Origin of the sequence: Litchfieldella anticariensis FP35 = DSM 16096 (assembly GCF_000409775.1) — a bacterium.
GTDB lineage: Bacteria > Pseudomonadota > Gammaproteobacteria > Pseudomonadales > Halomonadaceae > Litchfieldella > Litchfieldella anticariensis.
The window spans coordinates 330,317-387,987 of sequence record NZ_KE332392.1; the positions used below are offsets into that span (position 1 = coordinate 330,317).

At 58.7% G+C, this 57,671-nt stretch carries 50 protein-coding genes (2 of these 50 running past the window's edge); 37 read left to right on the forward strand and 13 right to left on the reverse strand.

Annotated features, from left to right (window positions below; all coding sequences use genetic code 11):
- Nucleotides 1-370 carry the beginning of an energy-dependent translational throttle protein EttA gene (gene ettA / locus L861_RS17115; protein ID WP_016417895.1) on the reverse strand. It extends 1,292 nt beyond the left edge of the window, so only the first 370 of its 1,662 coding nucleotides appear in the window; its start codon is at nucleotides 368-370; its stop codon lies beyond the left edge, outside the window.
- A 137-nt stretch (nucleotides 371-507) separates the two neighbouring features.
- Complete coding sequence (locus L861_RS17120) at nucleotides 508-723, reverse strand: PA3496 family putative envelope integrity protein (RefSeq protein WP_016417896.1); 216 nt, start codon at nucleotides 721-723, stop codon at nucleotides 508-510.
- Between the two features lie 238 nt (nucleotides 724-961).
- Here L861_RS17120 and L861_RS17125 point away from each other — a divergent pair, with 238 nt between their 5' ends.
- The gene (locus L861_RS17125) at nucleotides 962-1,231 is read left to right on the forward strand and encodes an Rdx family protein (protein ID WP_016417898.1); all 270 of its coding nucleotides are present in this window, start codon (nucleotides 962-964) and stop codon (nucleotides 1,229-1,231) included.
- A 122-nt stretch (nucleotides 1,232-1,353) separates the two neighbouring features.
- The gene (locus L861_RS17130) at nucleotides 1,354-2,244 is read left to right on the forward strand and encodes a DMT family transporter (RefSeq protein ID WP_016417899.1); all 891 of its coding nucleotides are present in this window, start codon (nucleotides 1,354-1,356) and stop codon (nucleotides 2,242-2,244) included.
- On the opposite strand, the gene L861_RS17135 is transcribed toward L861_RS17130, so the two are convergent.
- A complete protein-coding gene (locus L861_RS17135) occupies nucleotides 2,235-2,930 on the reverse strand; it encodes an arylesterase (RefSeq protein ID WP_016417900.1) in 696 nt (231 codons plus the stop codon). The genes L861_RS17130 and L861_RS17135 overlap by 10 nt on opposite strands.
- On the opposite strand from L861_RS17135, the gene L861_RS17140 reads away from it, so the two are divergent.
- The 8 genes from L861_RS17140 to L861_RS17175 all read left to right on the forward strand — a co-directional run bounded on the left by L861_RS17140 (nucleotide 2,929) and on the right by L861_RS17175 (nucleotide 13,211).
- On the forward strand, nucleotides 2,929-3,645 hold the full coding sequence (locus L861_RS17140; protein WP_016417901.1) for an ABC transporter ATP-binding protein: 717 nt from the start codon (nucleotides 2,929-2,931) through the stop codon (nucleotides 3,643-3,645). The genes L861_RS17135 and L861_RS17140 overlap by 2 nt on opposite strands.
- A gap of 62 nt (nucleotides 3,646-3,707) precedes the next feature.
- Nucleotides 3,708-6,284 carry an ABC transporter permease gene (locus L861_RS17145; protein WP_027947880.1) on the forward strand — a complete coding sequence of 859 codons (2,577 nt, stop codon included), beginning with the start codon at nucleotides 3,708-3,710 and terminating at the stop codon, nucleotides 6,282-6,284.
- Nucleotides 6,285-6,351: 67 nt separating this feature from the next.
- Nucleotides 6,352-7,752, forward strand: a complete 1,401-nt coding sequence (locus L861_RS17150) for a hypothetical protein (protein WP_016417903.1) — start codon at nucleotides 6,352-6,354, stop codon at nucleotides 7,750-7,752.
- Nucleotides 7,753-7,888: 136 nt separating this feature from the next.
- Nucleotides 7,889-9,154, forward strand: a complete 1,266-nt coding sequence (gene glyA / locus L861_RS17155; RefSeq protein WP_016417904.1) for a serine hydroxymethyltransferase — start codon at nucleotides 7,889-7,891, stop codon at nucleotides 9,152-9,154.
- A gap of 178 nt (nucleotides 9,155-9,332) precedes the next feature.
- Nucleotides 9,333-10,121, forward strand: a complete 789-nt coding sequence (locus L861_RS17160) for a FadR/GntR family transcriptional regulator (RefSeq protein WP_016417905.1) — start codon at nucleotides 9,333-9,335, stop codon at nucleotides 10,119-10,121.
- Between the two features lie 68 nt (nucleotides 10,122-10,189).
- The gene (locus tag L861_RS17165) at nucleotides 10,190-11,224 is read left to right on the forward strand and encodes a TRAP transporter substrate-binding protein (RefSeq protein WP_016417906.1); all 1,035 of its coding nucleotides are present in this window, start codon (nucleotides 10,190-10,192) and stop codon (nucleotides 11,222-11,224) included.
- 83 nt (nucleotides 11,225-11,307) lie between these two features.
- Nucleotides 11,308-11,910, forward strand: coding sequence for a TRAP transporter small permease subunit (locus tag L861_RS17170; protein ID WP_016417907.1), 603 nt, complete (start codon nucleotides 11,308-11,310; stop codon nucleotides 11,908-11,910).
- Nucleotides 11,910-13,211 carry a TRAP transporter large permease gene (locus L861_RS17175; RefSeq protein ID WP_016417908.1) on the forward strand — a complete coding sequence of 434 codons (1,302 nt, stop codon included), beginning with the start codon at nucleotides 11,910-11,912 and terminating at the stop codon, nucleotides 13,209-13,211. The genes L861_RS17170 and L861_RS17175 overlap by 1 nt, the downstream gene beginning before the upstream one ends.
- Nucleotides 13,212-13,385: 174 nt before the next feature.
- Here the strand turns inward: L861_RS17175 and L861_RS24285 are convergent, their stop codons facing one another.
- Nucleotides 13,386-13,895 (reverse strand): gluconokinase, encoded by a 510-nt coding sequence (locus L861_RS24285; protein ID WP_081645882.1) that lies wholly within the window; start codon nucleotides 13,893-13,895, stop codon nucleotides 13,386-13,388.
- 293 nt (nucleotides 13,896-14,188) lie between these two features.
- On the opposite strand from L861_RS24285, the gene L861_RS17185 reads away from it, so the two are divergent.
- From L861_RS17185 to L861_RS17200, 4 genes are all read left to right on the forward strand, one after another.
- Nucleotides 14,189-15,031, forward strand: a complete 843-nt coding sequence (locus L861_RS17185; protein WP_016417910.1) for an HAD-IIB family hydrolase — start codon at nucleotides 14,189-14,191, stop codon at nucleotides 15,029-15,031.
- A complete protein-coding gene (locus L861_RS17190) occupies nucleotides 15,028-16,248 on the forward strand; it encodes a glycosyltransferase family protein (protein WP_016417911.1) in 1,221 nt (406 codons plus the stop codon). Before L861_RS17185 ends, L861_RS17190 begins: the two co-directional genes overlap by 4 nt.
- Nucleotides 16,249-16,411: 163 nt before the next feature.
- Complete coding sequence (locus L861_RS17195) at nucleotides 16,412-17,821, forward strand: MBL fold metallo-hydrolase RNA specificity domain-containing protein (RefSeq protein WP_027947881.1); 1,410 nt, start codon at nucleotides 16,412-16,414, stop codon at nucleotides 17,819-17,821.
- Between the two features lie 95 nt (nucleotides 17,822-17,916).
- Entirely contained in the window at nucleotides 17,917-18,792 is an 876-nt protein-coding gene (locus tag L861_RS17200; RefSeq protein WP_016417913.1) for an MBL fold metallo-hydrolase, read from the forward strand.
- A gap of 51 nt (nucleotides 18,793-18,843) precedes the next feature.
- On the opposite strand, the gene L861_RS17205 is transcribed toward L861_RS17200, so the two are convergent.
- Nucleotides 18,844-20,622 (reverse strand): sugar phosphorylase, encoded by a 1,779-nt coding sequence (locus L861_RS17205; protein WP_016417914.1) that lies wholly within the window; start codon nucleotides 20,620-20,622, stop codon nucleotides 18,844-18,846.
- A 157-nt stretch (nucleotides 20,623-20,779) separates the two neighbouring features.
- On the opposite strand from L861_RS17205, the gene nrdR reads away from it, so the two are divergent.
- The 11 genes from nrdR (at nucleotide 20,780) to L861_RS17260 (ending at nucleotide 33,368) form a co-directional block, all read left to right on the forward strand.
- Nucleotides 20,780-21,259, forward strand: a complete 480-nt coding sequence (nrdR, locus tag L861_RS17210; protein WP_016417915.1) for a transcriptional regulator NrdR — start codon at nucleotides 20,780-20,782, stop codon at nucleotides 21,257-21,259.
- A 5-nt stretch (nucleotides 21,260-21,264) separates the two neighbouring features.
- On the forward strand, nucleotides 21,265-22,419 hold the full coding sequence (gene ribD / locus L861_RS17215; protein ID WP_035568750.1) for a bifunctional diaminohydroxyphosphoribosylaminopyrimidine deaminase/5-amino-6-(5-phosphoribosylamino)uracil reductase RibD: 1,155 nt from the start codon (nucleotides 21,265-21,267) through the stop codon (nucleotides 22,417-22,419).
- A 128-nt stretch (nucleotides 22,420-22,547) separates the two neighbouring features.
- Entirely contained in the window at nucleotides 22,548-23,711 is a 1,164-nt protein-coding gene (gene ribBA, locus L861_RS17220) for a bifunctional 3,4-dihydroxy-2-butanone-4-phosphate synthase/GTP cyclohydrolase II (RefSeq protein ID WP_016417918.1), read from the forward strand.
- A gap of 117 nt (nucleotides 23,712-23,828) precedes the next feature.
- Entirely contained in the window at nucleotides 23,829-24,311 is a 483-nt protein-coding gene (gene ribH, locus L861_RS17225) for a 6,7-dimethyl-8-ribityllumazine synthase (protein ID WP_016417919.1), read from the forward strand.
- Entirely contained in the window at nucleotides 24,308-24,805 is a 498-nt protein-coding gene (gene nusB / locus L861_RS17230; protein WP_016417920.1) for a transcription antitermination factor NusB, read from the forward strand. The genes ribH and nusB overlap by 4 nt, the downstream gene beginning before the upstream one ends.
- 25 nt (nucleotides 24,806-24,830) lie before the next feature.
- Nucleotides 24,831-25,778 (forward strand): thiamine-phosphate kinase, encoded by a 948-nt coding sequence (thiL, locus tag L861_RS17235; protein ID WP_016417921.1) that lies wholly within the window; start codon nucleotides 24,831-24,833, stop codon nucleotides 25,776-25,778.
- Nucleotides 25,775-26,248 (forward strand): phosphatidylglycerophosphatase A family protein, encoded by a 474-nt coding sequence (locus L861_RS17240; RefSeq protein ID WP_016417922.1) that lies wholly within the window; start codon nucleotides 25,775-25,777, stop codon nucleotides 26,246-26,248. Before thiL ends, L861_RS17240 begins: the two co-directional genes overlap by 4 nt.
- Before the next feature lie 108 nt (nucleotides 26,249-26,356).
- Nucleotides 26,357-27,256, forward strand: coding sequence for a DUF945 family protein (locus L861_RS23700; RefSeq protein ID WP_016417923.1), 900 nt, complete (start codon nucleotides 26,357-26,359; stop codon nucleotides 27,254-27,256).
- 91 nt (nucleotides 27,257-27,347) lie between these two features.
- Nucleotides 27,348-29,768 carry an endopeptidase La gene (gene lon / locus L861_RS17250; RefSeq protein WP_016417924.1) on the forward strand — a complete coding sequence of 807 codons (2,421 nt, stop codon included), beginning with the start codon at nucleotides 27,348-27,350 and terminating at the stop codon, nucleotides 29,766-29,768.
- Between the two features lie 245 nt (nucleotides 29,769-30,013).
- Entirely contained in the window at nucleotides 30,014-31,858 is a 1,845-nt protein-coding gene (gene ilvD / locus L861_RS17255) for a dihydroxy-acid dehydratase (RefSeq protein ID WP_016417925.1), read from the forward strand.
- 427 nt (nucleotides 31,859-32,285) lie between these two features.
- Nucleotides 32,286-33,368, forward strand: coding sequence for an oxidoreductase (locus L861_RS17260; protein ID WP_016417927.1), 1,083 nt, complete (start codon nucleotides 32,286-32,288; stop codon nucleotides 33,366-33,368).
- Between the two features lie 5 nt (nucleotides 33,369-33,373).
- Here the strand turns inward: L861_RS17260 and nudE are convergent, their stop codons facing one another.
- A complete protein-coding gene (nudE, locus tag L861_RS17265) occupies nucleotides 33,374-33,949 on the reverse strand; it encodes an ADP compounds hydrolase NudE (RefSeq protein WP_016417928.1) in 576 nt (191 codons plus the stop codon).
- Between the two features lie 91 nt (nucleotides 33,950-34,040).
- Between nudE and yrfG the strand changes: the two genes are divergently transcribed.
- The 5 genes from yrfG (at nucleotide 34,041) to msrB (ending at nucleotide 38,709) form a co-directional block, all read left to right on the forward strand.
- Nucleotides 34,041-34,706, forward strand: coding sequence for a GMP/IMP nucleotidase (gene yrfG / locus L861_RS17270; protein WP_016417929.1), 666 nt, complete (start codon nucleotides 34,041-34,043; stop codon nucleotides 34,704-34,706).
- A gap of 8 nt (nucleotides 34,707-34,714) precedes the next feature.
- On the forward strand, nucleotides 34,715-35,101 hold the full coding sequence (locus tag L861_RS17275) for an RNA-binding S4 domain-containing protein (RefSeq protein WP_016417930.1): 387 nt from the start codon (nucleotides 34,715-34,717) through the stop codon (nucleotides 35,099-35,101).
- 171 nt (nucleotides 35,102-35,272) lie between these two features.
- Nucleotides 35,273-36,148, forward strand: a complete 876-nt coding sequence (hslO, locus tag L861_RS17280) for an Hsp33 family molecular chaperone HslO (protein WP_016417931.1) — start codon at nucleotides 35,273-35,275, stop codon at nucleotides 36,146-36,148.
- Between the two features lie 348 nt (nucleotides 36,149-36,496).
- Entirely contained in the window at nucleotides 36,497-38,086 is a 1,590-nt protein-coding gene (locus tag L861_RS17285) for a phosphoenolpyruvate carboxykinase (protein WP_016417932.1), read from the forward strand.
- A 125-nt stretch (nucleotides 38,087-38,211) separates the two neighbouring features.
- Nucleotides 38,212-38,709 (forward strand): peptide-methionine (R)-S-oxide reductase MsrB, encoded by a 498-nt coding sequence (gene msrB / locus L861_RS17290; protein ID WP_016417933.1) that lies wholly within the window; start codon nucleotides 38,212-38,214, stop codon nucleotides 38,707-38,709.
- 44 nt (nucleotides 38,710-38,753) lie between these two features.
- Here the strand turns inward: msrB and L861_RS17295 are convergent, their stop codons facing one another.
- Together L861_RS17295 and L861_RS17300 are read right to left on the reverse strand one after the other, a co-directional pair.
- Nucleotides 38,754-40,451 (reverse strand): methyl-accepting chemotaxis protein, encoded by a 1,698-nt coding sequence (locus tag L861_RS17295; protein ID WP_016417934.1) that lies wholly within the window; start codon nucleotides 40,449-40,451, stop codon nucleotides 38,754-38,756.
- Nucleotides 40,452-40,678: 227 nt separating this feature from the next.
- On the reverse strand, nucleotides 40,679-41,533 hold the full coding sequence (locus L861_RS17300) for a LysR substrate-binding domain-containing protein (RefSeq protein WP_035568760.1): 855 nt from the start codon (nucleotides 41,531-41,533) through the stop codon (nucleotides 40,679-40,681).
- Nucleotides 41,534-41,645: 112 nt separating this feature from the next.
- On the opposite strand from L861_RS17300, the gene L861_RS17305 reads away from it, so the two are divergent.
- The 5 genes from L861_RS17305 to rsd all read left to right on the forward strand — a co-directional run bounded on the left by L861_RS17305 (nucleotide 41,646) and on the right by rsd (nucleotide 47,382).
- On the forward strand, nucleotides 41,646-41,888 hold the full coding sequence (locus tag L861_RS17305) for a DUF1127 domain-containing protein (RefSeq protein ID WP_016417936.1): 243 nt from the start codon (nucleotides 41,646-41,648) through the stop codon (nucleotides 41,886-41,888).
- Between the two features lie 88 nt (nucleotides 41,889-41,976).
- On the forward strand, nucleotides 41,977-44,325 hold the full coding sequence (locus tag L861_RS17310) for a Tex family protein (RefSeq protein ID WP_016417937.1): 2,349 nt from the start codon (nucleotides 41,977-41,979) through the stop codon (nucleotides 44,323-44,325).
- Nucleotides 44,326-44,580: 255 nt separating this feature from the next.
- Complete coding sequence (gene gshA / locus L861_RS17315) at nucleotides 44,581-46,206, forward strand: glutamate--cysteine ligase (RefSeq protein ID WP_016417938.1); 1,626 nt, start codon at nucleotides 44,581-44,583, stop codon at nucleotides 46,204-46,206.
- Nucleotides 46,203-46,745 (forward strand): disulfide bond formation protein B, encoded by a 543-nt coding sequence (locus L861_RS17320; protein ID WP_016417939.1) that lies wholly within the window; start codon nucleotides 46,203-46,205, stop codon nucleotides 46,743-46,745. The genes gshA and L861_RS17320 overlap by 4 nt, the downstream gene beginning before the upstream one ends.
- 124 nt (nucleotides 46,746-46,869) lie before the next feature.
- Nucleotides 46,870-47,382 carry a sigma D regulator gene (gene rsd, locus L861_RS17325; protein WP_016417940.1) on the forward strand — a complete coding sequence of 171 codons (513 nt, stop codon included), beginning with the start codon at nucleotides 46,870-46,872 and terminating at the stop codon, nucleotides 47,380-47,382.
- Between the two features lie 116 nt (nucleotides 47,383-47,498).
- On the opposite strand, the gene L861_RS17330 is transcribed toward rsd, so the two are convergent.
- From L861_RS17330 to L861_RS17345, 4 genes are all read right to left on the reverse strand, one after another.
- Nucleotides 47,499-50,564 carry an efflux RND transporter permease subunit gene (locus L861_RS17330; protein ID WP_016417941.1) on the reverse strand — a complete coding sequence of 1,022 codons (3,066 nt, stop codon included), beginning with the start codon at nucleotides 50,562-50,564 and terminating at the stop codon, nucleotides 47,499-47,501.
- 3 nt (nucleotides 50,565-50,567) lie between these two features.
- Nucleotides 50,568-51,734, reverse strand: coding sequence for an efflux RND transporter periplasmic adaptor subunit (locus tag L861_RS17335; protein WP_016417942.1), 1,167 nt, complete (start codon nucleotides 51,732-51,734; stop codon nucleotides 50,568-50,570).
- Between the two features lie 156 nt (nucleotides 51,735-51,890).
- Entirely contained in the window at nucleotides 51,891-53,285 is a 1,395-nt protein-coding gene (locus tag L861_RS17340; RefSeq protein WP_016417943.1) for an FAD-dependent oxidoreductase, read from the reverse strand.
- A gap of 438 nt (nucleotides 53,286-53,723) precedes the next feature.
- A complete protein-coding gene (locus tag L861_RS17345) occupies nucleotides 53,724-54,377 on the reverse strand; it encodes a histidinol-phosphatase (protein WP_016417946.1) in 654 nt (217 codons plus the stop codon).
- A 166-nt stretch (nucleotides 54,378-54,543) separates the two neighbouring features.
- On the opposite strand from L861_RS17345, the gene L861_RS17350 reads away from it, so the two are divergent.
- Together L861_RS17350 and ptsP are read left to right on the forward strand one after the other, a co-directional pair.
- Nucleotides 54,544-55,035 (forward strand): RNA pyrophosphohydrolase, encoded by a 492-nt coding sequence (locus L861_RS17350; protein WP_027947886.1) that lies wholly within the window; start codon nucleotides 54,544-54,546, stop codon nucleotides 55,033-55,035.
- 48 nt (nucleotides 55,036-55,083) lie between these two features.
- Nucleotides 55,084-57,345, forward strand: a complete 2,262-nt coding sequence (gene ptsP, locus L861_RS17355; protein ID WP_016417948.1) for a phosphoenolpyruvate--protein phosphotransferase — start codon at nucleotides 55,084-55,086, stop codon at nucleotides 57,343-57,345.
- 139 nt (nucleotides 57,346-57,484) lie between these two features.
- On the opposite strand, the gene L861_RS17360 is transcribed toward ptsP, so the two are convergent.
- Nucleotides 57,485-57,671: the 3' portion of an NRDE family protein gene (locus L861_RS17360; protein ID WP_016417949.1), read on the reverse strand. Its footprint extends 578 nt past the window's final position; the window shows 187 of its 765 coding nt (coding positions 579-765); the start codon falls outside the window, past its right edge; its stop codon occupies nucleotides 57,485-57,487.

Below are 57,671 nucleotides of genomic sequence, written 5' to 3' on the forward strand. Positions count from 1 at the left end.
CGGAGGCCAAGGCATCGAAGTCGGCATCCGGCTCGGCATAGGCGGCATAGACGGCGTCGAGCTTTTCCTGAGCCTCCTTGATATGGGTCAGGGCTTCTTCGACGGTATCGCGGACGTTCTTTTCGTCATCGAGCTGTGGCTCCTGGGGTAGGTAACCGACATTGATACCCGGCATGGGGCGGGCTTCGCCTTCGTATTCGGTATCCACTCCCGCCATGATGCGCAGCAGGGTCGACTTTCCCGCCCCGTTGAGACCCAGCACACCGATCTTGGCGCCCGGAAAGAAGGACAGCGAAATATCCTTGAGAATCTGTTTCTTGGGGGGCACGACCTTGCCCACCCGGTTCATGGTGTAGACGTATTGCGCCATGGACATCCACTTGGGTTAGGGGTTTCAGTGGCCACCGATGATAGTGGCCGTTATCCCGAAAGGCTAGCCTTGCGACGGTCAAACCCAAATGGTGATGGGCGCTTGTGCGCCCATCACGGTGTCATTTCGCAGCGAGGTTATTCTTCTTCCTCGTCATCCATGTCCAGCAGCCAATCATCCTCGATGGCACGTTTCAGACGACGTTCCTCGAGCAAGGCCTCGACTTGCCGCCGGGCACGCAAGGTATCGGCCTTACTGCTAGAGCGTGAACGGGTATAGTGTTCGTCGTTGACGGCGTCGAGGAATTCCTGCTCGTCGTCGAGGGAGTTGTTGACTAGATGTTCTCGGCTCATGCGATGCCCTCCCATGACCCTGATTCTGATATTACACCCTATAGCACAAGCGCTTGGACACGATTCGTCAAGAGCCTGGAGGGCGCCATCGAGCACCTGGCGGCGCCTGATGGCCTATATAGCGTCAGATTCTCGGAAGAGCAAGAGGGGGAAGCGAAAAAATTCGATTCTGCATGAGGCTCACCCTGATGGGAGGGTCTTGTTATCATGCCGTCAACCCTATGGCGGACATGACGACATGGCACGAATTCGTATTCATTATTGCACGCAATGCCAATGGCTTTTGCGTGCTGGCTGGTACGCTCAGGAACTGCTCTCCACCTTTGGCGAGTCGCTCGAAGAGGTAGCGCTGATACCTTCCCATGGTGGTTATTTCGAGATCTTTTACGACGACGTCTCACTGTGGGAACGCAAGCGCGACGGCGGTTTCCCGGATATCAAAACCCTCAAGCAGCGTGTTCGCGACCGGCTCGACCCCGAGCGCGACCTCGGTCATATCGATCGATAATCTGACTTCGAGCTTCGAGCTTCGAGCTTCGAGCTTCGAGCTTCGAGCTTCGAGCTTCGAGCTTCGACTTTTCATTTGCAGCCCGGAGCTTGCCGCTCGGGGCTACAGGCCTGGGAGTAAAAATGACACAGGAACGTCAGGCCATGCTGTGCGGTCTGGGGGCCGTGGCGTTGTGGTCCACGGTGGCCACCGCCTTCAAGATAGCGTTGTCCATCATGTCGCCGATCGAACTAATGTGGATTGCCGCATTGGTTTCCTGGGCGTTGATGGGGGTACTGGTAAGTCGCCAGGGCTTGCTGGGGCAGGCTGTTCGTCAGGGCTGGCGCACTGCCGCCTGGGCTGGGTTAATGAATCCGGTGGCCTATTACTTGGTGCTGTTTGCTGCCTATGATCGGTTGCCCGGTCAGGAAGCCATGGCACTCAACTATACGTGGGCGTTGGCGATGGCGTTTCTGGCGGTACCGATTCTCGGCCATCGCTTGACCCGTCTCGATATCGTCGCTGGGCTGATCGCCTATGCCGGCGTGTGGGTGATCGCCACTCGTGGAGCGGTGTTCGATGTCGCTTTCACCGATCCGCTGGGAGTCGGTCTGGCGCTGGCCTCGACTCTGCTGTGGGCATTGTACTGGCTGCTCAACGCCCGCGACCACCGACCGCCTTTGGTAGCCCAGTGGCAGAATTTCAGCATTGGCTTGCCGGTTTTGACGGTCTTCGTGGTGCTGGGTCCGGGATTCGAATGGTATGGCTGGGCAGGAGTGGGGGCGGGGGTCTATGTGGGGCTGTTCGAGATGGGCGTCGCTTTCGTGCTGTGGCAACTGGCGGTGCAACGTATCTCGCGCACCGCCAAGGTCGCCAACCTGATCTTCCTGTCGCCGCCAGTATCACTGCTGTTACTGTTCTTTATCATCGGCGAGCCGATCCTGCCTTCGACCCTGATCGGCCTGCTGCTGATTCTTGGGGGGTTGGGCCTGCAACAACACCAGAAGGCGCCCGAACCGGCCAGTCAGTCCTGAGTGTTGAACGACAGGTCGACGTGGCGCTCCAGCAGTGTTTCTAGCTTGGGCCAGACGTTGTCGAGAATGATCGGTTGGGCACTGGCGGTGGGATGAATACCGTCACCTTGCATCAGCGACTCATCAAGGGCGATATTCTCGAGAATGAACGGTACCAGCGGCACATTGTATGTCTCGGCAAGCTCGGTGTAGGTATTGCGAAACGCCTCGCGGTATGCAGGGCCATAATTGGGTGGGATATCGATACCCAGTAGCAGTACGCCGGCATCGGCCTCGTGGCTGGCTTCGATCATCTTGGCCAGATTGGCATGCATCTGGCGCGGTGATAGTCCACGCAAGCCATCGTTGCCGCCGAGTTCCAATAGCACCAACTCGGGTTCATGCTGTCGTAACAACTCGGGCAAGCGCGATAGGCCTCCTGAGGTAGTTTCGCCACTGATGCTGGCGTTGATGACCCGAATGTCGTCACCTAGGCGTTCGGCCAGCAGATGAACCCAGCTCTGTTCCTGCTCGATACCATAGGCGGCACTCAAACTGTCGCCCATTACCAGCAGAGTGGGACGAGTGTCGGCGTGAACGGGCGCCGCTACCAGACATAACCAGACCAGACATGCCAGCCACAGCCGGGCAGCTACACGCTGTGGACTTCGTGGAATGCGCAGGAAAACAGGGAATTCTTTTACCATGATCGACTCCTCTCGACCTGATTCGACTCCGATTCTACACGCTCGAGCCTTGAGCAAGCAGGTGACTAGTGGCGAGCGACCGTTGACCATTCTGAGTGACTTGGGACTCACGGTGTTCCCGGGGGAGACTCTGGCGATTCTCGGCGCCAGTGGTGCCGGCAAGTCAACGTTGCTGGGGCTACTGGCAGGGCTGGACTCACCGACTACGGGGGACTTGGACCTGTTCGGTGAATCGTTGACGGCACTCGACGAAGATGGCCGTGCTCGTCTGCGAGCCGGTCGCGTGGGTTTCGTGTTTCAGAACTTCCAATTGTTGCCGACACTGACAGCACTGGAAAACGTGCTACTGCCATTGGAGTTGTCGCCTCTTGCCGATAGCGAGGCGCGGGGGCATGACTGGCTGACTCGGGTAGGGCTGGGAGAGCGCCTGGATCATCTTCCCAAGCAACTTTCCGGGGGCGAGCAGCAACGTGTGGCTTTGGCCCGCGCCTTCGTCACCGGTCCAGAGTTGGTGTTCGCCGACGAGCCGACCGGTAATCTCGACCAGGGCACCGGTAAGAAAATCATTGATCTGTTGTTCGAACTCAACCACGAGGCTGGCACCACCCTGGTGCTGGTCACTCATGATCATGCCTTGGCACGACGCTGCGACCGCTGCCTGCGCCTGGAGGATGGTCACCTCGTCGCCATGCATCACGATGAGGTGGAGGCATGAGTGTGACGACCGGCATCTCCAACGACCAACACGACTTGCCGCTGTCGGCGCCCAGATCCGCCATGCATTGGTTGACTCTCTCATGGCGGGGGTTGCGGCGCGATCTACGTGCTGCTGACGTGCGCGCCTTGTTCGTAGCATTGGCATTGGCGGTGGCGGCGGCGACGATGATCGGTTTCTTTCTCGATCGCCTGGAGCGTGGCCTCGAACGCCAGGCAAGCCAGATGCTGGGTGGCGACCTGGTGCTTGAACAGTCGCAGCCCTTTGATGAGGGGCTGCGGCGAGAACTTCACGATGCAGGGCTGACCGTAAGTGACCAGGTCGACATGGTCTCGATGGTCAGCAGTGAAGGGGCCTTCCAGCCGGCTAGCCTCAAGGTGGTCGACGATCATTATCCGTTGTATGGAATGGTGCATGTCGATCGCGGCGAAGGTGCCGAGCAGGTAGCCAGCGGGCCCAAGGTTGGCGAGATCTGGCTGGCTCCACGCTTGGCCCGGCTTATCGAAGTCTCGTTGGGTGATGACATCCAAATTGGCAGGACATCATTGACGGTCAGCGGCTTCATCGAGCGCGAGCCTGACCAGTCGGCAGGCTTCAGTAATTTCAATCCACGCTTGATGATGAACCTGGCTGACCTCGAGGCAACTGACTTGGTACAACCCGGTTCCCGGGTCGAGTTCGAGTTACTTGCCGCCGGCCCGCCCGAGGCCGTAGCCAGCCTGGAAGGGCGTCTCGATCAGTTGCGGCGTGAAGGGGTCGAAGTGCGTGACGTGCGGATCGACCGCCCCGGATTGGGGCGCTCGCTGGAGCGGGCGGAAAAGTATTTGAGCCTGGCCGGCTTGGCAGCGGTGCTGCTGGCCGGTGTAGCGGTGGCCATGGCCACACGCCGTTATGTGGATCGTCATTTGGATACGGCGGCATTGCTGCGCTGTTTTGGAGCCTCTCAGGCTCAGCTTACCCGCTTGTTTGCCCTGCAGTTGCTATGGTTAGCGCTGGCTGCCTCGCTGCTTGGCGCGTTACTGGGCTTGGCTGGTCAGGCAGGATTGTTGATGTTGCTGACGCGCTTTTTGCCACTGGAATTACCGCCTCCCGGGCTATTGCCGCTGTGGTTGGGAATGCTGACAGCCCTGGCTGTGCTGGTAGGCTTTGCTGGCCCCACCTTGTTGCGGCTCAAACGCGTCAGCGCGCTCAAGGTGCTGCGTCGAGAGCTCGACCCTTTGCCAGCATCGGCTTGGGTGGTAGTCGCTATGGCCAGTTTGGTCTTCGGTGGCTTGTTGTGGCTTTACTCGGGCGATGCGTGGCTCTCCTTCGGCTTGTTGAGCGGGGGGGTGGTCATGCTGGTAGCCTTGTGGGCCGTGGGCTGGCTACTGCTGGGGGGAGTCTTGCGTCTGGCATCGCGGGTACCGGTATCGAACGGTGGGAACGGCCATGACCTGCGCCAGGCAATACGTCTGGGAGCCCGGCAACTGGCACGTCGACGTCGCGCCAGTTTGGGACAGATGCTGGCCTTTGCCGTGACCTTCGCTGCCATGGCGATGATCGCGCTGGTGCGAGGCGATTTGCTGACCACTTGGCAGGCCCAGCTTCCCGAAAACACGCCCAACTATTTTGCCATCAATATCCAGCCCGGTGAGCGCCAGGCGTTTATCGAAACCCTTGAGGGCGCCTCCGACGAACTAACTGCACTCTATCCCATGGTGCGTGGACGTATCACTGCTATCAACGATCAACCGCCTCGCGAGGTGGTGCCGGTCGACGCGCAAGGCGATGGCTCACTACGTCGTGAACTCAATCTCACTTGGCGTGAGACATTGCCTGAGGGCAATCGCGTGGTAGCGGGTGAGTGGTTCGATTCTCTGGAAGCGGCGGGTTCCGGTTCAGGAGGTTGGTATGACGAGATCGATACCCAGTCGCCACCGCGTGTCCCGATATCCATGGAGGATGGCCTGGCGAACCGCTTGGGGCTGGGGTTGGGCGATACGCTCACCTTCACCATCGGTGGCGAGGATATTACTGGCGAGATTGCCAGCCTGCGTAACCTGGACTGGGACAGTTTTCGGCCCAATTTCTTTGTGATCTTCCCGCCCGGAGTGCTGGAGCGTTTCGGCCACAGCTATATCACGGCGTTCCATTTACCACGAGATAACAACGATGTCCTACGCCGGTTGGTCGACAACTTCCCCGGTGTGTCGCTACTCAATGTCGAAGCGATTCTCGCCCAAGTGCGCGACTTGCTTGGCCAGGTCACGCGTGCGGTAGAGTTCGTGCTCGGCTTCGTATTACTGGCTGGTGTCAGCGTACTGTACGCCGCACTGATCGCCAGCCGCCCCATGCGTGCCCATGAAAGTGGTCTGCTGCGGGTGTTCGGTGCCGGAGACCGACTACTCTCTCGCGTCCAAGGCGCTGAGTTCGCGGTACTGGGTTTTACCAGCGGGCTGATGGGGGCGCTGCTCGCCGAGTTGGCGGCAGGTGGGATCTATATCGGTTGGCTGGATCTTGCGCCGCGTATCCACTGGGGGCTATGGGTGACCTTGCCACTGGGAGGGGCATTATTGATCGGTATTATCGGTCACGTCCTATCACGCGGAGTACGCAAACAAGCTCCCATGGCCAGTCTGGGGTTGCTGGGAGAGGCTTGATGAGGCGATCTGGCGTAGACTGTAACGGTTCGTGTCCATTGTAATGCAATCTCAATGGAGGGGAATCATGAAATCCATCGGCCTTTGGTTGCTGAGCCTGGCTCTGTTGGTACTTCCAGGATCGGTGTTGGCCAGTCCAGAACGGCTGGAGGCCGACTTGCGAGCCATGTTCGGCGAGACGGGAACGTTCGAGATTGGCGATGTCTCTTCGCCGATGTTGTCGTTCGGCAGTCGCGTGGTTGCCGATACGCTGATCTATGATAGCGGCCACGGCGAGCGGGTGCTGGTCGACCGTTACACTGTGCGTGGTGACTACGATGCCCCCGATGCTGTAATGATCGATGGCTTGAGAGTTGAGGACACTCGAAGCGGTCTGACTGTGGTGAGTGTCGAGACGTTGAACTTTGAAGAGCCGTCGCACGCCGTTTTTCCGCTACAAAATGAGTCATTGGCGGATGCCTGGCGTACCGAGGGATTGAGCGTCGACAATCTCGCCATCGATCTTGCCTCCGACGTAGCCATGGAGTTATTCCACGACACGCCTTGGGCCGATGGAAGAGGGCGCCTTAACATTGCACGCATCGAGGGGCGGGAGTTGGCGGCGGACCGTATCGGTCTGCTCGAAGCGAACGAGCTTTCCGGTGAGGGTGAGAATCTAGGCGAATTGGGTTCCGGTTCATTCCGTCTGGCCTCGTTGCGGCTGGTGGATGCTCGTAATCTCGATATCGAGGAGGAGGCCCGTGTTGGCGAATTGCTATTGTCCGACATGGTTATCGACACCGATCGACTGGTGGGTGCCTTCGAGCGCTTGCGAGTGGATGGCGACACGGACGATGGCGAAGGCGGCGTGTGGCTCGATGCTATGCACCTGGACCTCAATCGGATGGTGGAGTTGGCTCCTGTTGACCAGCGCACCCAGATGCGCATGTTCAGCAATGTACTAACCGATGGTACTGGCGAGCTAGACCTGGATGTTGCCTTCGAAGGTCGCTGGACGGCAGAAGATGACATGGGATCGATCATGAGCCATGGCGTGGTGGACATGGCCAATGCGTTGCACCTCAGGCTGGACATGGATCTTCCGGTAGCCGTACCTACGGGCATGGAGCCGGCAGCTTACTTTGCTGGTCTCAACGATTTCGAGGACATGACCCTGCTGGGGGGCGATATCATCCTGCATCTTGAGGAGCAGGGCCTGTTCGGCCGCATTGCGCCGGTAGGCGCCGCCATGGCAGGCATCAGTGAGCAGCAGTTCATCGAACGGGCACGTACCCAGGCCCAGGGGTTCGGTATGGTGCTGGGAGATGACGTGAAGGCGATCTTGATGGCATTGGTTGGCATGCTCGAAGGCAACGTCAGTGAGTTGACGATATCCGCCTCGTTGCCCCCCAACAGCAACCTGGATAGCTATCGTGAAGATCCCCTGGGACTTTCAGAGCAGTTGAGTATTCGCGTCGAGAGCCGCTAATCCGCGTGCTTAAGTTTGGCTAAACCCAACGTGAGAAATAATGGGGCAGAGCATGACCCCCTTTCATGTGAAAGGACGTCAGGCCTAGGGTATCATGTTGGCTTCGATTTTCCCGCGATTTCGAGGACCCTCGACGATGTTCAGCCGTGACATGCAGATTGCCGGTTTCGATGATGCCCTGTTCGATGCGATGCAGAAAGAAGTCGCCCGCCAGGAAGCGCATATCGAACTGATCGCCTCCGAAAACTACGCCAGCCCCCGAGTGATGGAAGCCCAGGGGACCCAGTTGACCAACAAGTATGCGGAAGGCTATCCCAGCAAACGCTACTACGGTGGTTGCGAGTACGTCGATATCGTCGAGCAATTGGCCATTGATTACGCCAAGGAATTGTTTGATGCGGCCTATGCCAATGTCCAGCCGCACTCTGGTTCCCAAGCCAACAGTGCTGTTTTCCAGGCACTGGTCAAGCCGGGCGACACCGTATTGGGCATGAGCCTGGACGCCGGCGGCCACCTGACCCATGGTGCCAAGCCCAACTTCTCCGGCAAGCACTACAACGCGGTGCAGTACGGTATCGACGAGAACGGTCGTATCGATTACGACGAGGTTGCGCGTCTGGCCCGTGAGCATCAGCCGAAGATGATCATCGCCGGTTTCTCGGCTTACTCCCAGATCATCGACTGGGCCAAGTTCCGTGAGATCGCCGACGAGGTGGGTGCCTACCTGCTGGTCGACATGGCGCATATCGCCGGCCTGGTTGCCGCCGGTCTCTACCCGAGTCCGATGCCGCATGCCCATGTGGTCACCACCACCACCCACAAGACCCTGCGTGGTCCGCGTGGCGGCCTGATCCTCTCCAGCGAGGGTGACGCGGATATCGAGAAGAAGCTCCAGGCCGCCGTTTTCCCCGGTCAGCAGGGCGGTCCCTTGATGCATGTCATCGCCGCCAAGGCGGTGTGCTTCAAGGAGGCCATGACGCCTGAGTTCAAGAGCTATCAGCAGCAGGTGATCAAGAACGCCCAGACCATGGCTGGTGTGTTCATCGAACGTGGCTACGACGTGGTATCCGGCGGTACTGAGGACCATCTGTTCTTGCTGTCGCTGATCAAGCAGGGCCTGACTGGCAAGGACGCGGATGCTGCCCTGGGGCGCGCCCATATCACCGTCAACAAGAATGCCGTGCCGGGCGACCCGCAGAGCCCCTTCGTGACTTCCGGTTTGCGTATCGGCACGCCGGCGGTGACCACCCGTGGCTTCGGCGAGACCGAATGCCGCGAGTTGGCCGGCTGGATCTGCGATATCCTCGACGCGATGGTCAATGGCGACTCAACCGCGGTCGAAGCTGACGTCAAGGCCAAGGTCGAGGAAGTCTGTGCACGCTTCCCGGTTTACCGCGACTGATCGCTTCCCCGCCCAACATCTGACTATCGAGCGCCTCGGCCTATGCCGAGGCGTTTTTTTTGTTCTGGCCACCATGCCCCGAGGCTTTGACTAACGTCTAAAGGCATTATGTTCTTTTTTACACGATCCTATGTCGGACATAAACGGAGCATAGTCCTACACGACAGTCGGAGCTGGCATGAGCCGAGCCACATCTTCCCCCAACAATCGCGCAACGCGCCCCGATATCGCCGAGCAGCTCGCCGAGGCGATCTTCAGCGGCGTTTATGCTCCGGGGGATTTCGTGCCCAAGGAGCTGGATCTCTGCGAACAGTACAGTGTCAGTCGTAGCACGGTACGCAGCGCACTCCAGACATTGGTGGCAGCGGGCATGGTGAAGCGTATTTCGGGGCAGGGCAGTCGGGTACGCGAACTGGCCGAGTGGCACTTGCTCGACCCACGGGTCAGTGACTGGATGGCCCGTTTTGCCCAGCCCAACCCACGTATTCGTCGTGAGATCTTCGCCTTCCGAGTCGCCGTGGAACCCTTCGTGGCGCGCTTAGCGGCTGAGAACGCCACGGCGGCAGACCTGTTGGCGATCGAAACTGCCTACCATGGCATGATTAGGGCCTTGGAAACTCCCGATCATCTTTATCAGGGGGTAAGCCACGATGACCACGATGTCGCCTTTCACGAAGCAATCTTCGCTGCGACCCACAACCTGTTGTGGTCGCAGATCAGCCATGTGCTCAAACCAGCGATTGCGCTGCTGGTGGAAACATCCAATCACAGCGCCGATGAGCTCAACGACAGCATGGAACGCCATCGTCTTCTAATGGAGGCGATACGCCTGCGTCAACCTGAACAGGCCGAAGCCGCTGCCCTGTCTGTCCTTGAGAGAACAGGTCTCGACCTGGGGCTGGAGGGGCTGAGCAGCCATCTTCCCACCCTGCGCCTGCCAGGCGTGGGGCGTCTCGAGCCATCGTGAATGGCTCTTGTTCCCACGGCACCACTGGTGTCGCAACGATAACCTGAAAGCAAGCGAGAAGGGGCATCATGACCACTACCACGTCACTCAAGGGTTTCGCACTCAAGACGCTAGCCACTGCGGTACTGGGCTCCCTGGCCTTCGGGGCGCAGGCGGCGGAATACGAATGGACCTTCCAGACCTCCGAGACGTCCGGCGAGCCACAGTTCGAAATGAAGAAAGCGTGGGCCGACAATGTCAATCAAATGTCAGGCGGCCGAATCGAGATCGAGATATTGCCGGTCAATGCTGTCGTCCAGGCCAACCAGACGCTCGATGCGGTCGAAGCCGGCATCCTGCAGGGGCATCTGACCGACCCTAGTTACTTCTCGGGCCGTGACCCCGCCTTCGGCATGTTGGGTAATTTGGTTGGGGCCTGGGGCGATCCACTGGAGTTCCTCGAGTACATGAACCACGGCGGTGGCGAGGAGCTTTACAACGAGTTGGTCGAGCCCTACGGCGTACATTTGATCGGTGCTGCGGCAACCGGCCTGGAGTCGTTCCCTTCCAAGCGGCCGATTCGCTCCGTTGACGATCTCGAGGGCCTCAAGGTCCGTGCGCCGGAAGGCATGGTCTACAACATCTTCGAGAAAGCGGGAGCGGCACCGGTCAATCTGCCGGGTTCCGAGGTCTATACCTCGTTGGAGAAGGGAGTTATCGATGCCGCTGATTACACAGTGTTCTCCACCAACCACAGCCAGGGATTGCACAGCTTTGCCAACTACCCGAACTATCCGGGGTTCCACTCCCTGCCGATGGTGTCGGTATCGTTGAACAAGGAGATTTGGGACGGCCTGCCCGAGGACCTCAAGGCAATCCTGGAAACCTCGGTGGATAGACTGGCTTACGAAATGGTCTTCGAGCTCAAGAAACTGGATCTCGAGGCCGTGGCTGAGGCACGCAGCAACCCGGATATCGAACTGATCGACATGCCAGCCGAGGAACGTGCCAAGTTCCGCAATATTGCCAAGGAAGAGTGGGCAGCGTGGGCTGAGCGTAGCGAGATGAACCAGAAGATCTACGACTCGGTGGTCGAGTTCCTGCAAGCTCGCAACCTGATGTAACACGGTACACGCCAAATCATTTACTCATCATCCGACCGGTGGATCGCCCGAGCGACTTCTCGGGCGATTTACGGAGATAACCCATGTCGCAGCAACCTTCTGACACTCAAGACCTGTCCGAGGTCATCGAGCAGGCCGAGGACATCTCCCCCGAACGCAACGCCCTCGACCGCCTGGTGGCCCGCGGTGCTCGTGGCGCCGCCTGGATGATCCTGCTGGCCATGGCCATCAGCGTGGTCGAGGTGTTCCTGCGCTACGGCTTCAACAACCCCACCTCTTGGGTCCACGAGAGCGTGGTGTTCCTGGTCGCGGTGAGCTTCGCCCTGGGGGGGCCGGCGGCCATGGCCAAGAACAGCCACATTCGCGTCAAGGTGCTCTACGATAACGCCGGGGCGCGCCTCAAGGGCTGGATGGATCGCTTCAACGACCTGGTGACGCTGGGCTTCTGCCTGACCATGAGCTACGCCGCCTTCCACATGTTCTGGCGCGCCTCGCACAACCCGCTCGGCGAGTGGCAGTTGGAGCGCTCCGGGACCTCCTGGAACCCGCCCTTTCCGGCGCTGGTCAAGGGCGTAATTCTATTCGCCCTGGCGCTGATGACGCTGCAGGCAACGCTGCACCTGATCCAGTCGCTGCGCGCGCGACCGGCCACCACCTCGACCACCACGGCCAAGGAGGGGCGCTGATGGATATCGCAACTGCGACCCTGCTGATGGTGGGGGCGATCTTCGCGCTGCTGGTCACCGGCCTGCCGCTGGCCTTCATCACCGGTCTGGTGGCCATGGTCTTCACCTTCGGCTGGTTCGGCGAGACCGCACTGCCGCTGGTCACCAGCCGCGTCTATGGCTTTATCACCGAGTACTCGCTGGTGGCGGTACCGATGTTCGTGCTGATGGCCTCGCTACTCGATCGCTCGGGGATCGCCAAGGACCTGTTCAACGCCATGCGTGTGTTCGCTGGGCGTCTGCCCGGGGGCGTGGCGGTGCAGACCATCGTGGTGGCGTTCTTCCTCGCCGCGCTGTCGGGAATCATTGGTGGTGAGATCGTGCTGCTGGGGATCCTGGCGTTGCCGCAGATGCTGCGCCTGGGCTACGACAAGCGGCTCTCGATCGGCGTGGTGTGTGCCGGTGGGGCACTCGGCACCATGATGCCGCCGTCGATCGTGCTGATCATCTACGGCCTGATCGCCAGTGTGTCGATCGCCGAACTGTTCACCGCCGCGGTGACCCCGGCGGTGATCCTGATGGGCTCGTACATCGCCTATGTGCTGGTGCGCTGCCTGAAGAACCCCGAGATGGGCCCCCCGCTCTCCGACGAGACCCAGGACAACCCCTTCGCCAGCAAGCTCGACGCCATCAAGGCGATCCTGCTGCCGGGCATGATCGCCTTCCTGGTGCTGGGCACCATCTACGGCGGCATCGCCTCGGTCACCGAGGCCGCAGCGATGGGCGTGTTCGGGGTGATCCTGGCCATCCTGCTGCGCGGCGAGTTCAGTCTGGGCATGCTGCACCACAGCCTGAGCCAGACACTGAACACTTGCGGCATGATCATCTGGATCGGCATCGGCGCCGCGGCGTTGGTCGGGGTCTACAACCTGATGGGCGGCAACCGCTTCGTGTCGGGACTGATCCTCGGGCTCGAGGTCGCGCCGATCGTGATCATCCTGGTGATGATGGGCATCATGCTGGTCTTGGGGCTGTTCCTCGACTGGATCGGCATCGCCATGCTGGCCTTGCCGATCTTCCTGCCGATCGTCACCCAATTGGGCTTCGACCCGATCTGGTTCGGCATCCTGTTCGCGGTGAACATGCAGGTCTCGTTCCTATCGCCACCATTCGGGCCGGCGGCGTTTTATCTCAAGAGCGTGGCACCGCCGGAGATCAGCCTCAAGGATATCTATGTGTCGGTGCTGCCGTTCATGCTGATTCAACTGTGTGTGTTGGCGGCGCTGTTGATGTGGCCGCAATTGGCCATCTGGCCGCTGTGATACGGGAATATATCCACTGATTGCAATATATGAAAAACCGCCGATTCCGATCGGCGGTTTTTCATAGAGAATGTTCAATATCTTGTCTGGAAAAATCGGAAAGAAGAGAAGTTATTAGATACAGGCTTGGTGGAATTGAAGTCGATGATTAGTCTGCAAAGGTTCGTTGATGAATTAGCCTGTCAAAGTTTTCAAGTATCTGTCGACGATCTCTTCTGGGGGGAGACGAATGTCGATAACAATGGCTTCATCTTCGCCAGGAGCTTGCAGATCTCTAAGTTGGCTGTCGAGCATATGATCACCATGAAAAAAGTGTCCTTGGCGGCTTACCAGCCGTCGTAATAGCACGTCACGATCACCATGAAGATACAGGATACGCAGCTCTGGAGCCCCTTGGCGTAGTATGTCCCGATAGCGACGCTTGAGAGCGGAGCATCCAATAACCACTGTCTTCTTCCGCCTTCCGTAGTCACGATAGAAGTTGGCAAGTGTTTGCAACCAGTCTTTTCTGTCATTGTCATTCAGTGGCTCACCTCGTGACATCTTGGCAATGCTGGTAGCGCTGTGATGATCGTCGGCATCGATGAAATCAGCTTGTAGCCGTTCAGCAATGAGCTTCCCTATGTGAGATTTTCCCGACCCGGAAACGCCCATTACCAGAATGGATTTTGGCCTGGTGTCCATTGTTTATTACTCGAATAATACATTGACAACGTGTGCCGCATTATAACGGCTATAGGTGGTAAAGAACCAGAAAAACTCAGGCTTAATATGTATCTTTTGATAACGTGCCAGAAGGATTTTTAGCATGCACCAATATGGTGAGATAAAAGAGGTCGATAGCGCAATCTGGCCCCAATATAGTGCTTGGTGCTTAATGCCAGCATATAACATGGCGATATCTGACAACGAAATGGGTGCTTTGGCATGCTACGTGCTAGGTTCATCATTAGCATGAACGCTACATAGGTGCTGCCATGACACAGTTGTCTTCTCGTCCACGAGTGGTATTCACCGATCTTGATGGTTCCTTGCTCGACCATGATACCTATGGCTGGCAACCCGCCAGTGCCTGGCTGTCACGACTGCAACATGCCGGTGTACCGGTAATCCCCGTCACCAGTAAGACTCGTGCCGAACTACTGTCCCTGCGCCTTGATCTGGGGCTAAGCAATAGCCCATTCATCGCCGAGAATGGCGCTGTGATCGGTTTGCCACCAGCCTGGCAGCACGCCCGCCTTGATCGTAATCCAGACAATGTCGGAGGGTTGTGCATCAAGACGCCCAGCTTGGATGTGGGATTCATTCGCAGACGCCTGGAGGTACTCAGGGAACGGCTAGGGCTGTCGTTTCGTAGCATGGGGGAAATGGCGCTGGACGAGATCATGGAGCATACCGGACTTCCTGAACCACAAGCGCGATTGGCCCGGGTTCGTGAAGGTAGCGAGCCGCTGATTTGGCAGGACTCCGAAGCGGCGTTGAAACATTTCGCTCAGGCGCTCAATGACGATGGTCTGCACCTGACTCGCGGCGGACGCTTCCTGCACGTAATGGGTCGGGTGCACAAGGGAGACGCTCTGCATTGGTTGGTCGATCGATTCGTGGCATTACGCGGCACCCGGCCGCACACCCTGGGGTTGGGTGATGGTCCCAATGATATACCGCTGTTGGAAGCAGTGGACCTGGCGGTACTGATTCGTGGTCGTCATGGTCAGCCAGTCGAGGTCAAGGCCGAGCGACTCTATCGCACCCGCGAACATGGTCCCGAAGGATGGGTCGAGGGGTTGGATTACTGGTGGGGTGAGGAGATCCCGATATGAGCGACTTCTATCAGAATGGCATCATCACCAATTTCCACAATCTGACCCGACGCCCGGTGGAGGCCCTGGAAGTCGATTTGGTGCGTTTTTCCATGCGGCGCCCCATGGGGCTAATCCTGCCGTCGCTCTATTCCGAGCTCGAGGGGCCGGCTCTGTCGCATATCGTCGATGAACTGGCCAAAGTGCCATATCTCTCGGAAATAGTCATTGGCCTGGATCAGGCCGACCGAGAGCAGTTCCTGCATGCCCGAGAGTTCTTTTCACGTCTGCCGCAGCACCATCGTATTCTGTGGAACGACGGGCCACGGCTGAGAGCGCTTGACGCCGAACTGGCTGCCGAGGGCATTTCCCCGCAAGAGCCGGGCAAGGGGCGCAATGTGTGGTTCTGTGCCGGCTATGTACTGGCCTCGCGGCGGGCCGAGGCGGTGGCGTTACATGACTGCGACATCGTCACCTACGATCGTAGTTTGTTGGCCCGACTGATCTATCCCGTAGCTCACCCTCAATTCAACTACGAGTTTTGCAAGGGCTACTATTCACGTATCGCCGCGGGTAAGCTCAATGGCCGGGTGGCGCGCTTGATGGTGACACCGCTTATTCGTGCGCTGAAGAAGATCTACGGCCCCCTGTCATATCTCGACTATCTCGATAGCTATCGCTATCCGCTTTCCGGCGAATTTTCCATGCGTGCCGCCGTGCTAGACGGAATCCGCATTCCCAGTGACTGGGGGCTGGAAATCGGTGTGCTCTCCGAAGTGCATCGCAATTATTCCACCAAGCGGTTATGCCAGGTGGATATCGCCGATATCTACGATCATAAGCACCAGCCGGTTTCCGAGGACGATCCCGGAGGCGGTCTCAATCGCATGAGTCTGGACATCGCCAAGGCGCTATATCGCAAACTGGCAACATTGGGCATACAGATCAATGCTGAAAGCTTTCGCACCATCAAGGCGACTTACTATCGCATTGCCCTGGATCTGATCGAAACCTATGACAACGATGCCGTAATGAACGGGTTGAAGCTCGATCGCCACAGCGAGGAACAGGCGGTGGAGTTGTTTGCCGCCAATATCATGGAGGCGGGGAAGGTGTTTCTCGACAATCCTCGCGACAAGCCTTTCATTCCCAGCTGGAACCGGGTGCAGGCGGCGATTCCCGATCTGCTGGAACGTATGCATGCGGCAGTAGAGCTCGATAACAAGGGCAAGGTGTAGAGGACTCCAGCTTTTACTGGTAACGAGAGATCCAGCCCAAGAAGTAATGGGGACGGCTCAGATAGTTCGTGGAGCCTTGCACTCGATCAAGGTGGCTCTCTCGATTATCCAGTATGCTGAAGAAATCGAACATACAAGCTGGAGCGAGAGGGCGAAGTTCTGCATGGCGACACTGACCTTCCAGGGGGCGGTCGGTGAGGTTACCGGGTCGCGTTACCTCATTGAGCTCAATGACACCGAACCATCCCACAAGTTGCTGTTGGAATGCGGCCTGCACCAAGGCGGTCCGGATGCTGAGCGAGTCAATGCCAGGCCTTTCGGCGCTCTTGCTCGACAACTATCCGCTGTGGTCCTGTCACATGGCCATCTCGATCATGCGGGGTTGTTGCCCAAGCTGGTACGTGAAGGATATCGCGGGCCGATTCATTGCCCCTGGGACACCCGGGATCTGTTGGAGATCATGCTGGCCGATGCCGCCTTCGTCATGGCCAAGGACATCGAGTGGGAGAACAAATGGCGGACCAAGGCTGACAAACCGTTGCTCGAAGTGCTCTATGACTTGGACGATGTCGAGCGCACACTGAAGCTGTGTGAGCCCCATGGCTATGGCCAACCGGTGTCCTTGCCTGGCGGTGCAACCTTGGTGTTCCGTGATGCCGGCCATATCCTGGGATCGTCGATCGTGGAACTTGGTCTGCCATCTGGCGGGCGCCAGCGACGCTTGGTGTTTTCAGGAGACTTGGGTAATCCCAGCTCGGTGCTGATGAAAGAGCCCGAGAAAATCCATGAAGCCGATGTGGTGATGATGGAAAGTACCTACGGTGACCGTGATCACCGTCCCTTGGAAGAGACCATCGAAGAATTTTCGCAGGTACTCGAGGAAGCGCACGATGCCGGTGGAAACGTTCTGATCCCGGCCTTTGCTGTCGGACGCACTCAGGAAATCCTTTATCACTTGAGCGTGCTGTACCACGAGGGGCGACTCAAGCAACAGCGTATCTTCCTCGACAGCCCCATGGCGATTCGCGTTACTGAGCTGTATGCCAGGAAACGCAAATCACTCAACCGCGAGGATCTCAAGGTACTCAATGTGGCTGCCCAAGGCGATCCTAGCCAGTACCTTCCTGTGCTACGTCTGACTCGTAGTGTCGAGGAGTCCATGGCCATCAACCGCATTCATGGCGGTGCTATCGTCATCGCCGGGGCAGGTATGTGCAATGGCGGCCGTATCTTGCATCACTTCCGCTACAACCTAGCCAAGCCTAGCACGAGAGTGGTGATCGTTGGCTTCCAAGCTGCCGGTACCTTGGGGCGACAGCTGGTCGATGGAGCCGAGCGAGTCAAGGTGCTGGGGGATGAATTGCCAGTGAAAGCGAAAATTCACACTATCGGAGGGTTCTCTGCGCATGCCGGTCAGTCTCATCTAGTGGGATGGGCGGGAGCTTTCCGTCATCGCCCTCAGTTTTATCTAGTACATGGTGAGCCGAGTGCTCAGAAGGCGCTACAAACGGCTTTGGCGGAAAGTGGTATCGAGGCCGATATACCTGGCTACGGTGATTGCGTTTCGTTATGAGCGATACTTTAATATTATTAAAGACTATAACGATATAACTTTTATTTTGGTATACTGCCCTCATATCGCCGCCATATACGATATGGAGGTATCACATGAACATTCCTACCGTTACCCATTTCTTCGACGAGCCCACTAACACGTTCAGCTACGTGGTACGGGATCCGATGAGTCGGGCCTGTGCCATTCTCGATTCTGTACTGGATTTCGACTATGCCGCTGGACGTACTGACGTACGTTCCGCTGATGCCGTCATCGATTTCATCCAGAAGGGAGGCCTAGAGGTAGCGTGGATCCTCGAAACTCACGTCCATGCCGACCATCTGTCGGCCGCGCCTTACCTGAATGAAAAACTGGGGGGTAAGACCGGAATCGGTGCCAGGATCACGGAGGTTCAAGAGATCTTCGGGAAGGCGTTCAATGCCGGCACTGAGTTTGCCCGCGACGGCAGTCAATTCGACCGGTTGTTCGAAGAGGGCGATACCTTCGCCATCGGCAATCTAGAAGGGCGGGTACTGCATACCCCGGGTCATACTCCAGCGTGTCTGACTTATGTGATTGGTGATGCCGCCTTTGTCGGCGACACCCTGTTCATGCCCGATTATGGGACTGCCCGATGCGATTTCCCGGGTGGTGATGCCCGCGCCATGTATCGCTCGATCCAAAGGATATTGGCCTTGCTGCCCGAGACTCGTCTGTTTATGTGTCACGACTACAAGACAGCAGAGCGGGAGGAGTATCGGCACGAAACCCATGTTGCTGAACAGCGGGCCCACAATATTCATGTGCATGAGGGGGTTAGTGAAGACGAGTTCGTTCGAATGCGCATCGAACGCGATTCTACCCTGGACATGCCGCGGCTCATTCTCCCCTCGGTACAGGTCAACATGCGTGCTGGCCATATGCCACCGCCCGAGAGCAACGGCCAAGTCTATCTCAAGGTTCCTCTCAACCTCCTTGGGCAAGAGTAGACGACATGAACCGGGTGGCGGGTGGAAGCCGAACGGAAGTGTGGTGATCCCTCAGCGCAGTACCAACCACAGGCTGCGATAGGGACGTAATTCTTTTACCGTCTCCCAAGGTACATCTTCCAACAGGTCGAACCAGCTACCGTCGCTGAGTGCCTCCAGGTCGAGCGGCTGGCGCTTGTCGGTGACGTTGTAGATCGCCAGCAGCCGACGGCCATTAGGCAGTGGTCCGCGCTCGATGGCGAGTAAGGTGTCCGGGGTGTCAAGAACGCGCTGCGGAGCCTCAGGATGGAAACAGGGCTCACTGCGTCGGATCGCCAAGCGGCGTTTCAGTGCCAGAAACACCTCTCGGGTCGGCGTGTTGCGGCTGTCGAGCAGTTCGTCGAGTTCTTCTTTCTGCCAGCGGCGGCGATTGATCGAGCGCAGCCGGCCGCTGCGCTCGATACCTTCATGATCGTTGAGAGTGGCGGTCAAGGAGTGCAAGTAAAGCGCCGGGATGCCCTGCAAGGCCATCATCAAATGCTGGCTGCACAGGAAACGCTCGACCTGCCAAGGGTCGGGGCCGCGCCGGGTACCCTTGAGCGCTTCGAAGTAGGTGATGTTGATCTCGTAAGGCGAATCCTTGCCGTCGGGGTTGGCTTTCATGCTGACGAAGCCGCCGAAGCGATGCATCAGTTCGAGCAAGGTTTCGACCTCATGTTCAGGCAGCAGTCCTTCGAGCGCGCGCACACCGATGCCATCATGGCTGGCGGTGAAGTTGAGATAGCTGCAGCCGGGGGGCAAAGCCGGCAGGCTTTTCAACCAGCCCGCCAGGGTGGCGGCTTCACCACTGGTTAGAGTGTGCACCAGTAGCGGAGGCAGGGTGAACTGATAGATCAGATGCGCCTCATCAGGCATTTCCTGCTGACTATCGAGACGTTCCAGCCCCAGGTAGCTGAGGTTTTCGCGGTGAGGGACGTTGGTCTCGGTGACCAGCAACGTCCCCGGTGCCATGAAGTCGGCGACCGCGCGCAGTAGGCGCACGACAGCATGAGTCTGGGGTAAGTGGATGCAGGAAGTCCCGACGTCTTTCCACAGGTAGGCGATGGCGTCGAGGCGGATGATACGGGCGCCCTGCTCGATGTAGTAGAGCAGAATGCCGATAAATTCCAGCAACACGTCCGGGTTGGCGAAGTTGAGGTCGATCTGGTCGTCCGAGAAGGTTGCCCACACATGGCGAGTGCCTCGGCGCGTGGATACTGGCACCAACAGGGGAGTGTTGCGTGGTCGGGTTACCGCCGAGAGGTCGGTATCCGGTTCCATCTCGATGAAATAGTCGCGTCCCGGTTGGCTACCGGCCAGGTAGTCGACGAACCACAGTGATTCGCGCGACACGTGATTGATCACCAGGTCCACCATCAGGTCGTGGTGATTGGCCAGGTGACGGATATGTGACCAATCGCCCAAGGCCGGGTTGACCTCACGGTAATGGATCACCGAGAAGCCATCGTCGCTGCTCCAAGGAAAGAAGGGCAGCACATGTACGCCACTGAAAGTACTGTCGAGACGGGTTTCGAGAAAGTCGTCTAGTACCTCGAGAGGAGGGCGTTCGCCATCCAGTAACGAGTCACCATAGGTGATCAACCACTGGTCCCGTTCGCTCCATAATGCGCCGGCTCGGGGAGTCGAGGTGTCACCAAGCGCACTGCTTTGGTGCGATAGCAACGTCAGCAAGCGTCTTAGTACTTCATCGGTGCGTGGGCCGTAGATTTCAGCCAGGCGCTCGGCCGCCAGTGCTATGAAGGTGTCTTCGTCCAGGTGGCGACCGGTAGTGGGGGGAAACGTCGAGGACATGGGCAGCTCCGGACACGAGGTGGAGAGACGGAATTTCCTCTAGTCTTGCAGAAGCCGTGCCAGCCATGCACGCGACATCGGGATCCTGCTGGGCGGGATCAGGGTAAACCGTTACAATACAACGACAAATAACGCTTAACACGCCGGAAGCTAGCCGATGCACTGTCCTTTCTGCGGTACGCACGACACCAAGGTCACCGATTCACGCCTGGTGGCCGATGGTGATCAAGTGCGGCGTCGTCGCCAATGCGCCGCCTGTGGCGAGCGTTTCACTACCTATGAAACCGCTGAATTGGTCATGCCACGCGTGATCAAGGCCGATGGTTCTCGCGAGGTCTTCGACGAGACCAAACTGCGAGCGGGCATGCTGCGCGCATTGGAAAAACGACCGGTCAGTGCCGAGTCGATCGAGGCAGCAGTGGAACGTATGCGTCAGCGCTTGCGTGCCAAGGGCGAGCGCGAAATCGAGTCTCGCGAGGTTGGCGAAGAAGTCATGCGTGCTCTGAAACGACTCGATCAGGTCGCCTATATCCGCTTTGCCTCGGTTTACCGACGTTTCCAGGATATCGACGAATTCCGCGCCGAGATCGACCGGCTTGCCCAGGAACCACACTTCCCCCCCAATGATGACCATTGATCGCCATGCCCAAACTGACCCCTGAATTCTGGATGGCCAGGGCGTTGACCTTGGCGCGCCGTGGTCTCTATACCACCGACCCCAATCCAAGGGTCGGTTGTGTTCTGGTCAAGAACCGTCGCTTGGTAGGCGAGGGTTTTCACGCTCGGGCTGGCGAACCGCATGCTGAGATCCATGCCTTGAATGACGCCGGTAGCGCCGCCAAAGGAGCGACAGCCTACGTGACCCTGGAACCCTGTTCTCACCAGGGACGTACCGGGCCCTGTTCTCAAGCACTGATCGATGCCGGTGTGAAGCGAGTGGTGGCGGCCATGCAGGATCCCAATCCTCTAGTGGGTGGGCGTGGCTTCGCCATGTTGCGCAAGGCTGGTGTCGAAGTGGAATGTGGCTTGTTGGAAGACGAAGCACGAGCACTCAATCCTGGATTCATCTCCCGAATGAGTCGTTCGCGACCTTTTGTAAGGTTGAAGATGGCCACCAGCCTGGATGGTCGTACCGCCATGCGTTCGGGAGAATCGCAATGGATCACTGGGTCGGCGGCGCGTACTGAGGTGCAACGTTTGCGAGCACGTTCAAGTGCCGTGATCAGTGGTATCGAGTCGATCATTTTTGATAATTCGCGACTGACCGTGCGTGCCGATCAGTTGCAGTTGGAGGATGCCGAGGACATCGCCCGCCGCCAGCCTTTGAGAGTGGTGGTCGACACACAGCTGCGACTACCATTGGCGGCTGCCTGTCTGCGAGAGCCAGGACGTACCCTGGTGGCGACCTGTAGCCGCGACGGCGAACGCCGCAAACGCTTGGAGGCGGCAGGGGCCGAGATATTGGTCCTCCCCTCCGGGCATGATGGCCGGGTCGACCTCGAGGCACTACTGGCTCATCTTGCCAAGGAAGAGGATGCCAACGAGGTACTGCTCGAAACCGGGGCGACCCTGGCGGGGGCCATGCTTGATGCCGATCTCATCGATGAAATCCAGTTGTTCATGGCACCGACACTGTTGGGTGGCGAGGCGCGGCCGCTGTTCGCCTTGCCAGGGGTAGAACGGATGGCTCAGCAGCGGGCCTTGGATATCGAGGATATCCGAGCCGTGGGACGCGATTGGCGTATTACTGCGCGGCCGCTTTCGACTGGCGTCCGACGCCGTGCCAAGGTACCCTGAGCGCCGACTAAGGTAGGGCGTTGGTGAATGGCAACTCCGTCGCCAAGCCAAGTCGCAAGCCAGCGACACCTTGCAGGTATAGGGAAATAAGGCACTTGTGCCGTATTTCCATGATATTCGGAGATTCCATGGTGCACTCATCACACGATTCGGCCCCCGCTGACGAGGCGCCACAGGCCAGCGGCCTGGCGCGTGTCGAAGAGCTGATCGAGGACATTCGGCAGGGCAAGATGGTGATCCTCATGGACGATGAGGATCGCGAGAACGAAGGTGATATCATCATGGCCGCCGAGAAGGTTCAGGCCGAGCACATCAACTTCATGGCACGCCACGCCCGTGGCCTGATCTGCCTACCGATGACCCGGGAGCGATGCGAACGCCTCAAGTTGCCACTGATGGTGCGTGACAATGGTTCCGGCTTTGGCACCAAGTTCACTCTTTCCATCGAGGCTGCCGAGGGAGTCTCGACGGGTATCTCCGCTGCCGATCGGGCGCGTACCGTACAAGCGGCGGTGGCGCGTGATGCTCGCCCCGAGGATATCGTCCAGCCGGGGCATATCTTCCCATTAATGGCTGAGCCAGGCGGTGTGTTGCGCCGTGCGGGTCATACCGAGGCTGCTTGCGACCTTGCCGCCATGGCTGGGTTCGATCCCAGTGGCGTGATCTGCGAGATCATGAACGATGACGGCAGCATGGCGCGTCGTCCGGAGCTCGAGCGTTTCGCCGCCGAACACGGGCTGAAGATCGGCACTATCGCCGACTTGATCCATTACCGCATCCACAATGAGCAGACCATAGAGCATCTCGAAGCCAAGGTAGTGATGACCGCTTTCGGGGAGCTGACGCTACATGTGTTCCGTGACAGTATCCAGGGCGCGCACCACCTGGCGCTGGTCAAAGGCCTCCCCGATCCGCAGCAGCCGACCACGGTGCGCGTGCACCTTGCCGAACCGTTGCGCGACCTGCTGACGCTGACCAAGCCCGATAGCCAGAGTTGGACTGCGCAAGGAGCTTTGGCCGAGATTGCCAAGGCCGAACGGGGGGTCTTCGTGCTGCTCGATGATGGTCGCCCACATCAGGATTTGAAGGATCAGCTCGATATCCTGCTGGAGCGCAAGCGAGCACCGCGTACTAGCGATTCCGATGGGGCGGGCAACTACCTGACCATCGGTACCGGATCGCAGATTCTGCGTCATCTCGCGGTGGGCAAGATGCGTTTGCTCAGCTCACCTTGGAAGTTCTCGGCGCTTTCCGGTTTCGATCTCGAGGTCGTCGAACGTTTGAGTCCCTGATACATAAGCCCCGGTCGTGGCTTCATGGGCCGAGACTTCGTCTTTGACCGGGCCTGATATCAAGCCCTTTATCGTGTGTCCTGCGGGACACGGTGTGGATTAGCAGGATTGGAAATCATGCAACCTATTTCCCAAGTCGAAGGCAGCTTCACCGATGTCGATGGTCGCTACGTGATTGTGGTAGGCCGCTTCAACCATCATGTGGTCGACAGCCTGGTGGAAGGCGCCGTCGACAGTTTGGTGCGTCATGGTGTGGATGCCGAGCATATCGATATCGTTCACGTCCCGGGCGCCTGGGAATTGCCGCTTGCAGTCAAGCGGGCACTGAAAGTGGTCAAGCCGGATGCTGTCATCGCATTGGGCGCCGTCATTCGCGGCGGGACTCCGCACTTCGAATACGTGGCCGGTGGTTGCAATGCTGCCTTAGGCAATCTGCAGCTCGAGTTCGACACGCCGATCGCCAATGGTGTCCTGACAGTGAACTCGATCGAGCAAGCCATCGAACGGGCAGGTACCAAGGCCGGCAACAAAGGAACTGAAGCGGCCATGGCGGCGATGGAAATGGTCTCGTTGCTACGCCAATTCGGAGGTGAGGCATGAGCCAGCAGCGTCGTTCTCCTTCCAAGGCGCAGCAGGCCCGTCACGCGGCACGAGAACTTGCCGTTCAGGGACTTTATCAGTGGCAATTGACCGGTAAGCCGATCGCCACGGTAGAGGCCGAGTTTCGTAGCCAGGTTGCCGACGAAGACCTGGAAGATCACGAGAATTGGCACAAGGTGATGGAGATCGCCGACTTGGCACTATTTCATGAGCTGCTGCACAACGTGGCACGTTTCCAGGCCGATCTCGACGCGACTCTCAAGCCGGTGTTGGACCGTCGGCTGGAAGATCTCGACCCCATCGAGCTCGCAATTCTGCGGCTCGGGACCTATGAATTGTCGCGGCGCATGGAGGTGCCCTATCGAGCGGTGATCAACGAGGGAGTCGAACTGGCCAAGTCGTTTGGTGCCACTGACGGCCACAAGTACGTCAATGGCATCCTCGACAAGCTGGCTGCTCGTCTGCGTTCCACCGAGGTCGGCGCGCGTCGCTGACATGCCCCGGACGATGTCTAGCCCAATGTACGGCGAGTTCGAGCTGATCGCCCGCTATTTCACTCGTCAGCCCAATGACGACGGCGTGCTGTTGGGAGTGGGGGACGACTGTACCTTGCTGCAACCGACACCGGGATATTGCTTGGCTGTCAGTGTGGATACCTCGATCGCCGATGTACATTTCCCGGCCGAGGCGCCGGCCTATGCCATCGGTTACCGAGCGCTTGCGGTTAGCCTCAGTGATCTGGCCGCGATGGGCGCCACCCCTCGCTGGTGCCTGATGGCGTTGTCTCTTCCCGAAGCGTGTGAAGCCTGGCTTTCCGAGTTTGCCCGAGGCTTTCATGCCTTGTGCGATTCCTGTGGCGCGACGTTGGTGGGAGGAGACATCGCCCGTGGTGAATTGAGTGTCGGCGTGACCGTGCATGGCGAATTGCCGCCGGGAACGGCGTTACGGCGCAGTGGTGCCCAGCCCGGCGATGTGCTGGCAGTGACAGGCTCACTGGGTGGCGGACATGGCGGTCTGTTGGCCTGGCAACAGGGGGAACGAGATCTTGACGACCCGCTGCTGGCTGCCTATCTGCTACCTCAGCCACGCGTCGAAGCCGGTCAGGCCCTGCGTGATCTGGCTACGGCAGCCATCGATATCTCCGATGGATTGCTAGCGGATCTACAACACCTGCGCGAGGCTTCGGGTGTGGGCGCGGATATCGATGTCGAGGCACTGCCCTTGACCCGAGGATTGGTGGAGCGTCTTGGCGAAACTGGCGCCCTCCATGCGGCCTTGGGTGGAGGGGACGACTATGAACTGCTCGTCAGTTTGCCGCCCGCTGTCGTCAGGCAGGCCCGCCAACGCCTGAAGGCATTGGGCGTACCCCTGACCGTGATTGGCAGGTTATCTTCTGAGCAGGGGGTTCGCGGGGTACCGGAATCGGTACCCAGTGGCTGGCAGCACTTCCACGGAGGGACGCCATGAATCGCGCCCCCGCGAGTGTCTGGCGACGCCCTACCCACTTTCTGGCCTTTGGCCTAGGGAGTGGTGCCGTTCCTTGGGCGCCGGGCACTTTCGGCACCCTGGCAGCGATACCTTTCTACTGGCTGATGTCCGATCTTCCATTGGGCTGGTACTTGAGCCTGGTTGGCGTGGCGATGGTGATTGGTATCTGGCTGTGCGACAAGACTTCGCACGATCTGGGGGTTCACGATCACTCGGGCATCGTTTGGGATGAGTTCGTCGGCTACTGGTTGACGATGGTGGCGGTGCCCTTTTCCTGGGAAGCGGCGCTGTGGGGCTTCGTCGTCTTTCGCATCTTCGATGTCTTCAAGCCGTGGCCGATCCGCTGGGCCGATCGTCGCGTAGCGGGTGGCTTCGGTATCATGATCGATGATGTCATGGCTGCCCTCTATGCTTGGGGGACGATACACTTGTGGCTGTGGCTACATTGAGAAAACACTGAATAAATGTCTGCGCGGGCGGATCGCTGCGTTGCGGTTCGCTCGGGGGCGCCTAGTCTGCTCGTCAATTTATTCAGCGCTTTCATGATGGAGAAACTTATGCGCAAGGGACTGCTCATCGTTGCCGCCATCGTGGTGTTGGGTGTGGGGTATCTGGCTGGGCAGGTCATATCGAGCCTGCTATTCGAACGTGAACTCGAGAGAACCCTGAACGATTTGGCGGCGCGTAGCGACGTACAGGTCGAACGACATGATGTCGAGCGCGGCTGGTTCGTATCGCGCGGCGAGATCGTGCTGATGCCGCAATTCGGTGACGGCTGGCGGTTCGAATTGCCTTATACCGCCCGCCATGGGCTGCTAAGCACTCGAGCCAATGGGCGCTTGGTGCCGATACGCGGTGACGAAAGCACCCCTCTGTTCGGCGGACGATTGCCGGGCACGTCACCGCTCTGGCATGCCGAATATCGTACCCTGACCAACGACATGACGGCGCGCGTCGATCTGGCGGCATTTCGTACCACCGAGGGCAAGCGTCAGTTCGACTTTCAAGGTGGCGAGCTTCTGCTCAACGGTCAGCATGATGACCTACGGTTGGAGGCACGGATAGGTCCTCTGGATGTCGAGCAAGGTGGCGATACCCTGCGGGTTGAGCCGCTGGTGCTGAAGACTCATTACCAAGCGGCTAGCGGTGAACATCCACCGCGCTGGACCCTGGAGACCTTGCGCGTAGCCAGCCCTTCGCTCGGGTTTACGGTTGATATCGTTGGTGAACTACGCTTCCTGGGAGGGGAGTGGGAGGCGTTTCGGTTGACCGATTTGGAGAGTGCCGCAGGAAGGCAGCGCTGGCTGTCGCGTCTCGATGGCCATTTCACCTGGAGCGATCCGCCCCCCTTGGTGTTGCTCCAGTTGGGCCTGCCTTTGGATAGTGAGATGCTGGAGGTAGAAATCGATGCCGGTAAAGTGACAGCCAACGACCGTTCTCTATCGTCACTTCCTTAGCAATACCTTGGTTGGGTGCTTGAAGTTCGTCGTTGGCGCCCGCATTCCTGTACCCAATGCGGTCAATGGACCTCTCGAGACAGAACGCACGATGAGCGAATACGACGACACCCTGCAGGACATCATTTCCGACGCGACGGAAGCGGAAGATCAACGTCACGACTCCCAGTCCGGTGGGGCGATGGTGCCGACCCAGGACTACCTACCAGAGCGCCTTTATCTGTTGCCGATTCACAATCGGCCTTTTTTCCCCGCACAGGTACAACCTCTAGTGATTCATCGCCCGCGCTGGGAAGAAACCATGCAGCGGGTAGGCGACACTCCCCACCATACCCTGGGTGTCGCCTTCGTTGGCGATACTGGAGTCGACGATCTGAGCTTCGATAGGTTTCCCGAGATAGGCACCGCTGTGCGCGTTCACAAGGTGCAGGGGGAAGACGAACAGATCCAGTTCATCGCCCAAGGTATACGACGCTTCCGCATTGCCCGTTGGCTATCGAAGAAGCCGCCGTATCTGGTCGAGGTGACTTATCCCAAGGAGCCGGTTAACTCCGAGGAGGACGAGACCCGCGCCTATGCCATGGCATTGATCAACGGTATCAAGGAATTGCTGCCGATCAACCCGCTCTATGGCGAGGAACTCAAGAACTACCTCAACCGTTTCAGCCCTCACGAGCCTGGTCCGTTGGCCGATTTCGCCGCGGCCATCACGTCAGCCAAGGGGCTCGAGTTGCAGGAGATTCTAGAGACTTTGCCGGTGATGGCACGCATGCAGAAAGTGTTGCCATTGCTGCACAAGGAGATCGAGGTCGCTCAACTGCAGAGCGAGATCAGTGAGCAGGTCAACGCCCAGATGCAGGAGCGTCAGCGCGAGTTCTTTTTGCGCGAGCAACTCAAGGTGATCCAGCGTGAGCTGGGCATTTCCAAGGATGACCGCGAGAACGATGTCGATACCTTCCGCAAGCGCCTTACTGAGTTACACGTTCCCGAGCGGGTCATGGAGCGTATCGATGACGAACTCGACAAGCTCTCGGTACTGGAAACCGGCTCGCCGGAATATGGCACTACGCGTAATTATCTGGATTGGCTGACCTCGTTGCCATGGGGCATTACCAGTCAGGACCAGCTCGATCTCAAGCATGCACGCCAGATTCTCGACCGTGACCATGATGGCCTGCACGACGTCAAGGATCGCATCATCGAGTTTCTCGCCGAGGGTACCTTCAAGGGTGATGTGGGTGGCTCGATCCTGCTGCTGGTTGGCCCTCCAGGGGTTGGTAAGACCTCGGTGGGGCGCTCCATCGCCGAAGCGTTAGGGCGTGAATTCTACCGTTTCTCAGTAGGTGGTATGCGCGATGAGGCCGAAATCAAGGGGCATCGTCGCACCTATATCGGCGCCATGCCCGGTAAGCTTGTGCAGGCAATCAAGGAGGTCGAGGTCGAGAACCCGGTGATCATGCTCGACGAGATCGACAAGATGGGGCAATCCTTTCAGGGGGATCCCGCTTCGGCACTCCTCGAAGTCCTCGACCCCGAGCAGAATGTCGACTTCCTCGATCATTACCTGGATGTGCGTCTTGATTTGTCCAAGGTACTGTTCGTGTGCACCGCCAACACCCTGGATTCGATTCCCGGGCCACTGCTCGATCGTATGGAGCAGATTCGCCTGTCGGGCTATATCGCCGAAGAGAAGCTGGCCATCGCCAAGCATCACCTATGGCCCAAGCTGCTCAAGCGCGACAAGATTCCCAAGAAGCGCATCAACCTTACCGAAGCCGCGCTCAAGCAGGTCATCGAAGGCTATGCCCGCGAGGCGGGGGTACGTCAGTTGGAGAAGCAGCTACACCGCATCGTGCGCAAGGCGGCGGTCAAGCTGCTGGAAAATGACCAACAGACGGTCAAGGTATCGATCAACAACCTCGAGGAATTTCTTGGCGCGCCTTTATTCCGCAAGGATGAGGTGCTCAGGGGCGAAGGCATCGTCACAGGACTCGCTTGGACTGCCATGGGTGGTGCCACCTTGCCGGTAGAGGCCGGCAAGGTGCATGCCTTGGATCGCGGTTTCAAGCTCACCGGCCAACTCGGTGACGTGATGAAGGAGTCGGCCAATATCGCCTACAGCTATGTTCAAGGGCATCTGGGTGAGTTCGGTGCCGATGCTGACTTTTTCAATGACGCCTTCATTCACGTGCACGTGCCGGAAGGCGCCACGCCCAAGGATGGTCCCTCGGCAGGGGTGACCATGACCACGGCACTATTGTCGCTGGCCCGGCATCAAGCCATTGACCGTTCGCTCGCGATGACTGGCGAGCTGACCCTCACTGGCCAAGTGCTGCCTGTAGGCGGTATCCGAGAGAAGATCATTGCCGCCCGCCGCAGCGACATCTTCGAGGTGATCCTGCCGGAGGCCAATCGTCGTGACTACAACGAGCTTCCCGGCTTCCTCAAGGAAGGCATGAAGGTGCACTTCGCCAAACGCTATCAGGATGTGGCCAAGGTGGTGTTTGGCTAAGTTGGGCTACGGGCTACGGGCTACGGGCTACGGGCAGTTTGCGGATGGTTCGAAACCAACGACAATCCTGCTCGAAGCTCGAAGCTCGAAGCTCGAAGCTCGAAGCTCGAAGCTCGAAGCTCGAAGCTCGTCATCTGGCCAGCCGCCCCCGCACGTGCCAGAATCAACGGCCGACCTGGACACCCAGACCGCCGGGCCGCTAGCGATGCGGCCCAAGGCGGCGTGATTGAGCACAAGAGGACACCATGCCCGAATACCGTTCCCGTACCACCACCGCCGGTCGTAATATGGCGGGCGCCCGTGCCCTGTGGCGTGCCACCGGCATGAAGGACGACGACTTTCACAAGCCGATCATCGCCGTGGCCAACTCCTTCACCCAGTTCGTACCCGGCCATGTGCACCTGAAGGACATGGGCCAATTGGTGGCCCGCGAGATCGAAAAGGCCGGAGGGGTGGCGAAGGAGTTCAACACCATCGCGGTGGATGACGGGATCGCCATGGGGCATGACGGCATGCTCTACTCACTGCCCAGTCGCGACATCATCGCCGACAGCGTCGAGTACATGGTCAATGCTCACTGCGCCGATGCCCTGGTGTGTATCTCCAACTGCGACAAGATCACCCCGGGGATGCTGATGGCTGCCATGCGCCTCAACATTCCGGTGATCTTCGTCTCTGGCGGCCCCATGGAGGCTGGCAAGACCAAGCTGCTCGACCATGGACTGGACCTGGTCGATGCGATGGTCATGGCCGCCGACGACAAGGTCGACGATGCCACTCTGGCTGAGGTCGAGCGCAGTGCTTGTCCGACCTGCGGCAGCTGCTCGGGTATGTTCACCGCCAACTCCATGAACTGCCTCACCGAGGCGTTGGGGCTGGCGCTGCCGGGCAATGGTACCGTAGTGGCCACCCACAGTGATCGCCGCCGGCTGTTCGAGACCGCCGGTCACCGTATCGTCGAACTTGCCAAGCGTTACTACGAAGGTGACGAGGCTCACCTGCTGCCGCGCGCTATCGGCTCCATGGCAGCGTTCAAGAACGCCATGACCCTGGATATCGCCATGGGGGGGTCGACCAACACCATCCTGCACTTGCTGGCTGCCGCTCAAGAGGCTGAGCTGGACTTCACCATGGTCGATATCGACCGGTTGTCGCGGGAAGTGCCACAGCTCTGCAAGGTGGCGCCCAATACCCAGAAGTATCACATCGAGGATGTGCATCGTGCCGGCGGTATCATGGCCATCCTTGGTGAACTGGACCGTGCCCGGGTGCTGGATACCTCGGTGCCCACTGTCTACGGCGATACCCTGAAAGCGGCGCTCGACGAGTGGGATATCATGCGTAACCCGAGCTCCGAGGTGGTGGAGTTCTACAAGGCCGGCCCCGGTGGTATTCCGACTCAGGAAGCCTTCTCTCAAAGCGCTCGCTGGCCGAGTCTGGATGGCGATCGCGCCACTGGTTGTATCCGCGATCTCGAGCATGCGTTCTCGAAAGAGGGCGGTCTCGCTGTGCTTCGCGGCAATATCGCGCTGGATGGCTGCGTAGTGAAGACTGCCGGGGTCGACGACTCGATCCTGGTCTTCGAGGGGCCTGCGCATGTGGTCGAATCCCAGGACCAAGCGGTGGAGCATATCCTCGATGGTCTGGTGAAAGAGGGCGAAGTCGTCGTGATTCGCTACGAAGGTCCCAAGGGTGGGCCCGGCATGCAGGAAATGCTCTATCCGACGTCTTACCTCAAGTCCAAAGGGCTTGGCAAGGCGTGCGCATTGCTGACTGATGGACGTTTTTCCGGCGGTACCTCGGGGCTTTCCATCGGACACGTGTCGCCGGAAGCGGCGGCAGGCGGGGCTATTGGCCTGGTCGAATCGGGCGATATCATCCGTATCGACATCCCCAATCGCACCATCGACGTCAAACTCTCCGATGAGGAACTGGCTATCCGCCGCAAGGCGATGGAAGCGAAGGGCACTCAAGCCTGGAAGCCGAGTATCCAACGTGACCGCAAGGTGTCGGCGGCGCTCAAGGCTTATGCGCTACTGGCGACATCCGCTGACAAGGGAGCAGTGCGCGACCTGTCCAAGCTGGATTGAGCAATAATGGCGAGGCCCGCGTCTGTTGACGCGGGCCTCGATGAATTCCGACACTTTCCCTGTCAGTGCGAACGAAGGGTATCAGGCAGCATCACGGAGCGCCTTGGGCGCTTCCTCGAGAGCTTCGAGCTCACATTCCAGTTCATACCACAACACAAGCATGTCGAGACTGTCTTCGGAACAGCACATCCGGAAACCTCCCTGATCAAGTGGCTGATGACGAGATACAGCACTCAGTATGGTCGATTAGACGAAGGTCGACATGACGTTTTTTTGATCCTTTTTTGATATGCATCAGACTCACGTGCATAACGCGGTAAAGTTTGCTTAGTATCCTCGAGGTCGGGTTTCAGGCGAAAACTGCCCGGGCATCACTTGTTGCCTGCTTGTGCGGGGCCCGATAGCGGAACATGAACAAGGAGTTGGGATGAAGCAAATCTTCAACGTTGGCGTGGTGGGCTATGGCTTTGCCAGCAAGACCTTTCACATACCGTTGATTCTGGCGACCCCTGGCCTGGAGCTGGTGGCGGTATCGTCGAGTGATGCTGGCAAGGTGCATGCCGACTTGCCGAATGTCGCTGTGGAAGCCAAGCCGCAAGCCCTGTTTGCGCGTGGCGATATCGATCTGGTAGTGATTCCGACTCCCAACGAGACCCACTATCCGTTGGCCAAGGCGGCATTGGTCGCTGGCAAGCATGTGGTTCTCGACAAACCCTTCACCGTGACGCTTTCCGAAGCGCGGATGCTCAAGGCCCAAGCCGAAAACAGTGAGCGGTTGTTGTCGGTGTTCCATAATCGGCGTTGGGACAGCGACTTCCTGACGCTTAAAGCACTACTCGAACAAGGGGCCTTGGGGCGCGTGGTCAACCTGGAGTCGCGTTTTGACCGTTTTCGTCCTGAAGTGCGTGATCGTTGGCGTGAACAACCCAAGCCAGGGGCGGGAATCTGGTACGACCTGGGACCGCACCTGCTCGATCAGGTCCGCGAGTTGTTCGGCATGCCGCGAGCGATTCTGCTGGACTTGGCCAATTGCCGTGATGGCGCACAGGTCGACGACGACTTTCTGGCGTTGTTGGACTACGAAGGGCTCAGGGTGACACTCAAGGCCAGCGCACTGGTCGCAGAACCCTCGCCACGTTTCGCCGTCTATGGAACCCACGGCAGTTACATCAAGTATGGATTGGATCCTCAAGAAGAGCGGCTCAAGGCCGGCGAAGCGCCGACGCGGCAGTGGGGTGAAGACAATCGCCACGGTACCCTGACGCTGCGTGATGGAGAGAGCGAGGGAGCACCGCTGGTATCGCGTGAGCAACCTACGCAACCCGGCGACTATCTGGCCTATTACCAAGGTATCGTGACGGCTCTGGAGGGCAATGGCCCGAACCCGGTAGGCGTCGATGATGCCCTGGCCGTGATGGGGCTGCTCGAGGCCGGGCTGGATAGCCAGCGACAGGGGCGTTGGGTGAAGCTCAAGGAGGGAGCACCCTCCAAGCGGCTTCATCCACACTGATCGGATTACCAGATCCTGGGGCGGGAGATTTCGCTGCGCAGCCTGTCGCGAGCGATATATAGGGCGGCAATGGCGCGGGCTTCATGAAAGTCATCACGGGCCAACAGGGCGGGAAGCTCATCGAGCGCATGGGTTTCGACGATCAATGCTTCGGGTTCGTCGCCGACTAGACGTTGAGGGTAGAGGTCGGTGGCGAGCATGACCTGCATACGGTGGCTCATGTAGTTGGGGGCTAGAGAAAGCTCTACCAACGGTTCGATGTCATGGGCCCCGAAACCGCATTCTTCCATCAGTTCGCGATTTGCCGCCGAGACGATATCCTCACCAGGATCGACCAGACCCTTGGGCAAGGTCAGCACATAGTCGTCGAAACCGGCAGCGTACTCGCGAATCAGCAGCACGTGTTCGGGATCCGGCATGGCAACGATCATCACCGCTCCATGGTCGCTGCCCATCAGTCGCTCGAAGCTGCGCTCTGCCCCGTTGGAGAAACGCAGCTCGAGGGCTTCGACCTTGAACAGCTGGCTGCGGGTGACTTCGCGGCGCGACAGGATGCGCGGTTTTTCGGGATAAGTGGGCATGGAGTCTCCTGACATGGGGTGCGTGCTGTGTTGCCGATCCTGATGATCCAGTACAATACCATTCAACTCTTCATTGCGGAGCCTCTGGCCAATGATCGACTGGCGTGCCATCGATACCGTATTGCTGGACATGGACGGCACCCTGCTGGATTTGCACTTCGATAGCCACTTTTGGTTGGAACACCTGCCCAGGCGTTATGTCGAGTTGCATCATCTGGACGATGCCACCCAAGACGAAGTGCGTTCGCGCATCATCCGTGAGCAAGGTACCCTCAACTGGTATAGCTTGGCGTACTGGAGCCGTGAGCTGGGGGTGGATATCGTTGCCCTCAAGCGTGAAGTCCAGCATTTGATAGGCCTGCGTAGTGACGCTCTGGATTTCCTCAAATGGCTGAAGCGGGCGCATCCTCGCGTGGTGCTGGCCACCAATGCCGATCGCGAGAGCCTGGCGCTCAAACTACCATTGACCGGGCTGGAAGATTACCTGGACGCCATCGTCTCGTCAGCAGACGTTGGTGTGGCCAAGGAGGCTCCCGAGTTCTGGTTCGCACTTCAAGAGCTCGAACCCTTCGATCCCGAGAGAACTCTTTTCATCGACGACAACCAAGCGGTGCTGGAAAGTGCGCGGGAATTCGGTATCCGCCACCTACTGGGTATCAAACAACCCGATAGCACTCGCCCCGAGCGCGAACTCGAGGAATTCATTGCGCTGGATCGTTTCGCCGCCATCCTCCCTGGTGAGCGACCACGCACTTGAGGTAAGCGATGGAAACGGTACGACTCGACAAATGGCTGTGGGCGGCGCGCTTCTTCAAGACTCGGGCGCTTGCCAAGAAAGCCATCGACGGCGGTAAGGTCCAATACAACGGGGCCAAGGCCAAAACGAGTAAGGCTGTCGAACTCGGTGCCTTGATCAAGGTGCCTCAGGGCTGGGATGTATGGGAGGTCGAAGTGTTGGCCTTGTCCGACCAACGTCGCGGGGCCCCTGAAGCCCGCGAACTTTACCGTGAAACCCCGGAGAGCCAGGAGCGTCGTGCGCGCGAGGCTGAACGACGGCGCTTGGCCAATCAAGCGTTCCAACAGCCGCCGCGCCGACCCGACAAGAAACAACGCCGTGAACTCCAGCGAATACAACGGCAGAGGGAAGACTGACGCTTGGCGTAGCCGTGGGCTCACATCGTCGTGGGAGCGCAGCTTGCTGCGCGATGAGACATGCCACTACAGATCAAGCTTGCAAATCGCGCAATGAATTGCGCTCCCACCTGAGTATCGCTTCAACCTTTCAACATAGTGGATGATCATCCGCTTGATATCGAGACGATAATGACCGACCAAATCCAACGTTTTCTTTTCGACGACACCAACGTGCGGGGTGAGATCGTCACCCTGGAAGCCGCTTATCAGGAAGTGCTCGATAAACATGCCTACCCAGCCCCGGTCAATCGGCTGCTGGGTGAGTTGCTTTCTGCCGTGGCGCTACTGACCGAAACGGTCAAGCTCGACGGTACCCTCAGTATGGAGGTCCGTGGTGATGGGGCTGTGTCGCTGTTGATGGCCGAATCCAATCCCGGCGGCGAACTACGTGCCATCGCCCGGCTATCCGAGACGCACGATCTCCCCGGCGACGACGCCGGTTTTCGGGAGTGGCTCGGCGATGGTCGGATAGTGATTACGCTCGATCCTCAAGAAGGCAATCGTTATCAGGGCATCGTGGCATTGGATGCCGATGATCTGGCCTCATGTCTGGAAGATTACTTTTCCCGTTCCGAACAGTTGCCCACTCGTCTTTGGTTGGCGGCCGATGGCCAGCGGACTGCCGGGTTGCTATTGCAACAATTGCCCAATGATGGCGCCAACAAGGATCCGGATGCCTGGGAGCGAACCGTGCACTTGGCCTCGACCTTGCGCGATGACGAACTGCTTGGTCTCAAGCAACGTGAATTGCTGTTCCGTCTCTACCACGAAGAAGTCATCCGCGTATTCGATCCCAAGGCGTTACGCTTTGGTTGCACCTGTTCCCGCGAGCGCATCGCACAAGCGCTTTATAATCTGGGAGCAGCGGAATTGCGTGATATCCTCTCGGAACAAAAGGCCATCGATACCCAGTGCCACTTCTGCAATACCCGTTATCATTTTGGCGCAGCTGAAATCGAGTCTTTGATCGAATCACCGGATTCGCCGGCTCCTACCGTGCACTGAGAGCAACGGGCTGCGAGCAACGGGCTGCGAGCTACGGGCCGCGAGTTGTTTGCAGTGAGCTTGAACACAACGAAACTTCAGCCTGAAGGTTAGTTAGTCAAATTACAGGGAACGCCAAAAAATCACGCTATGTAGTAGTAAAACTACAAGAAAATCCGCTAACTTCGGCGTTTTCCAACAGCGTGCTTTTTGCCATAATGGCCTTCTTTCATGGAGCTTGGTCGCCGCCCATTATTACTAGAGACGAGCACACTCGTCCGTGTGACCGAGTACAGTGCCGCCGCCCCGATGTCGAATGACACCACGGGCTAACGAGAGAGAATCGGCCACGAGGCCCAGGACACCAACATGACCACGACTCATGCTGCCGCCCAGATCGATACCACTGTGGAGAATGCGAGCCCCCAGGTTTTCACCAACCTAGGCAATGCCGAGCTGATCGAGCGAGCCGTGTTGCGAGGGGAGGGACACTTGGCCGCCAACGGCGCCCTGGTGGTGAATACGGGCAAGCGAACCGGTCGCTCCCCCGCGGATCGTTTCATCGTCGATGAGCCTTCCACCAGTGACCATATCGACTGGGGTAGCGTCAATCGTCCTTTCCCGGCCGACAAGTTCGATGCCTTGTGGAAACGTGTCGAGAACTACCTCGGGGAGCGTGATTGTTTCGTCTCGGAACTTCATGTCGGTGCCGATCCTTCCCATTACCTGCCGATTCGTGTCAATACCGAAACCGCCTGGCATAACCTGTTTGGACGCACCATGTTCGTCCGCCCGGAAGCCTACAATCCTGCCACCAAGGACGAGTGGGTCATCCTCAATGCACCGCACTTCGTCTGTGAGCCGGAGCGTGACGGTACTAACTCCGAAGCCGCAGTGATTCTCAATTTCTCTGCGCGCAAGGTGTTGATCGCCGGCATGCAGTATGCCGGGGAAATGAAGAAAGCGATGTTCTCGGTGCAGAACTTCCTGCTTCCTGCTGTCGATGTGCTGCCCATGCACTGCAGTGCCAACGTTGGTGAGGATGGCGAGACTACGCTGTTCTTTGGACTATCCGGTACCGGTAAGACGACGCTGTCCGCTGACCCGGCACGTTACCTGATCGGCGATGACGAGCATGGTTGGGGCAAGGGCACCGTGTTCAACGTCGAGGGCGGCTGCTACGCCAAGTGTATCGATCTCTCCGAGAAGAACGAACCGGTGATCTGGAAAGCGATCAAGTTCGGTGCAGTGCTCGAGAATGTGGTCCTCGATGACCGTCGTGAGCCGGATTACTCCGACGGTAGCCTCACCCAGAACTCGCGTGCCGCCTATCCGCTGGAACATATCGACAAGCGAGTGGCAGAGAATCGTGCCGGTGAACCCAACGCTATCATCTTCCTGACCTGTGATATGAGCGGCGTGCTGCCACCAGTGTCCGTGCTGTCCAAGGAAGCGGCGGCTTACCACTTCCTGTCCGGTTACACCGCCAAGGTCGGCTCGACCGAAATGGGTTCCTCGGATGGGCTGGAAGCAACCTTCTCGACGTGTTTCGGTGCGCCGTTCTTCCCGCGCCCGGCGCGTGAATATGCCGATCTGCTGATCAAGCGGGTAGAGGCCTATGGCTCAAGAGTGTATCTGGTCAATACCGGCTGGACCGGTGGTAGCTACGGTCAGGGCGGCTCGCGCTTCTCCATTCCCACCACCCGTGCCATCATCAGTGCCATTCAGTCTGGAGCTCTGCGCGATGTCGAGACTCGGACCATCGAAGGATTGAATCTCGACGTGCCGGTGGCTGTGCCTGGTGTCGAGACCCGTTTGCTCGATCCGCGTGATACCTGGGCCGATCGCGCGGCTTACGATCGTCAGATGACGGAACTGGTGGCCAAGTTCGTCGACAACTTCAAGAAGTTCTCCGGGGTCGATGAGGCCATCGTCTCTGCGGGGCCGAAGCTGCACTAAGGACTTGAGAACCCTACCGCCTGCAGGCGGTCGAAACGGGGTGAATCACAAGATTCACCCCGTTTTCTGTATTTGATGGTGGTGATAGTTGGGCAGGACGCCGGATCACCCAATGGAGAGCCGTTATGAAACGTCGTCACTTTCTCGGCCTGTTGAGTGCCGGAGGCTTGGCCGGTTTGTTGCCAGGCATCGTTTCGGCAAGGCCCAAGCTGGATCTCCAGCGTGCCGAAGGCCTTGAGTTGCTGGAACTTTCCGACGCCGAATGGCGAGAGCGCCTAACGAGCGAACAATACGACATCCTGCGTGATCATGGCACCGAGCCGGCTTTCTCCAGCCCGCTGGACAAGGAAACGCGCGAAGGGGAGTACCACTGTGCGGGCTGCGATCTGCTGCTGTTCACCAGCGCCATGAAATACGATTCGGGCACCGGTTGGCCAAGCTTCTTCAAACATGTCGAGGGCCACTTGCTGACCCAAGTCGACTACATGTTGATCTGGCCGCGCACCGAATACCACTGCGCCCGCTGTGGTGGTCACCAAGGACATGTGTTCGAGGATGGACCCGAACCCACCGGGCTGCGCTGGTGCAACAACGGGCGGGCGCTGACCTTCGTGCCTGCCTGAGAAGGCATTGATGACATTCGGTCAGCGCTTCGCAGGGAATGTGCCTAGAATTCCTCCCACTCCACGACGGCTTCTCTTGTCTGGGAGGATGGCGCTACTTGTGCAGGTTTGACGTGAGCCGGGGGCCGTTTGGTGCTCGTGCTCTCGAGAGGGATGAAAGTGGACCCATCCCTGGTGGGCATATCGTCGTTCAAGCGGAAGGAAGCAAGTAGCGCGTTCATGCGCTCGACCTGCTCGCGCATTTCGTCCGCTGCTGTGCTCGATTCCTCGACCATCGCGGCATTGTGCTGGGTCATGTTGTCCAATTCGGTGATAGCCGTATTGACCTGGCCGATGCCTTGACTCTGCTCTTTCGCTCCAGTGCTGATTTCGCCGATCACGTCGGTGATTCTCTCGATACTTTCGACGATTTCCTGCATCGTTCTGCCCGTACTCTTGACGAGATCGGCACCGGATTGGGTGCGGGCCACAGAAGTGTCGATCAATTCACGAATATCCCTCGAGGCATCGCTGGAACGACTGGCCAGTGTACGCACTTCCTGGGCGACGACGGCAAATCCTCTTCCATGCTCCCCAGCCCGCGCCGCTTCGACCGAGGCGTTGAGTGCCAGGATATTGGTCTGGAAGGCGATGCCATCGATCAGCGTGATAATTTCATTGATCTGGGAAGCCGAAGCACTGATCTCGTCCATGGTGCTCTCGACTTGGCGCATTGCCTGATGTCCTTGCCGGGCGACATCCATCGTCGATTGCACCAGATGATTGGCTTGTTGGGTAGCGTCGGAGGTATTGTTGACCGCCGCTGTAATCTCTTCCATCGATGCTGACGTCTGTTGAAGATTCGAGGCCGCCTGTTCGGTGCGGGAGGCCAAATCCTGGCTGCTTTTTGCGATTTCATTCGAGGCGTTATGTACGCTCAGCGTGTTGGCACGCACTGCTTGCAAGGTTCTGTCGATCCGTACGATGAAGGCATTGAACTGATGGGCCAGGTCGCCGATCTCGTCCTTGCGTTTGCTCTCGATGCGCGCGGTCAGGTCACCATCGCCTTCGGTGATCTCCTTGATGCGGTCGCTTACCTGTCGAATCGAACGCGACATCATGGCTGGCCCCATGAGGGCGATGACAAGTGAGGCGAGAAAGACCAGCACAGCAAAAGCACCCACAACATATTGCTGGCTTTTGATTTTCCCCAAGGTAGTGGCTTCCAGTTCGACGACTTTCCCACCTGCGGCTTCGCCGGCGATATCGTAGATTTCCCGCAACTCGTTGAAAGCCTCTCGTGAGGCTCCCTCAGCCTGGGAGATTGCTGCAGATGTATCGCCAATGGCATGCAGCGAAAATACCTTTTTGGACTGATCGGCCCAATTAGCGAATCGTGTTTCGAACTCACTCAATGTTTCGATAATGTCGGGATAGGCCGCCAGCATTCGTGCAAACTCATGCATGCGGTCATAGGCTTGCTGGGCATTTTCCTCGTACTCTTCCATCTGCATGTGAGCCTTTTCCAAGTCTGGCTCTGAACTTAGGTACTCCAGTTCGGCGACATGGGCTTGATAAAGATCGCGGTCGGCATTCAGAACGGCAGATATTGCGGTATTGAAGGTGCCGCTGAACTCGGTCATGCGATTCTTGACGGAGTTGATGAGAAGAAAGTCCACTGCGACGACGGCAAGCAATGACAGGGCTACACCGATGAAGGCAACAGCATATTTGACACTTATCTTGTTAAGAAGCTTTGTCATTAGTATCTCCTTAATGAGTCGGTTGGCTTCTCGTATATCGGCATGTCCTTATGCTGTGTAGTAGGTTCGTGGAGTTGGTACGTGCCCTAACTGTTCTATCGGCAGAGCGGTAGTGAACTTGAATAAAAAGAAATTTATCAAAAGAAATAGTTTGATTTGTCTGCCTTTATATTCGTAATTAAGTATTTTATGAAAAACTGATATTTCTGCCATGTGGATTGAGTGGATTAGTTCTTGAATCCCTCGATGATGTGGCTAGCCAATCCGTCGATGGCTGGCGAGTGAGCCCCAGGGGTACGCAGCAGCACGATCGAGGCATCGGGTAATGTCGGGAAGCCATCCTCTTCACCAAGAATGCGCATGCCCGGCGTGACCAAGCTCCGCATCCATGCCGAAACGGCCAGCCCGGCGCTGACCACCGCCTGAAGGGTAGCGAGACTGGGACTGCTGTAGGCGACCCGGTACTGGCGCCCGGCACGGGCCAGTGCGTTGCAGGCGTGTCGGCGGCAGAAACATGGGTCTTCGAAAAGTGCCAGCGGCAGAGGCGTTTGTCGATACGGAGAGTGGCTATCGGCGACGACCCAGACGGTCTCGTCCTGACGCAGGATTTCCCCTATCTCGTGGCCCACCTCACGGGTCACGATACTTAGATCGAGGTTACCTTTCTGGCGGCTTAGTAGCTCGGAGGAGGGGGCGCAGTGCACCTCCACGTCCACCAGGGGCCAAGTCTGGGAAAAGGACTTGAGAATACCGGGCAGGAAACGCATCACATAATCATCGGGCACGCCGATTCTGACACGACCCACCATATCGGGGGTGCGCAATACGTTGAGTGCCTCGCCATGAAGGTCGAGAATGCGACGCGCGTAGCTGAGCAAGGTGTTTCCCTCGCTGGTCAGGCGCATCGTACGTCCTTCGCGCTCGAACAGCGGGCGCTGGATCACATCCTCTTCGAGCCGCTTGATCTGCATGCTAACGGCGGACTGGGTTCGGTTTACCGCTTCTGCGGCGCGAGTGAAGCCGCCATGGTCGACGATGGCGACGAAAGTGCGCAGTAACTCATGGTCGATGGTCTGGAGCATGGTGATATCCATCATTAGGTTTGATGTTTGGCATCAAAAACATTCGTTGGATTGATTTTAGGCTTCGTTCGACACTTCTTCCATCCACTGGAAAGCTAGGAAGGGGGTTGTCATGACCTTATCGACCTGCCGAGACGACGGACCTGATGCAGCCCGCCTTCATGCGCTGTACGTTCGGCCCGGCCTGCTTGGCGAATGGTGGGCGCGTCTGTCCCGCTGGCGTCGCTTGCGACATGAGAGACGGCAACTGCGTGAACTTAGCGACGAGATGCTGCGCGATATCGGGCTGACTCGCGAGGATGTGGAGCGTGAATCGCGCCGGCCGTTCTGGGATGGGGGCAATTGGCGTCGCTAGATTGCGGAAACTCGCTGACGAGGCGGCGCCATTGCGACGTTTGTGATACCTTGTCGCCAACTTTTGCCGGTTGAACGTCAAGGATTTCATGGACGCACAAGCCAAGATCACCGCCCGTCTCGCCGAAGAACTTGCGGTCCGCCCCCAACAAGTGGCCGCCACGGTGGAACTGCTTGACGGCGGGGCCACCGTGCCCTTCATTTCCCGCTACCGTAAGGAAGTCACTGGTGGCCTGGACGATGGCCAGTTACGTCATCTTGATGAACGGTTGCGCTATCTACGTGAACTCGAAGAACGTCGTGCAGCGGTTCTCGCCGCCATCGATGAACAGGGCAAGCTCAGCGACGAACTGGCTGGTCTGATTCGCGATGCGGACACCAAGCAGCGCTTGGAAGACCTTTACCTGCCGTATCGCAAGAAACGTCGCACCAAGGCGCAGATCGCTCGCGAGGCCGGCCTCGAGCCGCTGGCTGATGCCTTGCTGGGCGATCCGACCCTCGAGCCCGAGGTCACCGCACAGGATTACTTGCGTCCGGCGGAGGGGGATGTTCCTGCCATTGAGGATGCGAAGGCCGCATTGGATGGCGCTAAACAGATCCTCATGGAGCGCTTCGCAGAAGACGCCGAACTGGTAGGACGTCTGCGCGAACGGCTATGGGACGAAGGGCAACTCAGCGCTCGGGTCATCGACGGCAAGCAGCGCGAGGGCGCCAAGTTCTCCGACTACTTCGAGCACGATGAGCGCCTGGCCAAGACGCCGTCTCACCGTGCACTGGCGATGTTCCGTGGCCGCAATGAAGGGGTGCTGTCGCTGTCCATCAAATTGCCCGGCGAGGACGAGGCGCCGCGTCATCCTGGAGAGGTGGCTATCGCCCAACACTTCGATATCCGTGATGAAGGGCGTGCCGCCGACCGTTGGCTGAAGGAAGTGGTGCGTTGGACCTGGCGGGTCAAGCTCTATACTCATCTCGAGACAGAACTGCTGGGCCGTCTGCGCGAGAGTGCCGAGTTGGAAGCCATCGAGGTCTTCGCTGCCAACCTCAAAGACCTATTGTTGGCTGCTCCGGCTGGCCCCAAGGCGACATTGGCCATTGACCCTGGTCTGCGTACCGGCTGCAAGGTGGCGGTGGTCGATGTCACTGGCCAGTTTCTGGAACATGCCACTATCTACCCGCATGCGCCACAGAACCGCTGGGATGAGTCGTTGGCCGTGCTTGCCAAGCTGGTCGATAAGCATGGTGTCGAACTGATTGCCATTGGCAACGGTACTGCTAGCCGCGAGACCGACAAACTGGCCGCTGAACTGGTCAAACTGATCGCGGGCAAGCATCGCCTGGCCAAAGTGATGGTCAGTGAAGCCGGTGCCTCGGTGTACTCGGCGTCGGAATATGCTGCACGTGAATTTCCCGACCTCGATGTTACCATCCGTGGTGCAGTATCGATCGCCCGGCGTTTGCAGGATCCGCTGGCCGAACTGGTCAAGATCGAACCCAAGTCGATCGGGGTGGGGCAATATCAGCACGACGTCTCCCAAGTACAGCTGTCCCGCAGCCTGGAAGCGGTGATCGAAGACTGTGTCAACGCCGTTGGCGTGGATCTCAATACCGCCTCGATGGCATTGCTCTCCAGGGTCTCGGGGCTCAATCCGGGACTGGCCGAGAACATCGTCGCGCGACGCAACAGCGAGGGGGCTTTCAAGAGCCGAAAGGAGCTGCTGGATGTCGGCCGTCTGGGGCCTAAGACCTTCGAGCAGTGCGCCGGCTTTCTGCGCATCATGAATGGTGACAATCCCCTGGACAGCAGTGCCGTACACCCCGAGGCTTATCCGGTGGTGGAGCGTATCGCCGCTCGCGATGGGCGTGCGGTGGCCAGCTTGATCGGTGACAGCGGCTTCCTCAAGCAGGTCAAGCCAGCCGATTTCGTCGACGACACCTTTGGTGTGCCGACCATCAGCGATATTCTCAAGGAACTCGACAAGCCTGGCCGCGATCCGCGTCCCGAGTTCCGTGCCGCCGAATTCCGCGAAGGGGTGGAAACCATCAAGGACCTCGAGCCGGGCATGATACTGGAAGGCAGCGTTACCAACGTGACTCACTTTGGTGCCTTCGTCGACATTGGCGTACATCAGGACGGCCTGGTGCATATTTCAGCGCTATCCGACAAGTTCGTCGAGGACCCGCGCTCGGTGGTCAAGGCTGGTGACATCGTCAAGGTCAAGGTAATGAGTGTCGATCTGGAGCGCGCGCGGATCGGTCTGTCGATGCGCCTGGCCGACGAGCCGGGAGAGCAGCGTGGCGGCGAGCGTGGCGGTGCCAATGGCAACGGGCCACGCAAGAGTCAGCGCAAGCCCCAGGGCAAAGAGAAGCCTGGTGCCCAGGATGGCAGTCAGTTGGGTGCATTGGGAGCGGCGTTGCTCCAGGCGCGCAAGGGGAAGTGATGGCTACGGGCTACGGGCAGTTTGCAGATGATTCGGAACCAACGACAATTATCTGCTCGAAGCTCGAAGCTCGAAGCTCGAAGCTCGAAGCTCGAAGCTCGAAGCTCGAAGCTCGAACCTCGAAGCTCGAACCTTGAAAGGCGACGGCTAGCCACCATAATCTGACATTTGTGCAAGCGCCGGCCGAGGGTCGCCGCTCGCGTGGTTATCACGACCGAAGCGGCTGTGTTTCGATGGCCGCTTCCATGACATGGGGTGTTCACCTTGTCCGAGCAACTCGCCACCGTCATCAAGCGGCTCAAAGGGCCGGCCCGCCAAGGGTTGATAGGCCGTCTGCGGCGCGGCATCGAGAAGGAAGGTCTGCGTGTCGACTCCACAGGCCGGATCGCACAGACACCGCATCCCCATGCGTTGGGCTCGAAACTGACCCACCCGCATATCACCACCGACTACTCCGAGGCGCTGCTCGAGTACATCACGCCAGTGTATTGTCGGCCCCAGGATGCGATGGCGTTCCTTGCCGATTTGCATCGTTTCAGTTATCGCCATCTAGGCGACGAACTGATTTGGCCAGCCAGCATGCCGGCACTGCTCGATGGTAACGACAGTGTGCCTATCGCTGATTATGGCACCTCCAACGTCGGCACCATGAAGCACGTTTACCGCAAGGGGTTGGATGTGCGCTATGGCCGTATCATGCAGGCCATTGCCGGAGTGCACTACAACGTTTCGCTGCCCGACAACATGTGGGCATTGCTGCGCGAACTGGACGGGCAGGGTGAGACTGCCATGAATGACTACCGGTCGACGCGCTACTTCGGCCTGATTCGTCATTTCCGTCGCCATAGCTGGTTGTTGATGTATCTGTTCGGCGCTTCCCCCGCGCTGGACAGGAGTTTTCTTGGCGACTCGCCGACCTCAGACAAACTTCGTGAGCACGCTCGTCGCACGCTGGTATCGCCATACGCCACCAGCTTGCGCATGTCCGATCTTGGCTACCAGAACAAGGTTCAGGCCCAGCTCAAGATCTGTTTCAACTCGCTGTCGAATTATGTCGGTACCCTGCGTCATGCGATTTCCACTCCTTGGCCGGCTTACGAACGACTGGGAGTCAACGTCGACGGCGACTGGCGTCAACTCAACGCCAATATTCTGCAGATAGAAAACGAGTATTACAGCGATATTCGCCCCAAGCGCGTCGCCCGGCACGACGAGACGCCCAGCCAGGCGCTCGAGTCGCGCGGCGTCGAGTACATCGAAGTGCGCTGCCTGGATCTCAACCCCTTCATGACGCTGGGTATCGACGAAACCCAGATGCGCTTCCTGGACACCTTCCTGATGTGGTGCCTGCTCGCCGACAGCCCCTGGATTCCCGACGAAGAATGCGACCGCCTCGACGATAACCGCGCTTTGGTGGTCGAGCGCGGACGCGATCCCTCGCTGAGCCTGGCGATCGACGGTACCGAGCGGCGGCTGGCCGCGTTGGGGCACAGCGTGTTCGTCGAACTTGCCTTGGTCGCTGAACTATTGGATACCATCGAAGGCGGTTCGCCACATGCGGATGCGATTGCTGCACTCGCACCGCGCCTCGACGATCCACGCCTGACTCCTTCGGGGCAAATGCTGCTGGCGCTCGAAGAGCGTGGCGACGATTTCGTCGACTACATGCTGGAATTGGCCCACGACCAAGCCGCCAAGCTGCGCAGCGAACCCATGGATCGCGCCCGTGATGCATTATTTACCCAACTGACCGAGACCTCGCACCAGCAGCAGGGTGATATCGAAACGGCAGATCTCGAAAGCTTCGGTGATTTTCTCGATCACTATTTCGCCCGTGCACGGGAACCCCGTGTAACACGCAAGGAGGCCGTTGGCCGATGATATCCGTGAAGACCTTGAGCGTTCGGCAATGGAGCATCGCCGGTCTGCTGTTCTGTGTACTGATGATGGGCGTGGCTCTCTATCTCGAGCATGTCATGGGGCTCGAACCCTGCCCGTTGTGCATCTTCCAGCGAGTCGGGGTGCTGGCCACCGCTGCCGTGCTGTTGGTTGCGGCTCTTCACAACCCAAGGGGGCGCTGGGGCATTCTCTATGGTGGATTGGGTTTGCTCAGTGTGGCAGGTGGAGCCGGGGTGGCCGGGCGTCATCTATGGCTGCAGTCTTTGCCCCCCGATCAGGTGCCGAGCTGTGGGCCGAGCCTGGACTACATGATGGATGTCCTGCCCTTGCGCGAAGTGTTGGTGCAAGTGTTCTCCGCTTCCGGTGAGTGCGCCAATATCAGCTTCCTGTTCCTTGGGCTGTCGTTGCCAGCCTGGACATTGATCGGCTTTTTGATACTTGCCATAGCACCGCTGGGCATACTGTTGCATGGTTGGCGGAGTGGTACTTCGAAGGCAGTGCATGGCAATGTCATGAGCTGAACCGATCCTGCAAAAAGTTACGACATGATCGGGATTGACAGCGAGAGCAAGTCGGGTGAGTCTGTCAGTCCACGCTGCGTTTGGAAACGATCGTCAGCGTTGTCGATGAGCTAGGGAGGCGCCCATGCTGGAAGACTGCAAGTCCGCACTGGAACGCTGGGGTGGTGTGCACCAGCTGATAGACCGTTGGCTGGATCAGCGGCGCGAGATGCTAGTGAGTTTCGTCGAGCTGCAAGAGGCATGCGACGTCGAGCTCGAGGCAGTCGAAAAGGCACGGATCGACGCTTTTAGTGAATTGCTGATGGATTACATCAGTGCCGGTCACTTCGAGATTTATCCCCAGTTACGCGAAGAGTCCAAGGCTTTCAGCGACGACGAAGCGCTAGTGATTGCCGACAAATTGCTCGAGCGCTTGGAGATGTCCACCGAACTGGTGCTGGCTTTCGATGCTGACTATGCCTCGCCGACTCGATGCCAGCACTATCTGCCGCGTCTGCCGGCTTGGCTCGATCGCCTGGGCAAAGGGCTCACCGAACGCTTCGCCTTGGAAGACCAACTGATCGGTCGCCTCCACGCCGCCCATTCGCCTCCCCCTGGAGCGCAGGCCGCTACCCGGAGTTCTTCCCCCGCCACATAGGGCCATGGCCGTTGAGCCAGCCTGCGGCCGGATCGCGCAGAGAATCTGCACTCCCACGATGGTTGGCGGACCGCAGTGGGAGTGAAGCTTTGCTTCGCGATGAAGGTGGTACTGCCTTAGCGGCTCTTGAACAGCCGCGCCCCCAGGACCAGCATGCACGGCGTCAGCAGCAGCGTCAGGCCGGTAGCGAAGGTCAGACCGCCAGCGATGGCACTGGAAAGCTGGGTCCACCACTGCGTCGAAGGCGCCCCAATCCCCAGTGACGGCGTGAACAGGTTGACATTGATGCTCAATACCATTGGCATCAGCCCTAGCACCGTGGTGATCGCGGTAAGCAATACTGGGCGCAAACGCACACTGCCGGCCTCCAATGCTGCTTCCGGAGCCGATAGACCTTCACGGCGCAGATGGTTGTAGGTATCGATCAACACAATGTTGTTATTCACCACGATACCCGCCAAGGCAATGATCCCCATGCCGACCATGACGATACCGAATGGCTGGCCATTGACCAGTAGCCCGAGCAGCACACCGGCAGTGGAAAAGACGATCGCCGAAAGCACGAGCGTAGCCTGATAGAGGCTATTGAATTGCGTGACCAGAATCACTGTCATCAGGAATATGGCAACCAGGAAGGCGGTAATCAGGAACTGGGCGGCTTCCTGCTGTTCCTCCTGTTCGCCGGCGATATTGACCATCACGCCATCGGGCAATGAATCGATGGTTTCCCTCAGTGCCTGGAGGCGCTCGTCGGGTTGAAAGCCAGCGGTCACGTCGGCTTCCAGGGTAATGGCACGGCGTCCGTCGATACGCTGCAGGCTTCCGACCTTGGGGGAGGGTTTCAGCTCGACGAAGTGGCTGATGGGCATTTGGCCGCGTGATGTGTTGAGTGTCAGGCGGCCGAGCTGGTCCAGGGAGCGCCAGCTCTCTGGCAGGCGGACGCGAATGTCCACTTCATCGGTGACATTGGCGGGGCGGTAGTTGGCGACTTCCAGGCCGGTGGTCACCAATTGCACCGCACTGCCGACGCTGGTGACGTCAGCATCGAAACGCGCCGCCGCCTCACGGTCGACATTGACCCTCCACTCCACACCCGGCAGGCTGCGATCGTCTTCAATATCGCGAAAGCCGCCCAGCAACTCCATGGCAGCTCGCAACTGGTCGACGGCGTCGAGGGTCAATTCCATATCCGCGGAACTGACCTCGAGCTGAATCGGCTTGCCTGCCCCAGGTCCTTCCTCCTGCTGGCGAAATTCCAGCACGATGCCGGGCAGGTCCTCGGTGCGCCTGGCCATGTCATTAAGGATGTCGCGCGCTCGGCGCCGCTCCTGCCAATCGATCAATTGGAATTGCAGCACACCAATGACATCGGCCCCGAGCTGGGACTCTTCGTCGGATCTGGCGAAGGAGCGTGCGTACAGAGCCTTGACCTCGCTCATGCCGGTCAGGCGGGCCTCGACGTCGCGCACGATGGCATCCTTTTCCGTTACCGAGAAATCACCGCGCGCGCGCACCAGTACTTGGGCGCTGTCTGGCTCGACCTCAGGAAAGAACTCTACCCCATGGTTGAAACGGGCATATCCGACATAGATCAATGCCATCAATGCCAGGGCAACGAGCAGGGTAGTTCCGGGGCGGGTGAGCAGCCAGCCGAGCAACCGGTGGTACGCGCGGCCGCCTGCGGTAACGGCAATCCGGGTTCGGCCTTGGTCGCTTCCGCGGCTGACGATCGCGCCCAGGGTAGGCAGGAAGATCAATGCCATGGCCAGTGATGCCAGAAGACACAAGATTACCGTGGCCGGCAGATATTTCATGAATTCGCCGACTACGCCGGGCCAGAACAGCAGTGGGATGAAAACCGCCAGTGTGGTGGCGGTGGAAGCGATGACCGGCCACGACATGCGGGAAGCGGCGTTGGACCAGGCGTCTCGTGGTGGCTGCCCCTCCCGGAGGTTGCGGTCGGCCAGTTCGCTCACCACGATAGCACCGTCTACCAGCATGCCGGCGACCAGAATCAGCGAGAATAGCACTACGATGTTGAGGGTATAGCCGATCGACCAGATCAGCAGGATCCCGGTGAAGAAAGCCCCGGGAATGGTCAGCCCCACCATCAAGGCAGCACGCAGCCCCATGGCGGCCAGGATCACGATCAACACCAGTACCACCGCTGTCAGGACATTGTTGAGCAACTCCGAGAGCATGTCTTCGACAGTCTGTGACTGGTCCAGAATGGTGGTGACGCTCAGGCCTTCCGGAAGTAGTGGGGCGGCCTCCTCGAACACGGCGCGGACCGATTCGATGGTGGCGATGATGTTGGCACCAGTACGTTTGGTGATCTCCAGCACGAGGGCAGGTTGGCCGTTGATCCGGGCGAAGCCGTCGGGGTCCTTGAAGGTGGGACGGATATGTGCCACATCACCGAATGTCACCACCCGGTCGCCATCGACCTTGACCGGCATGGAACGAACATCCTCGAGGCTCTCGATCACACCGGGTACCTTCAGCGCCATACGGCCGGCACCGGTATCCAGGCTGCCAGCTGCCACTAGCCGATTGTTGCGTGACACTTGATTGAACAGGGTGTCGAAATCGACCTCATAGCTGTCGAGTACCAAGGGATCGACGACGATCTCCAGCAGGTTTTCACGCTCGCCGCCAATGTCCACTTCCAATACTTCGGGTATACCTTCGATCTCTTCCTGGAGCCGGCGTGCCACCGCCAGCAACTGGTTTTCTTCCAACGGTCCCGATAGACCGATCGACATCACCGGAAGCAGCGCTACGTTGACCTCGATGACACGAGGCTCATCGGCCTCTTCGGGGAGTGAGCTCTTGGCAATATCGACCTGCTCGCGTACATCGGCCAGCGCCTGACGAGGATCGAAGCCGGCATCGAACTCCAGCGTCACGGAGGCGTAGCCTTCGCTAGCCTGAGAGGTCATCTTGCTGACCCCTTCGATGGCTCGTAATTCTTGTTCCATGGGGCGGACCAACAGACGCTCGCCATCCTCCGGGCTCACCCCCTCCAACGTCATTGAGACGTAGATCATGGGAATGGCCACGTCGGGATTGGCTTCCTTGGGGATGGCTTGGTAGGCCGCTATGCCGGCGATCAGGAAAAAGGCCAACAGCAGTAAGGTGGTGCGCGAGCGGTCGAGGGCGGCAAGAATCAAGGTGCGCATCGATCACCGCCCCTTGGAAGCGCTATCGTCACTGACATCGGTGTTGGGCAAGCTGCCATTGGCCAGCGTGGTTGCGCCTTTAGTGGGAGAGGAATCCGGCGCCACGGGGACGGCCTCGACGAGTTCTCCGGACTCGACGAAGCCACCTCCGAGGGTGATCAGTCGCACGCGTTCGGGCAGGCCTGTCACCCAGGCCTGCTGATCATTGGCGGACAGCAGTTTCACGTGTTGAAACTCGACTCGATCCTGATCGTCGAGTGTCTTGACGCCCAGGCGGCCGGCATTATCCAGTACCAGCAGTGCCGGCGACAGACTGTGCGCCTGGCGCTCGGGGAGCAGGATATCCAGTGTCGCGCTGGCGCCCCCCAGGCGGCGACGGTCGGGGTTATCGACGCGGGCTTCTATACTGAAGGTGCGTGTATCCGGGTCGCCACGGCTGGCGACATGGGTCAGTTCACCGCTGAGCTGGCTGCCGTCGAGCAGGGTCAGACGCACCTCGAGGCCTGGGGTCAAGCCGAGCACATCGCGTTGGGAGACGAAGGCGCGAGCTTTCAGCTGACGGTCCTCGATCAGCAGTGCATAGCTCTCGCCACTTTGTAATACATCGCCCACCTCGACATCGAGACGGTCGAGCCTGCCCGAAAATGGGGCTCGCGGACGTGTGTGAGATAGGGTTTGGCGTAGGCTTTCCACCTCGGCGACAGCTTGCGCGACTCCGCTGGCCAGGCGCAACAGCTCGGTGCGCGAGACCAGGTTGCGCTCACGCAGGCTTTCGGCGCCGGAGAGTTCGGCTCGCGCAAGTTCCAGTTCTGCCTTGGCACGCTCCAGTTGTGCCGGCAGCTCTTCCTGATCCAGGCGAAACAGGAGGTCGCCGGCTTCGACATCTTGTCCCACTTCGACTGCCAGTGATTCGATTTGGCCGCTGGCACGGGCGCGTAATTCGACCTCATGCCAAGGAGTGAGTTGTCCTTGCGCTATCAGTGATGGTCGATAAGCCTTCTGCAGGCTTTCGCGGACTTCCACGCGTGGCAAGGGGTCGACGGTGAGCGGGTCAGCTGGTGGAGCTTCGGCTCGAAAGCGCTGCAGATCGCCGAAGGCTAGCCACAACACCAAAGCTAGCCCGCAACCGGAAGCCAGAAGAAAGGATAGCGAAGGACGACGAAGTGCCATGGGCCTTCCTTGGGGCGAGTTGGCGTGGTCAAGCGACGGCCTAGCATAACGCAGGCAGAGGGGCATCGCCTATGGTGCCTACGGTTGAAATGCCGTCGCCCCGGATAGTACCGGGGCGACGAGCGACTTTTGATGGGCAGGAAGCCTTTTACATCTTTACATCAACGAGCTGGCGGCGGGACGCTCCAGGTCGGTCAACGGAACTTCGCCCTTGAGTAGGTCTCGCTCGAAGGCATCCTTGTCGATGTTGAAACCGAGATGTTCTTGGGCCAGGTACATATCCTTTTCGGCATTGCCCAAGCAACTGGTGCCGCCGGGAGATGGCGTCATGTTGAACACGATGCCGGTGCCCGGATTGATCTTGGCCTCGCCCATGACGAGTTTCTTCTGCTGTTTGTCGATGAGCTGTGGACGCACGCCGCCGAAGCCCTTGGCGAAGCTGACTTCCTTGACGGTCAGGCTGGGTACGATCTTCTGGATATCCTTGAGGAACAGGCGTTCGCGTAGCCAGGGAACCTCGAACAGGAAGTTGCGGAAGATGTAGCGACGAATGTCGCGTACCTTCAGCAAGTCCCAGAGTGCCTTGATGACACTACGGTCAAGGCGCAGCACCTTGAGAAACTCGATGAACGTCTTGTTGTTATAACGTTCCAGCAACGGCAGCATCAGGGCTGTGGGGCCAAAGCGAGTCTTGCCTTCCACCAATACATCCGGATCGCCATGCACAGCGGCGAACGGCAGGTTCTCGTTTTGCACCGTGTAGACCTTGCCGTTGAGTACGCGAGGAGTGAAGTAGAAGGAGCCGGCCATCGGTAGACAGGACTTGTCGAGACCGTAGCCCATCTGGTGGGCGAAAAGCAGCGAATGCCCACCAGCGCTGACCACGACGTAGCGAGCGGTCAGCGTTCCCTTGTTGGGAGTCTTGATCTTGAACAGGTCGCCATCCTTTTCGATTCTTTCGACCGCCGTGGAGAGGTGCACATCATAGGTCATGCCTTTCTCTTCGGCATTCTTCTTGCCTTCTTCGACAAAGGCCTCGGAAAGGGTGGTGTAGTTGACAGCGGTGTATTCATCGGTGGAACCCATGGCGACGATCGGGACTTCCGGTCGACGTCCTTCCACCAACTTGGGCTCGAGTTCGGCGATATCGTCGCGCTCGAGGAGCTTCATGCGAGGGAAAAGCTCCTTGAAACGGATATAGCGCTCGCGCAGGAACTCGCACTCCGTCTCACCGACACCCAATACCATCTTCGGATACTTGTAGACGATCTTGTCACGCACCTCGGGCGCCAGCTTGGTCGCGAAGTTGACCACCATGCCTGCGGTGCGCTTGGTCACCTTGGCCTTTTCCAACGTGTAGTTGGTTTCGATATCGCCACAGTGGATGGTCTGGCTATTGTTACGGCCATGGGAGTTGACGATCGCCACATGATCGTACTTCTCGACCAGACCGATGGCCTTGAGGTCAGTGTAGCGAGCCAGCTCATAGAGAAGAGCGGTACCGGAAATGCCGCCTCCCACTATCAGGACATCATAGGTCGGTGTGGACATGGGTGCTCTCGCTTGCCTGGTGCGGGACGAACCCCCCGAGGGTTACCCGGAGGCCCTGAGCCTGACGATAAAAGTACTCAACCATCAGGTTCGACATGAGTCGGATGGCTGCATTATAGACACTTTGTCGACAAAGAAAATCCATGCCAAAGCTCGACTTTATGCTTAATCACTTGACCATAAGGAAAACCTTGGGTCTTGTGAAAAAGAAAAACATCTTGAAAATCATTCGCTTATCATGATTTCCAAGATGTTGTCATCGTGATGCGGCGCAATATGAAAATTTTTGAACCTGCTGGCGAAAGGAGGATGCTGCGTGCAGGTCACGAGCGGCGAGCAGCGGGCTGCGAGCTGTTTGCAGTTGGCTTGAAAGTAACGAGATTGCTGCCCGAAGCCCGAAGCCCGAAGCCCGAAGCCCGAAGCCCGAAGCCCGAAGCTTCAGCGCAAACTAATGATTTTCCATCCACGAGCCTCGGCTACCTGACGTAGCGATTCATCAGGGTCCACAGCGACTGGATAGTCGACCCGCTCGAGAAGTGGCAAGTCATTATGGGAATCACTGTAGAACCAGGCGTCGTCCAAGGTCAGTTCCTTGTCAGCCAGCCACTCTTCCATCCGCACCACCTTGCCCTCGCGATAACTGGGGGTACCGGAGACACGGCCGGTGTAGCGACCACCGACGATTTCCGGCTCCACGGCAATCAGGTGATCGACGCCCAAACGTTTGGCGATGGGGCCAGTAATGAAACGATTCGTGGCGGTAACGATCAACAGGGTATCGCCACGCGTACGATGACGGGCGAGTAGTTCTTCGCCTTTGGGCAGGATGTTGGGCTCGATCTTGCTGGCCATGAACTGCTGATGCCAGGCTGTCAGCTGTTCTGGCGTATTGTCCGCCAGTGGTTTGAGTGCCACTTCCAGGAAGGCATGAATGTCCAAGGTGCCGTCCTGGTAATCGCGCAGGAAGCGCTCATTGGCTTCACGATAGCTGACAGGATCCACGGCACCCTGTTCGAGCAGAAACTCTCCCCATGCATGGTCGCTGTCTATGGAGAGGAGGGTGTTATCTAGATCGAAGATAGCCAGGCTCAAGGCTGTCCCCTTGCTTGTGTCGGTTAGGTGGTATGGCAGGCAGCAGAGTATGGCAGAAGAGTCCTATGGCTGTAAGCTTCTGTCTTGCCAAAGACAGCTTATATTGATGCGCTTTCCGGCTTTGTGGAAGAATGTCAGCAATTGTGGATTCATTAAGGTGACGTCCGTGATCGACGCTGACGGCTTCCGCCCTAACGTTGGCATCATTATTGCCAACCGCGAGGGCCAGCTGCTTTGGGCGCGTCGGGTAGGACAGAATGCTTGGCAGTTTCCTCAGGGAGGCATCAAGGCAAACGAGACACCACAACAGGCCCTGTATCGAGAGCTTGAAGAGGAAATCGGCCTTACGGCAGCCGATGTCGACGTGCTGGCTTGCACCCGGGGGTGGCTACGCTACCGTCTGCCACGACGCATGGTGAGAACGCATTCGCGGCCGGTCTGTATCGGCCAGAAACAAAAATGGTTTTTGCTGGAGATCCGCTGCCAGGAAACGCGGATTTGCGTGGATACCACCGCCAAGCCTGAATTCGATGGCTGGCGGTGGGTGAGCTACTGGTATCCGCTGGGTCAGGTGGTACCTTTCAAACGAGAGGTTTATCGCCGTGCCTTGCGCGAGTTGGCGCCACGTGCACAGAAGCTGGCATTGGGAGACGAGTGAATTCCCTTTGACGGCATGACTTTATCTGGCCACACAAGTAGACAAGCTATGCTCGATGTTCTTCGTCGCATCGTCCAGGAGGTCAACGGGGCACGTAATCTCAACGCTGCCTTGTCGACCATGGTGCGTCGTATTCGCAAGGCCATGCGGACCGATGTCTGTTCCTTCTATCTATTCGATGTCGAACAGCAACGCTTGGTGTTGATGGAAACCATTGGCCTGCACGCCCAGGCCGTTGGCCAGGTGTCCTTGCGCCTGGGAGAGGGCTTGGTGGGACTGGTTGCCCAGCGGGAGGAACCTCTCAATCTCGAGGATGCTCACGGTCATCCACAGTTTCGCTACTTCGCCGAGACCGGCGAAGAACGCTTCTCCAGCTTTTTGGGTGTTCCCATCATCCATCAACGGCGCATGCTGGGGGTGCTGGTCGTTCAGCAGCAGGACAAGCGGCGTTTCGACGAGGGTGACGAAGCCTTCCTGGTGACCATGGCGGCGCAACTCGCCGGTGTGCTGGCTCATGCACTGGCCACTGGTACGCTCAACAGGCCCAGCCGTGATGTCGGGCAGGCGGTATTCACCGGAGTGGCGACCTCGCCAGGCATGGTCATCGGCGAAGCGCTGGTGATTGCACCACCGGCCGATCTCGATAACGTGCCCGACTTGGTGCCCACCGATATCGACTACGAAATCAAGCGTCTCAAGGATGCCATTTATCGGGTCCGCGATGAAATCCGTGCCGCTGGTGAACGCCTTGCCAGCCGCATCAGCGCTCAGGAGTTGGCGCTGTTCGAGGTCTATCAGCAGATGCTTGGTGAGGCTGCATTGGCGCAGGAAGTCGAGAAACGCATCCGCGAAGGACAGTGGGCACCGGGGGCATTGGCCGATGTGGTACGACGCCATGTGCAATACATGGAACGAGTCGACGATGATTATTTGCGTGAACGGGCGGCGGACGTGCGTGACCTGGGACGCCGAGTGTTGGCACACCTGCAGGAGGAAAGTCCGCAGACGCCGGATACTTTCCCTGAACGTACCATCCTGGTCGGTGACGAGATCAGCGTGGCGACGCTTGGTGAAGTGCCGCGTGGCAAGCTGGCCGGTTTGGTCTCGATTCGTGGGTCCAGCACCTCACATGTGGCGATTCTAGCCCGAGCCATGGGAATTCCTACTGTGCTGGGTATGGTCGACTTGCCGTTGCCGCGCCTCAATGGCGCCCCGGTCATCCTCGATGGCCACCGCGGCCGACTGTTCGTGCGTCCCGATGAGGAACTGAAAAATCATTATCGCAGCCTGATTGCCGAGGAAACGGCCTTGGCCGAAGTGCTCGAGCACGAGCAGGACCTGCCAAGCCGCACGCCGGACGGTCATGACATGCCTCTCATGGTCAATACGGGGCTGGCGGTAGATGCGGTAGCGTCGCTGAAGACACGGATCAGTGGGGTGGGGCTGTATCGCACTGAAGTCCCCTTCATGATCACTGAACGCTTCCCTGGCGAGCAGGAGCAGATGCGTCTCTACCGCGATCAGCTAGAGAGTTTCGCGCCTTTGCCAGTGGTGATGCGTACGCTGGATATTGGCGGTGACAAGGATCTTCCCTACTTTCCCATCGAAGAGGCCAATCCATTCCTGGGCTGGCGCGGCATCCGCGTGACCCTGGACCATCCTGAAGTGTTGATGGTGCAGCTTCGCGCCATGCTGCGCGCTTCCCAAGGAATGGGCAATCTGCAGATCCTGCTGCCGATGGTGACCAATGTCGATGAAGTCGATGATACCCTGAAGCTGATCGACCGCGCCCAGGCCGAACTTGCCGAAGAGGGCGTGGAGGTCGAGCGCCCCAAGATCGGGGTGATGCTCGAGGTGCCAGCCACGCTCTATCAGCTTGAATCACTCGCCGAACGAGTCGACTTCTTCTCGGTGGGTAGCAACGATCTGACCCAGTATCTATTGGCAGTGGATCGCAATAACCCGCGTGTGGCCGAACTCTACGATGCTTGCCACCCAGCGGTGTTGGCGGCGTTGGCGCGTCTGGCCCAGGAAGCGGTCGCACTGGACATGCCGACGTCCGTTTGCGGTGAACTGGCCGGCGACCCGGCTGGTGCCTTGTTGTTGATGGGCATGGGGTTCGATGCGTTATCGATGAACACGCCAAGCCTGCCCAGAGTGCGGGCCGCCATTCGTCGGGTACCGCTCGCCGCTGCCGAGGCTCTGGTACACGAAACCCTCAAGCTGGCGACACCTGGCGAGGTGCGCGCACACCTCGTGAAACGCATGGGCGAATGGCAGCTCGATCATCTGCTGCCGCCGAAGGACTAGCCCTTTCGGGAGCTGTAAGCCTGAAGCTATAAGCTATAAGAAAAACCTTGCCTCCTGATCAGGACATGGGGACGCATTTTGGCTTACGGCTTACGGCTTACGGCTTACGGCTTACGGCTTACGGCTTACGGCTTACGGCTTACAGCCTGAGTGCTATCTCCCCTAACTCTTCGCCACCCGGCCCGTAGCGCCGTTCGCCGATTTCCGCTCTGCCGTCGGCATGCCAGGTCAGCCAAGTCATGGCCCGGGTGCCGTAATCGTCACCGATGATGAAGGGGGATGACAGGCGCCTTTCCAGTTCCAACCCGACCCCGGTGTCCGGCAGG

Coding starts and splice junctions, on each gene's coding strand:
- L861_RS17190 (WP_016417911.1), top strand. CDS start 15,028: ATGAGCGACTTCTATCAGAATGGCATCATCACCAATTTCCACAATCTG.
- L861_RS17335 (WP_016417942.1), bottom strand. CDS start 51,734: ATGGCACTTCGTCGTCCTTCGCTATCCTTTCTTCTGGCTTCCGGTTGC.
- L861_RS17260 (WP_016417927.1), top strand. CDS start 32,286: ATGAAGCAAATCTTCAACGTTGGCGTGGTGGGCTATGGCTTTGCCAGC.
- nudE (WP_016417928.1), bottom strand. CDS start 33,949: ATGCCCACTTATCCCGAAAAACCGCGCATCCTGTCGCGCCGCGAAGTC.
- nrdR (WP_016417915.1), top strand. CDS start 20,780: ATGCACTGTCCTTTCTGCGGTACGCACGACACCAAGGTCACCGATTCA.
- L861_RS17295 (WP_016417934.1), bottom strand. CDS start 40,451: ATGACAAAGCTTCTTAACAAGATAAGTGTCAAATATGCTGTTGCCTTC.
- L861_RS17300 (WP_035568760.1), bottom strand. CDS start 41,533: ATGCTCCAGACCATCGACCATGAGTTACTGCGCACTTTCGTCGCCATC.
- L861_RS17145 (WP_027947880.1), top strand. CDS start 3,708: ATGCATTGGTTGACTCTCTCATGGCGGGGGTTGCGGCGCGATCTACGT.
- ribBA (WP_016417918.1), top strand. CDS start 22,548: ATGGTGCACTCATCACACGATTCGGCCCCCGCTGACGAGGCGCCACAG.
- L861_RS17170 (WP_016417907.1), top strand. CDS start 11,308: ATGTCGCAGCAACCTTCTGACACTCAAGACCTGTCCGAGGTCATCGAG.
- L861_RS17305 (WP_016417936.1), top strand. CDS start 41,646: ATGACCTTATCGACCTGCCGAGACGACGGACCTGATGCAGCCCGCCTT.
- hslO (WP_016417931.1), top strand. CDS start 35,273: ATGACCGACCAAATCCAACGTTTTCTTTTCGACGACACCAACGTGCGG.
- L861_RS17310 (WP_016417937.1), top strand. CDS start 41,977: ATGGACGCACAAGCCAAGATCACCGCCCGTCTCGCCGAAGAACTTGCG.
- L861_RS17175 (WP_016417908.1), top strand. CDS start 11,910: ATGGATATCGCAACTGCGACCCTGCTGATGGTGGGGGCGATCTTCGCG.
- L861_RS17205 (WP_016417914.1), bottom strand. CDS start 20,622: ATGTCCTCGACGTTTCCCCCCACTACCGGTCGCCACCTGGACGAAGAC.
- msrB (WP_016417933.1), top strand. CDS start 38,212: ATGAAACGTCGTCACTTTCTCGGCCTGTTGAGTGCCGGAGGCTTGGCC.
- L861_RS17200 (WP_016417913.1), top strand. CDS start 17,917: ATGAACATTCCTACCGTTACCCATTTCTTCGACGAGCCCACTAACACG.
- thiL (WP_016417921.1), top strand. CDS start 24,831: ATGTACGGCGAGTTCGAGCTGATCGCCCGCTATTTCACTCGTCAGCCC.
- L861_RS17140 (WP_016417901.1), top strand. CDS start 2,929: ATGATCGACTCCTCTCGACCTGATTCGACTCCGATTCTACACGCTCGA.
- rsd (WP_016417940.1), top strand. CDS start 46,870: ATGCTGGAAGACTGCAAGTCCGCACTGGAACGCTGGGGTGGTGTGCAC.
- L861_RS23700 (WP_016417923.1), top strand. CDS start 26,357: ATGCGCAAGGGACTGCTCATCGTTGCCGCCATCGTGGTGTTGGGTGTG.
- ribD (WP_035568750.1), top strand. CDS start 21,265: ATGCCCAAACTGACCCCTGAATTCTGGATGGCCAGGGCGTTGACCTTG.
- ptsP (WP_016417948.1), top strand. CDS start 55,084: ATGCTCGATGTTCTTCGTCGCATCGTCCAGGAGGTCAACGGGGCACGT.
- L861_RS17275 (WP_016417930.1), top strand. CDS start 34,715: ATGGAAACGGTACGACTCGACAAATGGCTGTGGGCGGCGCGCTTCTTC.
- L861_RS17160 (WP_016417905.1), top strand. CDS start 9,333: ATGAGCCGAGCCACATCTTCCCCCAACAATCGCGCAACGCGCCCCGAT.
- glyA (WP_016417904.1), top strand. CDS start 7,889: ATGTTCAGCCGTGACATGCAGATTGCCGGTTTCGATGATGCCCTGTTC.
- yrfG (WP_016417929.1), top strand. CDS start 34,041: ATGATCGACTGGCGTGCCATCGATACCGTATTGCTGGACATGGACGGC.
- ribH (WP_016417919.1), top strand. CDS start 23,829: ATGCAACCTATTTCCCAAGTCGAAGGCAGCTTCACCGATGTCGATGGT.
- L861_RS24285 (WP_081645882.1), bottom strand. CDS start 13,895: ATGGACACCAGGCCAAAATCCATTCTGGTAATGGGCGTTTCCGGGTCG.
- L861_RS17150 (WP_016417903.1), top strand. CDS start 6,352: ATGAAATCCATCGGCCTTTGGTTGCTGAGCCTGGCTCTGTTGGTACTT.
- L861_RS17185 (WP_016417910.1), top strand. CDS start 14,189: ATGACACAGTTGTCTTCTCGTCCACGAGTGGTATTCACCGATCTTGAT.
- L861_RS17165 (WP_016417906.1), top strand. CDS start 10,190: ATGACCACTACCACGTCACTCAAGGGTTTCGCACTCAAGACGCTAGCC.
- L861_RS17130 (WP_016417899.1), top strand. CDS start 1,354: ATGACACAGGAACGTCAGGCCATGCTGTGCGGTCTGGGGGCCGTGGCG.
- L861_RS17340 (WP_016417943.1), bottom strand. CDS start 53,285: ATGTCCACACCGACCTATGATGTCCTGATAGTGGGAGGCGGCATTTCC.
- L861_RS17240 (WP_016417922.1), top strand. CDS start 25,775: ATGAATCGCGCCCCCGCGAGTGTCTGGCGACGCCCTACCCACTTTCTG.
- L861_RS17125 (WP_016417898.1), top strand. CDS start 962: ATGGCACGAATTCGTATTCATTATTGCACGCAATGCCAATGGCTTTTG.
- L861_RS17330 (WP_016417941.1), bottom strand. CDS start 50,564: ATGCGCACCTTGATTCTTGCCGCCCTCGACCGCTCGCGCACCACCTTA.
- L861_RS17195 (WP_027947881.1), top strand. CDS start 16,412: ATGGCGACACTGACCTTCCAGGGGGCGGTCGGTGAGGTTACCGGGTCG.
- L861_RS17320 (WP_016417939.1), top strand. CDS start 46,203: ATGATATCCGTGAAGACCTTGAGCGTTCGGCAATGGAGCATCGCCGGT.
- ilvD (WP_016417925.1), top strand. CDS start 30,014: ATGCCCGAATACCGTTCCCGTACCACCACCGCCGGTCGTAATATGGCG.
- L861_RS17135 (WP_016417900.1), bottom strand. CDS start 2,930: ATGGTAAAAGAATTCCCTGTTTTCCTGCGCATTCCACGAAGTCCACAG.
- nusB (WP_016417920.1), top strand. CDS start 24,308: ATGAGCCAGCAGCGTCGTTCTCCTTCCAAGGCGCAGCAGGCCCGTCAC.
- lon (WP_016417924.1), top strand. CDS start 27,348: ATGAGCGAATACGACGACACCCTGCAGGACATCATTTCCGACGCGACG.
- L861_RS17120 (WP_016417896.1), bottom strand. CDS start 723: ATGAGCCGAGAACATCTAGTCAACAACTCCCTCGACGACGAGCAGGAA.
- L861_RS17285 (WP_016417932.1), top strand. CDS start 36,497: ATGACCACGACTCATGCTGCCGCCCAGATCGATACCACTGTGGAGAAT.